At 67.7% G+C, this 53539-nt stretch carries 63 protein-coding genes (2 of these 63 only partly in view); 39 read left to right on the plus strand and 24 right to left on the minus strand.

Going from position 1 to position 53539, the window contains the following annotated elements; genetic code table 11:
• The 7 genes from pstA to SFC76_RS14820 all read left to right on the plus strand — a co-directional run.
• On the plus strand, nt 1-17 hold the final stretch of the coding sequence (pstA, locus tag SFC76_RS14790) for a phosphate ABC transporter permease PstA (RefSeq protein ID WP_322850179.1). Its footprint begins 1240 nt before the window's first position; only the last 17 of its 1257 coding nucleotides appear in the window; its start codon lies off the left edge, out of view; the stop codon is at nt 15-17.
• Nucleotides 14-772 (plus strand): phosphate ABC transporter ATP-binding protein PstB, encoded by a 759-nt coding sequence (gene pstB / locus SFC76_RS14795; RefSeq protein WP_322850180.1) that lies wholly within the window; start codon nt 14-16, stop codon nt 770-772. The genes pstA and pstB overlap by 4 nt, the downstream gene beginning before the upstream one ends.
• Nucleotides 773-788: 16 nt before the next feature.
• Nucleotides 789-1493: a phosphate signaling complex protein PhoU gene (phoU, locus tag SFC76_RS14800; RefSeq protein WP_322850181.1), complete on the plus strand. Its 705-nt coding sequence runs from the start codon at nt 789-791 to the stop codon at nt 1491-1493.
• The gene (gene phoB, locus SFC76_RS14805; protein ID WP_322850182.1) at nt 1493-2185 is read left to right on the plus strand and encodes a phosphate regulon transcriptional regulator PhoB; all 693 of its coding nucleotides are present in this window, start codon (nt 1493-1495) and stop codon (nt 2183-2185) included. Before phoU ends, phoB begins: the two co-directional genes overlap by 1 nt.
• A 175-nt stretch (nt 2186-2360) precedes the next feature.
• The gene (locus tag SFC76_RS14810; protein WP_322850183.1) at nt 2361-2786 is read left to right on the plus strand and encodes a hypothetical protein; all 426 of its coding nucleotides are present in this window, start codon (nt 2361-2363) and stop codon (nt 2784-2786) included.
• 88 nt (nt 2787-2874) lie between these two features.
• Nucleotides 2875-3777 carry an SDR family NAD(P)-dependent oxidoreductase gene (locus tag SFC76_RS14815; protein ID WP_322850184.1) on the plus strand — a complete coding sequence of 301 codons (903 nt, stop codon included), beginning with the start codon at nt 2875-2877 and terminating at the stop codon, nt 3775-3777.
• 194 nt (nt 3778-3971) lie between these two features.
• A complete protein-coding gene (locus SFC76_RS14820; protein ID WP_322850185.1) occupies nt 3972-4997 on the plus strand; it encodes a hypothetical protein in 1026 nt (341 codons plus the stop codon).
• 39 nt (nt 4998-5036) lie between these two features.
• On the opposite strand, the gene SFC76_RS14825 is transcribed toward SFC76_RS14820, so the two are convergent.
• Both SFC76_RS14825 and epsC read right to left on the minus strand, forming a co-directional pair.
• Nucleotides 5037-5375 (minus strand): DUF2794 domain-containing protein, encoded by a 339-nt coding sequence (locus tag SFC76_RS14825; RefSeq protein ID WP_322850186.1) that lies wholly within the window; start codon nt 5373-5375, stop codon nt 5037-5039.
• Nucleotides 5375-6067 (minus strand): serine O-acetyltransferase EpsC, encoded by a 693-nt coding sequence (epsC, locus tag SFC76_RS14830; RefSeq protein WP_322850187.1) that lies wholly within the window; start codon nt 6065-6067, stop codon nt 5375-5377. Before epsC ends, SFC76_RS14825 begins: the two co-directional genes overlap by 1 nt.
• 183 nt (nt 6068-6250) lie before the next feature.
• Between epsC and SFC76_RS14835 the strand changes: the two genes are divergently transcribed.
• The 5 genes from SFC76_RS14835 to SFC76_RS14855 all read left to right on the plus strand — a co-directional run bounded on the left by SFC76_RS14835 (nt 6251) and on the right by SFC76_RS14855 (nt 11147).
• Complete coding sequence (locus SFC76_RS14835; RefSeq protein WP_322850188.1) at nt 6251-7024, plus strand: sulfite exporter TauE/SafE family protein; 774 nt, start codon at nt 6251-6253, stop codon at nt 7022-7024.
• A 152-nt stretch (nt 7025-7176) separates the two neighbouring features.
• Nucleotides 7177-7740: an alkyl hydroperoxide reductase subunit C gene (ahpC, locus tag SFC76_RS14840; RefSeq protein ID WP_322850189.1), complete on the plus strand. Its 564-nt coding sequence runs from the start codon at nt 7177-7179 to the stop codon at nt 7738-7740.
• Between the two features lie 103 nt (nt 7741-7843).
• Nucleotides 7844-9430, plus strand: a complete 1587-nt coding sequence (ahpF, locus tag SFC76_RS14845; RefSeq protein WP_322850190.1) for an alkyl hydroperoxide reductase subunit F — start codon at nt 7844-7846, stop codon at nt 9428-9430.
• A gap of 183 nt (nt 9431-9613) precedes the next feature.
• Nucleotides 9614-10516, plus strand: a complete 903-nt coding sequence (locus tag SFC76_RS14850; RefSeq protein ID WP_322850191.1) for a hydrogen peroxide-inducible genes activator — start codon at nt 9614-9616, stop codon at nt 10514-10516.
• 16 nt (nt 10517-10532) lie between these two features.
• Entirely contained in the window at nt 10533-11147 is a 615-nt protein-coding gene (locus SFC76_RS14855; protein ID WP_322850192.1) for a fasciclin domain-containing protein, read from the plus strand.
• Nucleotides 11148-11448: 301 nt separating this feature from the next.
• Here SFC76_RS14855 and SFC76_RS14860 read toward each other — a convergent pair whose 3' ends face one another.
• Genes SFC76_RS14860 through pgsA form a run of 3 tightly spaced genes read right to left on the minus strand, consistent with a single transcriptional unit; the run spans nt 11449 to nt 12731 of the window.
• A complete protein-coding gene (locus SFC76_RS14860) occupies nt 11449-11907 on the minus strand; it encodes a molybdenum cofactor biosynthesis protein MoaE (protein ID WP_322850193.1) in 459 nt (152 codons plus the stop codon).
• The gene (moaD, locus tag SFC76_RS14865) at nt 11904-12161 is read right to left on the minus strand and encodes a molybdopterin converting factor subunit 1 (protein WP_322850194.1); all 258 of its coding nucleotides are present in this window, start codon (nt 12159-12161) and stop codon (nt 11904-11906) included. The genes SFC76_RS14860 and moaD overlap by 4 nt, the downstream gene beginning before the upstream one ends.
• Nucleotides 12162-12164: 3 nt before the next feature.
• Complete coding sequence (pgsA, locus tag SFC76_RS14870; protein WP_038663498.1) at nt 12165-12731, minus strand: CDP-diacylglycerol--glycerol-3-phosphate 3-phosphatidyltransferase; 567 nt, start codon at nt 12729-12731, stop codon at nt 12165-12167.
• 293 nt (nt 12732-13024) lie between these two features.
• On the opposite strand from pgsA, the gene SFC76_RS14875 reads away from it, so the two are divergent.
• Nucleotides 13025-14314 (plus strand): MFS transporter, encoded by a 1290-nt coding sequence (locus SFC76_RS14875; protein ID WP_322850195.1) that lies wholly within the window; start codon nt 13025-13027, stop codon nt 14312-14314.
• Nucleotides 14315-14321: 7 nt separating this feature from the next.
• Here SFC76_RS14875 and SFC76_RS14880 read toward each other — a convergent pair whose 3' ends face one another.
• A complete protein-coding gene (locus SFC76_RS14880; protein WP_322850196.1) occupies nt 14322-14489 on the minus strand; it encodes a hypothetical protein in 168 nt (55 codons plus the stop codon).
• A 99-nt stretch (nt 14490-14588) separates the two neighbouring features.
• On the opposite strand from SFC76_RS14880, the gene SFC76_RS14885 reads away from it, so the two are divergent.
• On the plus strand, nt 14589-15062 hold the full coding sequence (locus tag SFC76_RS14885) for a GreA/GreB family elongation factor (protein WP_322850197.1): 474 nt from the start codon (nt 14589-14591) through the stop codon (nt 15060-15062).
• A 208-nt stretch (nt 15063-15270) separates the two neighbouring features.
• Nucleotides 15271-15438: a hypothetical protein gene (locus tag SFC76_RS14890; protein ID WP_156143830.1), complete on the plus strand. Its 168-nt coding sequence runs from the start codon at nt 15271-15273 to the stop codon at nt 15436-15438.
• A 27-nt stretch (nt 15439-15465) separates the two neighbouring features.
• On the opposite strand, the gene SFC76_RS14895 is transcribed toward SFC76_RS14890, so the two are convergent.
• Both SFC76_RS14895 and SFC76_RS14900 read right to left on the minus strand, forming a co-directional pair.
• Entirely contained in the window at nt 15466-16812 is a 1347-nt protein-coding gene (locus tag SFC76_RS14895; protein WP_322850198.1) for a sensor histidine kinase, read from the minus strand.
• Nucleotides 16809-17540 (minus strand): response regulator, encoded by a 732-nt coding sequence (locus SFC76_RS14900; protein WP_416222429.1) that lies wholly within the window; start codon nt 17538-17540, stop codon nt 16809-16811. Before SFC76_RS14900 ends, SFC76_RS14895 begins: the two co-directional genes overlap by 4 nt.
• Before the next feature lie 125 nt (nt 17541-17665).
• Here SFC76_RS14900 and SFC76_RS14905 point away from each other — a divergent pair, with 125 nt between their 5' ends.
• The gene (locus tag SFC76_RS14905) at nt 17666-18409 is read left to right on the plus strand and encodes an EF-hand domain-containing protein (RefSeq protein WP_322850200.1); all 744 of its coding nucleotides are present in this window, start codon (nt 17666-17668) and stop codon (nt 18407-18409) included.
• A gap of 261 nt (nt 18410-18670) precedes the next feature.
• On the opposite strand, the gene SFC76_RS14910 is transcribed toward SFC76_RS14905, so the two are convergent.
• Nucleotides 18671-19999, minus strand: a complete 1329-nt coding sequence (locus SFC76_RS14910; RefSeq protein ID WP_322850201.1) for an MFS transporter — start codon at nt 19997-19999, stop codon at nt 18671-18673.
• A 168-nt stretch (nt 20000-20167) separates the two neighbouring features.
• On the opposite strand from SFC76_RS14910, the gene cyoA reads away from it, so the two are divergent.
• The 5 genes from cyoA to SFC76_RS14935 are packed head-to-tail and all read left to right on the plus strand — an operon-like array spanning nt 20168 to nt 25094.
• Entirely contained in the window at nt 20168-21349 is a 1182-nt protein-coding gene (cyoA, locus tag SFC76_RS14915) for a ubiquinol oxidase subunit II (protein ID WP_322850202.1), read from the plus strand.
• Nucleotides 21350-21359: 10 nt separating this feature from the next.
• Nucleotides 21360-23372 (plus strand): cytochrome o ubiquinol oxidase subunit I, encoded by a 2013-nt coding sequence (gene cyoB / locus SFC76_RS14920; RefSeq protein ID WP_322850203.1) that lies wholly within the window; start codon nt 21360-21362, stop codon nt 23370-23372.
• 5 nt (nt 23373-23377) lie between these two features.
• On the plus strand, nt 23378-24007 hold the full coding sequence (gene cyoC, locus SFC76_RS14925; protein WP_322850204.1) for a cytochrome o ubiquinol oxidase subunit III: 630 nt from the start codon (nt 23378-23380) through the stop codon (nt 24005-24007).
• A complete protein-coding gene (cyoD, locus tag SFC76_RS14930) occupies nt 24004-24411 on the plus strand; it encodes a cytochrome o ubiquinol oxidase subunit IV (RefSeq protein ID WP_322850205.1) in 408 nt (135 codons plus the stop codon). Before cyoC ends, cyoD begins: the two co-directional genes overlap by 4 nt.
• A 38-nt stretch (nt 24412-24449) precedes the next feature.
• Nucleotides 24450-25094, plus strand: coding sequence for an SURF1 family protein (locus SFC76_RS14935; RefSeq protein WP_322850279.1), 645 nt, complete (start codon nt 24450-24452; stop codon nt 25092-25094).
• Nucleotides 25095-25100: 6 nt separating this feature from the next.
• Here SFC76_RS14935 and SFC76_RS14940 read toward each other — a convergent pair whose 3' ends face one another.
• The 3 genes from SFC76_RS14940 to SFC76_RS14950 form a co-directional block, all read right to left on the minus strand.
• Nucleotides 25101-25277 carry a DUF4169 family protein gene (locus tag SFC76_RS14940; RefSeq protein WP_322850206.1) on the minus strand — a complete coding sequence of 59 codons (177 nt, stop codon included), beginning with the start codon at nt 25275-25277 and terminating at the stop codon, nt 25101-25103.
• A 165-nt stretch (nt 25278-25442) separates the two neighbouring features.
• Entirely contained in the window at nt 25443-25988 is a 546-nt protein-coding gene (locus SFC76_RS14945; protein ID WP_322850207.1) for a transcriptional regulator, read from the minus strand.
• A 36-nt stretch (nt 25989-26024) separates the two neighbouring features.
• Complete coding sequence (locus SFC76_RS14950; protein ID WP_322850208.1) at nt 26025-27113, minus strand: GNAT family N-acetyltransferase; 1089 nt, start codon at nt 27111-27113, stop codon at nt 26025-26027.
• 95 nt (nt 27114-27208) lie between these two features.
• On the opposite strand from SFC76_RS14950, the gene SFC76_RS14955 reads away from it, so the two are divergent.
• Both SFC76_RS14955 and SFC76_RS14960 read left to right on the plus strand, forming a co-directional pair.
• The gene (locus SFC76_RS14955) at nt 27209-27661 is read left to right on the plus strand and encodes a DUF2721 domain-containing protein (protein WP_322850209.1); all 453 of its coding nucleotides are present in this window, start codon (nt 27209-27211) and stop codon (nt 27659-27661) included.
• On the plus strand, nt 27658-28065 hold the full coding sequence (locus SFC76_RS14960) for a DUF4345 domain-containing protein (RefSeq protein WP_322850210.1): 408 nt from the start codon (nt 27658-27660) through the stop codon (nt 28063-28065). Before SFC76_RS14955 ends, SFC76_RS14960 begins: the two co-directional genes overlap by 4 nt.
• A gap of 18 nt (nt 28066-28083) precedes the next feature.
• Here the strand turns inward: SFC76_RS14960 and argB are convergent, their stop codons facing one another.
• Nucleotides 28084-28983: an acetylglutamate kinase gene (argB, locus tag SFC76_RS14965; protein WP_137899096.1), complete on the minus strand. Its 900-nt coding sequence runs from the start codon at nt 28981-28983 to the stop codon at nt 28084-28086.
• Nucleotides 28984-29124: 141 nt separating this feature from the next.
• Nucleotides 29125-30711 carry an amidase gene (locus SFC76_RS14970; protein WP_322850211.1) on the minus strand — a complete coding sequence of 529 codons (1587 nt, stop codon included), beginning with the start codon at nt 30709-30711 and terminating at the stop codon, nt 29125-29127.
• Nucleotides 30712-30831: 120 nt separating this feature from the next.
• Here SFC76_RS14970 and SFC76_RS14975 point away from each other — a divergent pair, with 120 nt between their 5' ends.
• Complete coding sequence (locus SFC76_RS14975) at nt 30832-32070, plus strand: MBL fold metallo-hydrolase (RefSeq protein ID WP_322850212.1); 1239 nt, start codon at nt 30832-30834, stop codon at nt 32068-32070.
• 169 nt (nt 32071-32239) lie between these two features.
• On the opposite strand, the gene SFC76_RS14980 is transcribed toward SFC76_RS14975, so the two are convergent.
• Entirely contained in the window at nt 32240-33061 is an 822-nt protein-coding gene (locus SFC76_RS14980; protein ID WP_322850213.1) for a ferredoxin--NADP reductase, read from the minus strand.
• Between the two features lie 136 nt (nt 33062-33197).
• Here SFC76_RS14980 and uvrB point away from each other — a divergent pair, with 136 nt between their 5' ends.
• The 3 genes from uvrB to SFC76_RS14995 all read left to right on the plus strand — a co-directional run bounded on the left by uvrB (nt 33198) and on the right by SFC76_RS14995 (nt 36038).
• Nucleotides 33198-35396: an excinuclease ABC subunit UvrB gene (gene uvrB / locus SFC76_RS14985; protein WP_322850214.1), complete on the plus strand. Its 2199-nt coding sequence runs from the start codon at nt 33198-33200 to the stop codon at nt 35394-35396.
• A 65-nt stretch (nt 35397-35461) separates the two neighbouring features.
• Nucleotides 35462-35749 carry a type II toxin-antitoxin system RelE/ParE family toxin gene (locus SFC76_RS14990; protein ID WP_322850215.1) on the plus strand — a complete coding sequence of 96 codons (288 nt, stop codon included), beginning with the start codon at nt 35462-35464 and terminating at the stop codon, nt 35747-35749.
• Nucleotides 35718-36038, plus strand: a complete 321-nt coding sequence (locus SFC76_RS14995; RefSeq protein ID WP_322850216.1) for a HigA family addiction module antitoxin — start codon at nt 35718-35720, stop codon at nt 36036-36038. Before SFC76_RS14990 ends, SFC76_RS14995 begins: the two co-directional genes overlap by 32 nt.
• Nucleotides 36039-36051: 13 nt before the next feature.
• Here SFC76_RS14995 and SFC76_RS15000 read toward each other — a convergent pair whose 3' ends face one another.
• Nucleotides 36052-36432, minus strand: coding sequence for a PRC-barrel domain-containing protein (locus SFC76_RS15000; protein WP_322850217.1), 381 nt, complete (start codon nt 36430-36432; stop codon nt 36052-36054).
• Between the two features lie 101 nt (nt 36433-36533).
• Here SFC76_RS15000 and SFC76_RS15005 point away from each other — a divergent pair, with 101 nt between their 5' ends.
• From SFC76_RS15005 to SFC76_RS15015, 3 genes are all read left to right on the plus strand, one after another.
• Entirely contained in the window at nt 36534-37058 is a 525-nt protein-coding gene (locus SFC76_RS15005; protein ID WP_322850218.1) for a hypothetical protein, read from the plus strand.
• A gap of 455 nt (nt 37059-37513) precedes the next feature.
• Entirely contained in the window at nt 37514-38107 is a 594-nt protein-coding gene (locus SFC76_RS15010) for a hypothetical protein (protein ID WP_322850219.1), read from the plus strand.
• Nucleotides 38108-38206: 99 nt separating this feature from the next.
• Nucleotides 38207-38761, plus strand: a complete 555-nt coding sequence (locus tag SFC76_RS15015; RefSeq protein WP_322850220.1) for a GNAT family N-acetyltransferase — start codon at nt 38207-38209, stop codon at nt 38759-38761.
• Here SFC76_RS15015 and SFC76_RS15020 read toward each other — a convergent pair.
• Both SFC76_RS15020 and SFC76_RS15025 read right to left on the minus strand, forming a co-directional pair.
• Nucleotides 38736-39170 (minus strand): DUF2501 domain-containing protein, encoded by a 435-nt coding sequence (locus SFC76_RS15020; protein ID WP_322850221.1) that lies wholly within the window; start codon nt 39168-39170, stop codon nt 38736-38738. The genes SFC76_RS15015 and SFC76_RS15020 overlap by 26 nt on opposite strands.
• A 121-nt stretch (nt 39171-39291) precedes the next feature.
• A complete protein-coding gene (locus SFC76_RS15025) occupies nt 39292-40827 on the minus strand; it encodes a fumarate hydratase (RefSeq protein ID WP_322850222.1) in 1536 nt (511 codons plus the stop codon).
• 310 nt (nt 40828-41137) lie between these two features.
• Here SFC76_RS15025 and SFC76_RS15030 point away from each other — a divergent pair, with 310 nt between their 5' ends.
• From SFC76_RS15030 to SFC76_RS15040, 3 genes are all read left to right on the plus strand, one after another.
• Nucleotides 41138-43789: an EAL domain-containing protein gene (locus SFC76_RS15030; protein ID WP_322850223.1), complete on the plus strand. Its 2652-nt coding sequence runs from the start codon at nt 41138-41140 to the stop codon at nt 43787-43789.
• A 398-nt stretch (nt 43790-44187) separates the two neighbouring features.
• Nucleotides 44188-46119 (plus strand): ribonucleoside-diphosphate reductase subunit alpha, encoded by a 1932-nt coding sequence (locus tag SFC76_RS15035; protein WP_322850224.1) that lies wholly within the window; start codon nt 44188-44190, stop codon nt 46117-46119.
• A gap of 186 nt (nt 46120-46305) precedes the next feature.
• Nucleotides 46306-46698: an endonuclease domain-containing protein gene (locus SFC76_RS15040; RefSeq protein ID WP_322850225.1), complete on the plus strand. Its 393-nt coding sequence runs from the start codon at nt 46306-46308 to the stop codon at nt 46696-46698.
• 74 nt (nt 46699-46772) lie between these two features.
• Here the strand turns inward: SFC76_RS15040 and SFC76_RS15045 are convergent, their stop codons facing one another.
• Nucleotides 46773-47024, minus strand: a complete 252-nt coding sequence (locus tag SFC76_RS15045) for a DUF2171 domain-containing protein (protein ID WP_322850226.1) — start codon at nt 47022-47024, stop codon at nt 46773-46775.
• An 86-nt stretch (nt 47025-47110) separates the two neighbouring features.
• On the opposite strand from SFC76_RS15045, the gene SFC76_RS15050 reads away from it, so the two are divergent.
• The 6 genes from SFC76_RS15050 (at nt 47111) to SFC76_RS15075 (ending at nt 49905) form a co-directional block, all read left to right on the plus strand.
• The gene (locus SFC76_RS15050; RefSeq protein WP_322850227.1) at nt 47111-47311 is read left to right on the plus strand and encodes a hypothetical protein; all 201 of its coding nucleotides are present in this window, start codon (nt 47111-47113) and stop codon (nt 47309-47311) included.
• A 49-nt stretch (nt 47312-47360) separates the two neighbouring features.
• Nucleotides 47361-48419, plus strand: coding sequence for a ribonucleotide-diphosphate reductase subunit beta (locus SFC76_RS15055; protein WP_322850228.1), 1059 nt, complete (start codon nt 47361-47363; stop codon nt 48417-48419).
• Nucleotides 48420-48436: 17 nt separating this feature from the next.
• A complete protein-coding gene (locus tag SFC76_RS15060) occupies nt 48437-49036 on the plus strand; it encodes a hypothetical protein (RefSeq protein WP_322850229.1) in 600 nt (199 codons plus the stop codon).
• A 119-nt stretch (nt 49037-49155) separates the two neighbouring features.
• Nucleotides 49156-49419 (plus strand): DUF4160 domain-containing protein, encoded by a 264-nt coding sequence (locus SFC76_RS15065; protein ID WP_322850230.1) that lies wholly within the window; start codon nt 49156-49158, stop codon nt 49417-49419.
• Nucleotides 49412-49675: a DUF2442 domain-containing protein gene (locus SFC76_RS15070; protein ID WP_322850231.1), complete on the plus strand. Its 264-nt coding sequence runs from the start codon at nt 49412-49414 to the stop codon at nt 49673-49675. The genes SFC76_RS15065 and SFC76_RS15070 overlap by 8 nt, the downstream gene beginning before the upstream one ends.
• Nucleotides 49676-49710: 35 nt before the next feature.
• On the plus strand, nt 49711-49905 hold the full coding sequence (locus SFC76_RS15075) for a hypothetical protein (protein WP_322850232.1): 195 nt from the start codon (nt 49711-49713) through the stop codon (nt 49903-49905).
• Between the two features lie 289 nt (nt 49906-50194).
• Here the strand turns inward: SFC76_RS15075 and SFC76_RS15080 are convergent, their stop codons facing one another.
• From SFC76_RS15080 to SFC76_RS15100, 5 genes are all read right to left on the minus strand, one after another.
• Nucleotides 50195-50530, minus strand: a complete 336-nt coding sequence (locus SFC76_RS15080; RefSeq protein ID WP_322850233.1) for an HNH endonuclease — start codon at nt 50528-50530, stop codon at nt 50195-50197.
• A 105-nt stretch (nt 50531-50635) separates the two neighbouring features.
• Nucleotides 50636-51289, minus strand: a complete 654-nt coding sequence (locus SFC76_RS15085; RefSeq protein ID WP_038663583.1) for an outer membrane protein — start codon at nt 51287-51289, stop codon at nt 50636-50638.
• A gap of 268 nt (nt 51290-51557) precedes the next feature.
• On the minus strand, nt 51558-51791 hold the full coding sequence (locus SFC76_RS15090) for a hypothetical protein (RefSeq protein WP_322850234.1): 234 nt from the start codon (nt 51789-51791) through the stop codon (nt 51558-51560).
• Nucleotides 51792-51882: 91 nt separating this feature from the next.
• Nucleotides 51883-52224 carry a DNA primase gene (locus tag SFC76_RS15095; protein WP_322850235.1) on the minus strand — a complete coding sequence of 114 codons (342 nt, stop codon included), beginning with the start codon at nt 52222-52224 and terminating at the stop codon, nt 51883-51885.
• 63 nt (nt 52225-52287) lie between these two features.
• Nucleotides 52288-53539, minus strand: the 3' portion of a protein-coding gene (locus SFC76_RS15100; protein WP_322850236.1) for a multidrug effflux MFS transporter. 29 nt of this gene lie beyond the right edge of the window; only the last 1252 of its 1281 coding nucleotides appear in the window; the start codon falls outside the window, past its right edge; the stop codon is at nt 52288-52290.

The raw sequence follows: 53539 nt of genomic DNA on the forward strand, positions 1-53539 counted from the left end.
TCGAGACCCGCTGGTGACCCCGAAGATTTCCGCCCGTGACATCAGCGTCTTCTACGGCGCCAAACAGGCGATCGACCACGTCTCGATCGACGTCGACCAGGACAATGTCCTCGCCTTCATCGGCCCGTCGGGCTGCGGCAAATCGACCTTCCTGCGCACGCTCAACCGGATGAACGACACCGTCGCGTCGGCGCGCGTCACCGGCGAGATCCTGCTCGACGGCGAGGACATCTACGCCAGCGGCATGGACGTCGTGCAGCTGCGCGCGCGCGTCGGCATGGTCTTCCAGAAGCCCAATCCCTTCCCCAAGTCGATCTACGAGAACGTCGCCTACGGCCCGCGCATCCACGGCCTCGCCACCGCGCGCGCCGATCTCGATGCGTTGGTCGAGCAATCGCTGCGCCGCGCCGGCCTGTGGGACGAGGTCAAGGATCGACTCTCGGACAGCGGCACCGCGCTGTCGGGCGGCCAGCAGCAGCGCCTGTGCATCGCCCGCGCGATCGCGGTCGATCCCGAGGTGATCCTGATGGACGAACCGTGCAGCGCGCTCGACCCGATCGCCACCGCCAAGATCGAGGAGCTGATCCACGAACTGAAGGGCCGCTATGCGATCGTGATCGTCACGCACAACATGCAGCAGGCGGCGCGCGTCTCGCAACAGACCGCCTTCTTCCACCTCGGCCAGTTGGTCGAGTTCGGCGCGACCAGCGACATCTTCACCAATCCGCGGGAAGAGCGCACCCGCGATTACATCACCGGCCGCTACGGCTGAGAGGACGGACATGCCAATGGATCATACCGTCAAGGCATTCGATGCCGATATCGGCCAGCTGCGGGGCATGATCTCGCAGATGGGCGGTCTGGCCGAGGATGCCATCGCGCAGGCGATGCAGGCGCTCGCCCGCCCCGATCCCGCGCTCGCCGCGCGCGTCCGCGCCGACGACAAGGCGATCGACGCGATCGAGGCGGAGGTCGAGCGGCTCGCGGTGCGGATCATCGCGCTGCGCGCGCCGATGGCGGTCGACCTGCGCGAGGTCGTCGCCGCGCTCAAGATCGCCGCGGTGGTCGAGCGGATCGGCGACTATGCCAAGAACATCGCCAAGCGCGTGCCGCTGATCGAGGCCGCCAACGAGGGCGGCGGGCATCGCATCGAGCCGATCTCGCTGTTGCCGTCCATGGCGCGGATGGCGAGCGACATGGTCCGCAACGCGCTCGACGCCTTCGCCGCGCGCGATGCGGAGGCGGCGGTGCGCGTCGTCCACAGCGATGCCGCGCTCGACGATTTCTACGACAGCATCTTCCGCACCCTCGTCACCTACATGGTCGAGAACCCGCGCACGATCAGCCAGGTCGCGCACCTGCTGTTCGTCGCCAAGAACCTGGAGAGGATCGGCGACCACGCGACCAACGTCGCCGAAATGGTCTATTTCGCCGCAACCGGCACCCAGATGGCCGACCGCGACCGCGGCGGCCCGGACAAGGACATACGCTGATGGCCCGCGCCTCCATGCTGCTGGTCGAGGACGATGCTGCCCTCGCCGAATTGCTCATCTATCACTTCAAGCGCGAGGATTTCGACGTCGCGCATACCCCCGACGGCGAGGAGGCGCTGCTGCTCGCCAAGGAGAAGGCGCCCGACATCGTCCTGCTCGACTGGATGGTCGAGGGGCTCTCGGGCATCGAGGTCTGCCGCCGCCTGCGCCGGATGACCGAAACGCAGAACGTGCCGATCATCATGCTGACCGCACGCGGCGAGGAGGAGGACCGCATCCGCGGGCTGGAGACGGGCGCCGACGATTACGTCACCAAGCCCTTCTCCCCGCGCGAACTCGTCGCGCGGGTCAGCGCGGTGCTGCGCCGCGTGCGGCCCGCGCTGGCCGGCGAGGCGCTGACCTATGACGACATCGAGATGGACACGGTCGGCCACAAGGTCCGCCGCTCGGGCGAGGTCGTGCCGCTGGGGCCGACCGAATTCCGGCTGCTCAAGCATTTCCTCGAGCATCCCGGCTGGGTGTTCAGCCGCGAGCGCCTGCTCGACGCGGTCTGGGGCCACGACAGCGACATCGAGAGCCGCACCGTCGACGTCCACATCCGCCGCCTGCGCAAGGCGATCAACATCGGCAACCGTCCCGACCTGATCCGCACCGTCCGCTCGGCGGGCTATTCGCTCGATTCGGGGGCCTGACGGGGGGAACGATGCCGGAGTGACGTGCGACTGATGCCGTTGCAGTCGATTCTCCATAGCCCCGCGTCGCCCGAAATAGAATCGGACGCGAAACGATGGATAAAAGTCCGCATTGGGACGTTGGGCGCAGGCGTTGACACGAGATGACGCATGAGATTCGATAGGAGATCCCGCGATGAAGCTCATTCTGCTGGCCGCCACGGCCCTGATCGCTGCCCCCGTCCTGGCGCAGACCACCCCGGCGCCGACCGACGCCCAGACGACCGCGCCGGCTGATCCCGCCGCCCCAGCCGATCCCGCCGCGGCTCCTGCCGATCCTGCGGCCGCGCCGGCGCCCGCCGATCCCGCTGCAGCCCCCGCGCCCACGCCGCAGGCGAGCACGCCCGCCCCCGCTTCGACCGGCGGCGCGACCCCGGCCGGCGGCTATGCGCCGAGCGGTTCGGCAGTCAGCGGCGGTACGCCCGGTGCCAGCCTGCCGCCGGTGTTCCGTCCCGCGCCGAGCCCCGACCAGGCCTTCCCGGCGCCCGCGCCGCTCGCCAAATATCCGGTCTGCAAGAAGGGCCAATACGATCAGTGCATCCAGCGCGGCGGCAAGAAGTAAGCCGGTGCGGCGGCTGGCATGACCGGTTGCCAGATGCCACTTAACGTTTAGGGAAAGGCGCTCCATCACCACGAGGAGCGCCTTTTCCATGTCCCCCATCCGCTTCGACGGCCGCGTGGCCATCGTCACCGGCGCCGGCGGCGGCCTCGGTCGCCATTATGCGCTCGACCTCGCCCGGCGCGGCGCGCGCGTCGTGGTCAACGACCTCGGCGGGGCGCGGGACGGCACCGGCCATAGCGACGCCGCGCTCGCCGTGGTCGAGGAGATCCGCGCCGCCGGCGGCGAGGCGATGTCCAACGGCGGCAACGTCGCCGAATACGAGCAGATGGCCGATATGGTGACGCAGGCGAAGGCGGCCTGGGGCGGTGTCCATATCCTGATCAACAATGCCGGCGTCCTGCGCGACAAAACCTTTGCCAAGATGGAGCCGGCGGATTTCGAATTCGTCGTCCGCGTCCACCTGCTCGGTTCCGCCTTCGCCACCAAGGCATGCTGGGAGACGTTCCGCGAACAGAATTACGGCCGCGTGCTGATGACCTCGTCGTCGAGCGGCCTGTTCGGCAATTTCGGCCAGGCGAATTACGGCGCGGCAAAGCTCGGCCTCGCCGGCCTGACCAAGACGCTGGCGATCGAGGGCGCGAAGCACGACATCCGCGTCAACACGCTCGCCCCCACCGCCGGCACGCGGATGACCGAGGACCTGTTCCCCGCCGCGGCCTTCCAGGCCTTCGCCCCCGAAAAGGTCGCGCCGGGCGCGCTCTATCTCGTCAGCGAGGACGCGCCGACCAATGTCATTCTCGGCGCCGGCGCGGGCGCGTTCCAGGCCTCGTACGTGACGCTGACCCCCGGCGCGTTGCTCACCGGCGACGATCTGTCCCCCGAAGGCGTCGCCGCGCACTGGGCGGCGATCACCGACCGCACCGGCGAGATCGTGCCGAAGACCGGCGCTGAACAGGCGATGACGATCGGCGCCTTGCTGCAGGGCAGATGAGGGCTCGTCCATCCGCCATTCGGGCGAACGCGGGACCTCCCCAACACTCCTGATGTACCCCGGCCTCCGCCGGGGTACATGTTCGTGCGTACCGGCCGGCTTTCGCAGAAGGCTCGCAGGATGAAGTGACGTGCGTGTATTGAATAGATAACACACGCCTGATACGTTCCACATCCGCAACGGGGGGAACGACCATGTACAGCGAAAGCGACATAGACGCGGCGGTGAGCGCGGGCGCGATCACGCCGGCGGCGGCCGCGGCGCTGCGCGCGCATGTTGCCGCGCGCCACGCGACGCCGGCGGTGGACGAGGAGCATTTCCGGCTGCTCACCGGCTTCAACGACATCTTCGTGTCGATCGCGCTCGTCCTGCTGCTCGTCGCGCTTGGCCAGATCGGCGGATCGATCGCCAAGCCGTTCGGCGGGCTGTTGCTCGCCGCGGCGTCCTGGGGCCTGGCGGAATATTTCACCGCGCGCCGCCGCATGGCGCTGCCGAGCATCCTGCTGTTGCTCACCTTCGTCGGCGGCATCGGCTGGGCGCTGGTCGGCGTGATGATGACCGTCGCGCCGCACCTCGGCGATCGCGCCACCGCGCTGGTCGCGGCGGGAGTCGCATCGTGCATGGCGGGCGGCGCGTGGCTGCACTGGCGGCGGTTCATGGTGCCGATCACGGTCGCGGCGGGGGCGGCGGCACTGACCGGCACCGGCATTGCCCTGGTGCTCGCGGCCTTTCCCGATATCGAGGCGGCGAAATGGCCGCTGCTCCTCGTCGGCGGCATCGCGGTCTTCGCCTTCGCGATGCGCTGGGACATGAGCGACACCGAACGCCGGACGCGCCGCGCCGACGTCGCCTTCTGGCTGCATCTCACCGCGGCGCCGATGATCGCGCATTCGATCTTCCAGATGCTCGGCGTGTTCCGCGGCGACATCGGCGCGGGCATGGCGATCGTGGTGCTGGCGCTCTACGTCGGCTTCGCCGGCATCGCGCTCGCGGTGGACCGCCGCGCGCTGCTGGTGTCGGGCCTCGCCTACGTGCTGGCGGCGCTCTACGCGCTGTTCCGCAGCGCCGGCGCGATCGAATTGGGCGCGGCGCTGACCGCCTTCGTCATCGGTTCGGCGCTGCTCAGCCTGTCGGCCTTCTGGCAGCCGATGCGGCGCGCTTTGGTCGACCGCCTGCCACAGTCGCTGCGCCTGCGATTGCCGCCGGTGCACGCCGCCTGACGGGGAAAGAACGGGGCGGCCGTCAAGCCGTCCGTGGCGTCACTCCACCAGCTTCATCAACCGGCGCTCGACCGGCGCCAGCACCGGGCCAAGCTCGTGGCCGCGCTTCAGCACCACGCCCTGTTCGCCGATCAGCGCCCACATCCCCTGTTTGCCGCGCAACGCCGGGCGTTTCTCGATGCGGAACTCGGGACGCTCGGCGGCACGGCGGAAGGCGGCGAAGACCGCGGCGTCCTTGCCGAGTTCCAGCGCATAGTCCTTCCAATGACCCGCAGCGACCATCCGGCCGTAGAGATCGAGGATGCGGTTGAGTTCGAACCGCTCGAAACCGATTTGCGACGGCTTGCCGGCGTGCGGAAACGGAGTGACGATACCCATCAGGCGCGATCACGCTCCGCTTCGGGCAATTGTTCCCCAAGCAGCGCATCGAGCCGCTTGCGCATCGATTCCAGCTCGCAGCGCATGATCTCCATCTTCTGCGTCGCGGGATCGAACATGTCGCTGCACGGCGTGCCATAAGGGACGAACCGCGCCGGCGTCGTCGCCGCGCCGCCCTCCACCATCGTCGCGCGCGCGGGGATGCCGACCATCACCGCGCCTTCGGGCACGTCGCGCGTCACCACCGCATTCGCGCCGACGCGTGCGCGGGTCGCGACCAGGATCGGGCCGAGCACCTGCGCGCCCGATCCGATGATCACGCCATCGGCCAGTGTCGGGTGACGCTTGCCGGCGACGCCATTGTCGGGACTGGTCCCGCCGAGCGTCACGCATTGGTAGATGGTGACGTCGTCGCCGATCTCCGCGGTTTCGCCGATCACGACGAAACCGTGGTCGATGAAAAAGTTGCGGCCGATGGTCGCACCGGGATGGATGTCGATCGCGGTCCAGGCGCGGGCGATGTGGTTGACCAGCCGGGCGAGGAAGAACAGGCGCCGGCGGTACAGGGCATGCGCGATGCGATGAAGCCCGACCGCCCAGACGCCGGGATAAAGCAGGATTTCGGCGCGCGAATGCGGAGCCGGATCGCGGGCCTTGATCGAATCCAGATAGGCGGCCAAGCGTCCGAACATGCGCCAACGTCTCCCGAGCAGATGCGCGAATGTAGCCTCTCGTTGTGCAAATTGCCATGCCCGGCCCGCGAAGCTTGGGTGCGACAAAGCCCAGCTTTGTTGTAGGATTTGGCGCCACCGTGCACGATGAGAGCGATAGCGGGTAATCTCGAACCCGACATTCTGCCGGAGAGACGATTGCCGATGCCCGACTTCCTCCTCGCCATCGACTGGACCCAGGTGCTGCCGTTCATCGCGATCGGCTTCGCGGCGCAGGTGGTCGACGGCGCCCTCGGCATGGCGTTCGGCGTGATCAATTCGACCTTGCTGGTGACGGTGATGGGCGTGCCGCCGGCGGTCGCCTCCGCCAGCGTCCATGCGGTCGAGACCTTCACCACCGCCGCCTCCGGGATCAGCCACATCGCGCATCGCAACGTCGACTGGAAGCTGTTCCGCCGGCTGGTGATCCCCGGCGTGATCGGTGCGGCGCTCGGCGCGACGTTGCTCAGCAACGTCGACGCCTCGATCGCCAAGCCGTTCGTGATGGCCTATCTCGCCTGTATCGGCCTCTATCTGCTGTTCCGCGCGGTGAAGGGCCGGATCGAGCCGCGCACGCCCAAGGTGATCGCGCCGCTCGGCCTCGTCGGCGGTTTCCTCGATGCGGCGGGCGGCGGCGGCTGGGGGCCGGTCGTCACCTCCAACCTGCTGATCCAGGGCGCGACGCCGCGGCATACGATCGGCACCGTCAACACCGCGGAATTCTTCCTCACCGCGACCGCCTCGATCACCTTCTTCATCGCGCTCGGCTGGTCGGCGTTCACGCTGCACACGCTCGGCATCCTCATCGGCGGGCTCGTCGCCGCGCCGCTCGGCGGCATCCTCGCCAAGCGCGTACCGACTCGCGGGCTGATGGCGATGGTCGGCGTTCTGCTGACCTTGACCAGCGCCTGGTCGATCTACGCCGCATTCGCGAAATAAATCCGACGCGACCGCAGCACGATTAAATACGCGCAAACGCGCGGCTTTTGACCTTTGATCGGCCCATTCGATCACAGGATGCGAACAGATTGATTTTGCACTGCGGCATGAGCGCCTATATCCGGTCCACGTCATTCAACCGGAGACCCGACATGGCCCTCATCGGCAGCAAACTGAAGCCGTTCACCACCCAGGCCTATAAGGAAGGCAAGTTCGTCAGCGTCAGCGACACCGACGTGCTGGGCAAGTGGGCAGTCTTCTTCTTCTACCCGGCCGACTTCACCTTCGTCTGCCCGACCGAGCTGGAAGACCTCGCCGACGTCTATCCCACGCTCCAGAAGATGGGCGTCGAAGTGTACAGCGTCTCGACCGACACGCACTTCAGCCACAAGGCGTGGCACGACAGCTCGCCGGCGATCGGCAAGATCAACTATTTCATGCTGGGCGACCAGAACCACAGCATCAGCAACAATTTCGAGATCCTGCGCGAAGGCCAGGGCCTCGCCGATCGCGGCACCTTCGTGGTCGATCCCGAGGGCGTGATCCAGCTGATCGAAGTGACCTCGGAAGGCGTCGGCCGCAACGCCGCCGAGCTGCTCCGCAAGATCAAGGCCGCGCAATATATCGCCGCGCATCCGGGCGAAGTATGCCCGGCGAAGTGGGAAGAGGGTGAGGAAACGCTCGCCCCCAGCCTCGACCTCGTCGGCAAGATCTAAGCGAATCCCTGCCCCTCCCCGTGGCAGGTGATCGCGGCCCGGGGTGGTTCCCTCCGCCCCGGGCCGCTTGTTTTCGAAGACGCCTATTTTTCGGAGTGCCCCCATGCTCGACGCCAATCTGACGCAGCAGTTGAAGGTCTATCTGGTCAACATCCGCCAGCCCATCGAACTGGTCGCCAGCCTGGGCGACGACGCCAAGTCGCGGCAGATGCGCGAGCTGATCGACGAGATCGCCGCGCTCTCCGACCAGATCACCACGACCACCGGCGACGATGCGCGCCGCCCCAGCTTCCTCATCCGCCGCACCGGCACCGACATCGGCGTGCGCTTCGCCGGCCTGCCGATGGGCCATGAATTCACCTCGCTGGTGCTGGCGCTGCTCCAGGTCGGCGGCCATCCGTCGAAGGCGGCGCAGGAGCTGCTCGACCAGGTTCGCAACCTCGACGGCGAGTATCGCTTCGAGACCTATTTCTCGCTGTCCTGCGCCAATTGCCCCGACGTCGTGCAGGCGCTCAACCTGATGGCGGTCCTCAACCCGGGCGTGACGCATACCGCGATCGACGGCGCGCTGTTCCAGGACGAGGTCGCCGACCGCAAGGTGATGGCGGTGCCCACCGTCTTCCTCAACGGCGAGGTGTTCGGCCAGGGCCGGATGGAACTGGAGCAGATCGTCGCCAAGCTCGACACCGGCGCCTCGGCACGCGCCGCGAAGTCGATCGCCGCCAAGGATGCGTTCGACGTGCTCGTCGTCGGCGGTGGTCCTGCCGGTGCCGCGGCGGCGATCTACACCGCGCGCAAGGGCATCCGCACCGGCATCCTCGCCGAGCGGTTCGGCGGTCAGGTCGCCGACACGATGGCGATCGAGAATCTCGTCTCGGTGCCGCACACCGAGGGGCCGAAGCTTGTCGCCGACCTCGAACGCCACGTCCGCGAGTACGACGTCGACATCATGAACCTGCAGCGCGCCGAAAAGCTGATCCCGGCACCCGAGGGCGGCCTGCACGAGCTGGTGCTGGAGAATGGCGCATCGCTCAAGGCGCGGACCGTCATCCTCTCGACAGGCGCGCGCTGGCGGCAGATGAACGTGCCGGGCGAGGACGCCTATAAGAACAAGGGCGTCGCCTATTGCCCGCATTGCGACGGCCCGTTGTTCAAGGGCAAGCGCGTCGCGGTGATCGGCGGCGGCAATTCGGGCGTAGAGGCGGCGATCGACCTCGCCGGGCTGGTCGCGCACGTCACGCTGATCGAATATGACACCGATCTGCGCGCCGATGCGGTGCTCCAGCGCAAGCTCGCCAGCCTGAACAACGTGCGCGTCATCACCTCGGCACTGACCACCGAAGTGCATGGCGACGGCGACAAGGTGACCGCGCTCTCCTATCGCGATCGCGCCCACGGCACGATGCACCGCGTCGAGCTGGAGGGGATCTTCGTCCAGATCGGGCTGGTGCCGAACACCGAATGGCTGGCGGGATCGATCGCATTGTCCCCGCGCGGCGAGATCGAGGTCGACGACCGCGGCCACACCTCGCAGCCCGGCATCTTCGCCGCCGGCGACGCGACCACGGTGCCGTTCAAGCAGATCGTGATCGCGATGGGCGACGGCTCGAAATCGGCACTGGCCGCGTTCGACCACCTCATCCGCCTGCCCGCGGAAGAGACGCACGATTGGGAAGAAGCGGCGGAGTAACCGCCTAAATCCTCCCCGGCACGGGGAGGTGGCACGGCGAAGCCGTGACGGAGGGGGGCTTCCACACGCGTCAAGGTTGCGGAAGCCCCCATCCACCATTCGCTTCGCGAACGGTCCCCCTTCCCGTGCCGGGGAGGACTTAGGGGTAGCGCCCTCCGCCGCGCCCCCCTATCTCCCGCCCCCATGGCAGCGACCTACCTCCCGACGCTGAAACAGCTGCAATATCTCGTTGCGCTGAAGGACGCGGGCCATTTCGGCCGTGCCGCCGACGCGTGCTTCGTCACCCAGTCGACGCTGTCCGCAGGGCTGCGCGAACTCGAAACGCTGATCGGCGTGACCTTGGTGGAGCGCACCCGCCGCGTCGTTCGCTTCACGCCTTTGGGCGACCGGATCGCCGATAAGGCGCGGCGCGTGCTGCGCGAGGCGGAGGAACTCGGCGACATCGCCCGTGCCGCCGGCCGGCCGCTGTCGGGCGAGATGCGGATGAGCGTCATTCCGACGATCGCGCCGTTCATGCTGCCGCACATCCTGCCGCGGCTGCGCCGCGACTATCCCGATCTCAAACTGTTCCTGCGCGAGGAGCCCTCGGGCGCCGCCTGCGAGGGGCTGCACAACGGCCGCACCGATTGCGTGCTGCTCGCCCTCCCCTTCGCCTGCGGCGACGTCGCCAGCCACGCTTTGTTCGACGATCGGTTGTTCGTCGCCTATCAGCCGCATGACATGCCGAGCGACCCGCCGATGATCCCGGCATCGCTGATCGACGAGACGCGGCTGCTGCTGCTCGAGGACGGCCATTGCCTCAAGGATCATGCGCTGTCCGCGTGCAACCGCCCCGAATTGCGCGCCGAGGCGACGATGCTCGGCACCTCGCTGCACACGATCGTGCAGATGGTCGATAACGGCCTCGGCATGACGATGCTGCCGGAGATGGCGCTGAAGGCCGGTATCCTCGACCATACCAATATCGTCGCGCGGCCGCTCGACGCCGACAATGCGGTGCGGCGGATCGCGCTGGTCTGGCGTCGCGCATCGCCGCGCGAAAAGGACTTCCAATTGCTTGCCGAGGCGCTCGCCGAAGCGCGGTGACCCCATAGGAGCCGATGTGATCCGATCCTTGCAGACCTCCGTACGGCGAGCCGCCGTCCTGCTCCTCGCCGCGGGCCTCGCCGGCTGCGTGCCGCCGGCGACCGCGCCGGTAAGCGCCCCGCCGCCGCCGCCCGCCGCCGCGGTCGTGCCGGTCGACCCCTCGCACATCGAATCCGATGCGATGATCGCCACCTCGATCGCCGCGACGCCGGGGCTGGGCACGCTGGCGGCCGAACTGCATACCGCGGAGCTGGATGCGCTGCTCGCCAGCAACGGCCCGTACACATTGTTCGCACCGACCGACACGGCGTTCACCCGGCTCGCGCCGGGGATCGCCCGCGACCTGCTCGCGCCGGAGAATCGCGCGGCGCTCGTTGCGCTGCTGCGCTATCATATCGTCCGGGGAACGATGACCACCGAACAGCTCACCGCCCGCATCCGCGCCGGCGGTGGCCGCACGATGCTGACCACGCTCGGCGGCCAGCCGATCACCGCGACGCTGACCGGCGACGTGATCACGCTGACCAGCGTGACGGGGAACCGCAGCTACGTGGAGGCGGCCGACGTCGCGCAGGCCAATGGCGTGATCCATGTCGTCAACGGCGTGCTGGTGCCGAATCTGCCGCAGTAATTGAATTCCTCCCCCGCCAGGGCAGGGCTATCGCATATGACGTTCCACGCAATGTTCCACGCAATGTGGGTACGTGACCTCTCGCGAGGTTGGAGTTTTCCAATTGAGCTGCGGGCCTCCGGCGCACGATCACAACTTAAAAATTTCATATGCGATAGCCCTGCCCGCCAGGGGGGGGGGTGGCGCGCCCGGAGAGCGTGACGGAGGGGAGGATACGGCGAGCTTCGCGTTTGTGGAAACGCCCCCTCCACCACCCGGCTGCGCCGGGCGGTCCCCCTCCCCCGCTAAAGCGAGGGAGGAACTAAGTGTCTTCCCAGCGCTTCGCCGCATCCATATCCGTGTCGCGCGCCTCGACCCAGCGTGTTTCGCCGGCGCGCGTCTCGCGCTTCCAGAACGGCGCATCGGTCTTCAGCCGGTCGATCAGATACGCGCATGCCTCCAGCGCCGCGGCGCGATGCGCCGAGGACGCCGCGACGAAGACGATCCGCGTGCCCGGCGTCATCGGCCCGACGCGATGCACGATCGTCGCGCCGCCGAGCGACCAGCGCTCCACCGCCCCGGCGGCGACACGGAACAGCGCCGCCTCGGTGGCGCCGGGATAATGTTCCAGTTCCAGCGTGCCGACGCCCCCCGCCTCGTCCTCGTCGGCGCGGACCAGCCCGGTGAAGGTCGCCACCGCGCCGGTCCCCGCCGCCGCCTCGGCGAGGGCCATTTCGGCGGCGATGTCGATCGCCTCGGGCGTGACGACGATACGGATCATCCGCCGGTCACCGGCGGGAACAGCGCCACCTCGCGCGCGCCGACGATCGTCGCGTCCATCGCCACGAACGCCTGATTGACCGCCGCGCGCAGCCGGCCGCGATCGGCCAGCGCCTCGGCGCCGATCGCGTCGCGCGCCGCCAGCCAGTCGACCAGCGCCGCCACCGTCGTCACCGCCGCGGGGACGTCGACCGTTTCCTGCGACCGGCCCATGCGCTCGCGTACCCAGGCGAAATAGAGCATCTCGAATCGCATCGGTCAGTCCATATGCTTCAGGCCGACGCGCAGGTAATCCCAGCCCGTCACCAGCGTCAGCGCCGCCGCCGCCCACAGACAGCCGAGCCCGGTCACCTTGATCCACGCCTGCGCGGGCAGCGCACCCGCGAGGATCAGCGCACCGAACGCGACGAGCTGCAGCGTCGTCTTCCACTTGGCGAGCTTCGACACCGGCAGCGACACCTGCAGGCCGGCGAGGAATTCGCGCAGCCCCGACACCGCAATCTCGCGCAGCAGAATGATCAGCGCGGCGATCAGATGGACGCCGGTGATCAGCGCGCTGTCGTCGTGCCGCGTGCCGACGAGCATCAGGATCACCGCGGCGACCATGATCTTGTCGGCGATCGGATCGAGGAACACGCCGAGCTTCGACACCGCGCCCTGCGCGCGGGCGAGATAGCCGTCGAAATAATCGGTGATCCCCATCAGGCAATAGAGCGCGAAGGCGATCCCGAACCCCGCCTCCCACCGCGGCCACCACAAGAAGGCGACGAGCAGCGGCACCGCGACGATCCGCGACAGCGTCAGGAGGTTGGGCAAGGTCAGCATCGTCGCCTTCCTACCCCGGCGCGGGAGCGGGCGGAACCCCTCCCCTCCCTGACCCCACTCCGTCACCCCGGCCTTGCGCCGGGGTCCCGCTTCTCTGGATGGCGCAAAAAAGCGGGATGCCGGATCGAGGCCGGCATGACGGAAGCCACAGGCGCCGTTGCGACACGCCGATCGGTCGTATGCGACTGCCCCGGCAAGGGAGGGGCGATGCGCGGCCACCTTCCCCGTTGGCGCGCTCTGCGCAAACCGCTATGCCGCGGGGAATACCGCCACGATCGAAGGCCGTTAATCGCATGTTGAATGCCATGGGGTTGCTGAAGCAGCGCCGCTTCCTGCCCCTTTTCACCACCCAGTTCCTCGGCGCCTTCAACGACAATCTGTTCAAGACGTCGATGGTGCTGTTCGCGACCTATGCGATCTTCAACGATCCGCACATGGAGACGAATTTCAACGCGCTGGCGACCGGCATCGCGATCCTGCCGTTCTTCCTGTTCTCGGCGCTCGCCGGGCAATTGGCCGACAGCCACGACAAGGCGCGGATCATCCGTATCGTCAAGACCGCCGAGATCGGCATCATGCTGCTCGGCGCGGCCGGCCTGATGGTCGCGCGGGCCGGCCTGCCGACGCTCGGCGTCGGGCTGATGCTGGGCGCGGTGCTGTTCCTCGGCGTCCATTCGACCTTCTTCGGGCCGATCAAATACGCCATCCTGCCGCAGCATCTGAAAGCGCACGACGTGCTCGGCGGCACCGGGCTGGTCGAGGCGGGCACCTATCTGGCGATCCTGCTCGGTACGATAGTCGCCGGCTATGTGCCGATCGAGGGTGCGGCGATCCTCGTGCTCGTCGTCGCGGTCATCGGCTGGTTCGCCGCGCGCCAGATCCCGCCGGCGCCGCGCGAGGGGCCGCGGCTCAAGCTCAACTACAATCCGTTCACCGCATCGTGGCGGCTGATCCGCACGACGATGCACATCCCGCGGCTGTTCATGGCGATCTGCGCGATCAGCTTCTTCTGGACGATCGGCGCGGTGCTGATCATCATCTTCCCGCCGCTGGTCAAGAACGTGCTCACCGCCGACAAGATGGTGGCGAGCGGCGCGATCGCGGTCTTTTCGGTCGGCGTCGCGATCGGATCGGTGGTGATCAATACAATGCTCAAAGGGCGGATCAGCGCGCGCTACTCGCCGCTGTCGGTGATCGCGATGGGCGGCTTCGTCGTCGTCTTCTCGCTGCTCTGCCGTACCTGGGTGCCGGCGGCGGCAGGCCAATATTACGACTGGACCGACTTCGTCGCGCAGCCGCGCGCGATCCCGATCATGCTGTGCCTGCTGGCGATCGCCACCACCGGCGGCATGTTCGTCGTGCCGCTCTACGCCTTCCTCACCACCACGGTGGAAAAGGACCAGACCGCGCGCACCGTCGCGGCGAACAACGTCGTCAATTCCGGCGCGATGACGCTGGGGTCGATCGCCGCGATCGGGATCAACATCGCCGGCGTCCAGCCGGTCGACATGCTGTTCCTCGTCGCCGCGATGTGCCTGATCTCGGCCTGGATCGCACAGCGGCTGCACCGCGCCTGCGATTGAGCCGGCGCTAGAACAGGAATGTGTAGAAGCAGGTGAAGAAGGCGGCGAAGCTGAGCAGGAACAGCTTCCAATCCTCGTCGTCGCTTTTCCTGATGTCGGGCAGCACCGGCGGCGGCAGCGTCCGCCGGAACGGGTGTCGGGCCGATTCATTGGTGAGGACGAGGCGTCTGGTCATGGCGAGGGTGTTAACGCCTCGTTTACGATATCGACCAGCGCCAAAGGTGGTTAAACCCGACCTGTCCACGGATGGGACGTTAACGATGAGGACCGTGTGATGAGTGTCGCGTTCCGCCGCGAGAGCGACGAGGAGCATCTGGAGCCCAAGTTCGAGCTGCCCATCCCCAGCGCGCCCAACCTCGTCACCGCCACCGGCAAGCGGCTGATCGAGGAGCGGATCGCCACGCTGGAGGCGGCGATCGCGGCGGCGGATGCGGCGGCGCTGGATGCGCTGCGCCGCGACCTGCGCTATTGGCAGACGCGCCGCACCACCGCCGTGCCCACCGCCGCGCCCGCCGACGGCAGCGCCGGCTTCGGCACGCGGGTGACGATCCGCCTCGCCGGCAAGACCCGGACGATCGCGATCGTCGGCGACGACGAGGCCGACCCGCACGCCGACCGGCTCGCCTACGGCGCGCCGCTGGCGCATGCGCTGATCGGCGCCGAGCCCGACGACGTCCTCGCCTTCAATGGTCGCGACGCGGCGATCGAGGTGCTCGCGGTCGAACCGATCGATCCGCCGGAGGATTAGGCGAGCTACGGGACCGGGGGGATCCCGTAGCTCGACCGTCGGGCACCGGGGAGCGCCCGGATGTCGATGGGTCGAAAGTGGGAGAGAACGCCACCGACGCGCGCATCGCTAGCCACGCCATATTGCCGCGATATTTCCGCTTTGGACCGTTCGAGACATCCGCAGGCAATGCGCCGGCGTGATGACCGCGCGAGAAGGAGCCCAGCCCATGCCGGCATCGCCGATGATCGCCACCTGCCTTGCGACCCGCCACCGCCCCGGCCGCAAACAGAGCGAGATCGGTGGCGTCCGCCGCGCGCGCTGCGTCTGCTGCGGCATGCAATTGATGCGCACCGCGATCAGCCGCCGCTGGATCATCGCCGACCAATTGGGGTGACGGAGGCACGGGGGCCGCCCGCCCCCGTCACACCGGCAACGTCACCCGCGCGATCGCGCCGCCGTCGGGATGGTTGGCGATCGTCGCGTCGCCGCCATGCGCCCGCGCGACGCCGCGCACGCTGCTCAACCCCAGACCGATCCCGCCGGTATCACGGTTGCGCGAGCGTTCGCCACGGAAGAAGGGTTCGAACAATCGATGCAGGTCCTCGGGCGCGATGCCGGGGCCGTGATCGCGCACCGCGATCAGCGCATGGCCGTCGATCCGGCTCAGCATCACCTCGGCATCGCCGCCATATTTCAACGCGTTGCCGACGAGGTTGGCGATCAGCGACTTCAGCCCCGCCGCATCGCCCTCGATCACCAGCGGCTCGCCCTCGTGCAGCGTCACCGGCTCGCCGCGGTCCTCCAGCTCGTCGGTGACGCTCTCGACCAGCGAGCGCAGGTCGAGCCGGCGCCGCTCGCCGATCTGGTTGCCGTCGCGGAAGAAGGCGAGCGCCGCCTGGATCATCGCCTGCATGTCGCGGATGTCCGCCTCGCTGGCGCTGCGCAGCGGCTCGGGCGCGCGCTCCAGCCGCAGGCCGAGCCGCATCAGCGGCGTGCGCAGATCGTGCGCGATCGCCGCGATCATCATCGTGCGATCCTCGACATAGCGGTTGAGCCGCGCCTGCATGCGGTTGAACGCCGCCGCCGCGTCGGCGATCTCCGCCGGCCCGCCGAGCGGCAACGGCGCCGCGCGCGGATCGCGGCCGAGCCGCTCCGCCGCCGCGCCGAACGCGGCGATCGGCTTGGTCAGCCGCCGCGCCAGCAGCCAGGCGAAGGGCGCGATCGCGACCAGGGCCGCGAGCAGCCACAGGAACGCCCGCCACCGCCAGCTCTCGAAACCGGTGCGCGCCGCGCGCGCGATCCGCCAGCTCCCGTCGGGCTGATGCACCGAGACGGTGAAGCGCCCGAACAGGATCTGGTTGCGCGCATCGGGCGAGCGCGCCCGTTCGGGATAGCCCTCGCGCCGCGGCATCGGCCCGAAGACGATCGGCGGCGGCCCGCCGAAATGGACATGGACGAGGTCGAGCGGCAGTTCGAGCTGCGCCGCCATCAGCCGGCGGATGCGGACGCTGCGCGCATCGTATGGCGCGGGGTTGCTCGCCTCGCGCGTCACCAGCACCTCGCCGGTCGCGTCGCGGCCGGTGCGCAGCGCGGTGGCGACCTGCGGCACCGAGAAGATGCGCGGCGTCGGCGGGGTGATGAACACGACCAGCGCGACGTTGAGCGCCTGCACCGTCGCGACGCTCAGCAGCATCACGAGGAAGACGCGCCAGAACAGCGACTTGGCGACCCAGCTTATCCCCAGCCGGGACGCCGGCCGCCAGCTCATGCCCGCGCCACCGCGGGCACGAACAGATAGCCTTCGTTGCGGATGGTGCGGATGATGTCGTCGCCGCCGCTGCGCAGCTTGCGCCGCAGCCGGCTGATCTGCACGTCGATCGCGCGATCGAACGCCTCGCTGTTGGGGCCGCGCGCCGCCTCGAGCAGCCATTCGCGCGACAGCACCCGCCGCGGCCGCTCGGCGAAGACGCGCAGCAGGGCGAATTCGCCGTCGGTCAGCCCGACCAGCACGCCCTGCGCATCGAACAATTCGTGCGCCATCAGGTCCATCGTCCAGCCGTCGAAGCTCAGCCGCGAGCGGTCGGCGGGCTCCGCCTGCTGGCGGCTGCGCAGCGCCGCGCGGACCGTGGCGATCACCTCGCGCGCGCTGCACGGCTTGGTCAGATAATGGCTCGCGCCAATCTCCAGCCCGACGATGCGGTCGCGCTCCTCGCCCAAGGCGCTCAGCATGATGACCGCCGGGCCACCGTCGCGGGTGATGCGGCGGCAGGCCGAGATACCGTCCTCGCCCGGCATCATCACGTCGAGCAGCACCGCGTCGATCCGGTCGCGCTCCAGCACCGCGTCCATTTCGCGGGTATTGGCCGCCGCCTGCACGCGATAGCCACGCGCGCCGAGGCTCTGGGTCAGCAGGGTGCGGATCTCGCGATCGTCGTCGACCACCAGGATCGCCGCCGGTTCGTCCCCCGATGCCCCTGCATTATGCTGTTGGCTCATCATCGCCCTCTCATGGCGTCGAATTGTTTCCGCCGGATAACCGCATGATACCGGGTTGCGGCGGTCGTGGACATCCAACCGCAACATTGAGCTGGTTCACAACGTCGATCACTCGGGGAACAGCCATGAACCGCACCATCGTCATCGCCCTGCTCGCCTGCTCCGCACCGGCCGCCGCCCAGCAGCCGCCCGCGCACGGCAACCACCGCACCTTCATCAGCCCGATGGGCCAGCCCTTCCACGGCGACGACGCCGCGCCCGACCCCGAACGCGCGTGGTTCGACGCGGCGGACGCCAACAAGGACGGCGCGATCACCCGAGTCGAATTCCAGGCCGACGCCAGCCGCTTCTTCGCGACGCTCGACCGCAAGCACGACGGCGAGATCGACCCCGACGACATCGATTATTACGAGAGCACGATCGCGCCGGAGGTGCGATCGGGCAGCGGCGGGCCGGGAGTGATCGCCAGCGGTTCCGATTCGGACGGCGGCGGCAAGGCGCCCGCCTATGACGCCGGCAAGCTCGGCGCGGCGCGCTTCAGCTATTTCCAGCTCCCCGAGCCGGTCACCGCCGCCGACCGCAACTTCAACCGCGGCGTCGATGCGCGCGAATTCGCCGACGCCGCCGACAAGCGCTTCGCCTCGCTCGACAAGAACCACGACGGCAAATTGAGCTGGGACGAACTGCCCCACGTCACCGGCCGCGCGGCCGCGATGAGCCGCGGCGGTGGCGGCGGGCGTAGCGGCGGTGGCGGTGGTGGCCATCGTGGCGGCGGCCGCCGCGGTGGCGGCATGGGCGGCGCCGGCAGCGGCTTCGGCGGCGCCGGTACGGGCCCCGGCGGCGACATGACCGGCTTGGGCAGAGACTAAATCCTCCCTCGCGAAGCGGGAGTGCAGGGTCGATCATGCCCCCGGCATGATCTTGGATTGCCGGGGGCAATCCAACCCTGCGCTGGGGACCGCCCGGCGCAGCCGGGTGGTGGAGGGGGCGTCTCCGCATACGGTAAGCGCACCGTATCCTCCCCCTCCGTCAGGCCTTCGGCCTGCCACCTCCCCCCGGCGGGGAGGAATTAAGGTAGCGCCCCGCAAAGCCGCCGGAGAACGGCGTCGACGGTCACCCCCGCCGACGGATCAATCCAGCCGCCGCGCCAGCTCCTTGTTGAGCCCCAGCGCCACCAGCGTGGCGAACGCGCCCGACAGCAGATACCCGCCCGCCGCCAGCAGCCCGAACTGGCTCGCCAGCACCAGCGCGGCGAGCGGCGCGAAGCCCGCACCGAACAGCCATGCCAGATCCGAGGTCAGCGCCGCGCCGGTGTAGCGCGCGCGCTTGGGAAAATTGTTGGTCACCGCGCCCGACGACTGGCCGAACGACAGGCCGAGCAGCACGAAGCCGCCGATCATGAACGCCAGCTCGCCCGCATCGCCGCCGGCGAGCAGCTGCGGCGCGAAGCCGCTGAACACCGCGATCGCCGCCGCGGTATAGCCGAGCACCGAACGTCGCCCGATCCGGTCGGCGAGCAGGCCCGAGATCACCACCGCGCCCAATCCGAAGAAGGCGCCGATGATCTCGATCCCCAGGAAGCGCGCGATATCCTCGTTGGTGTAGAGCGCGATCCACGACAGCGGGAACACCGTCACCATATGGAACAGCGCGAAGCTGGCGAGGGGTGCGAAGGCGCCGATGATGATGTTGCGCCACTGCGCCTTGACCGTCGCCGACACGCGCGACGGGGTCAGCTCGCGGGTCTCGAACAGCCGGCTGTATTCCGGCGTGACAACGATGCGCAGCCGGGCGAACAGCGCCACGACGTTGAGCGCGAAGGCGACGAAGAACGGATAGCGCCAGCCCCACGACAGGAAGTCGACGCCCTCCATATTGGCGAGCAGGAAGGCGAACAATGCGCTCGCCACGATCAGGCCGAGCGGCGCGCCGAGCTGCGGCACCATCGCATACCAGCCGCGCTTCTCCGGCGGCGCATTCAAGGCCAGCAGCGAGGCGAGCCCGTCCCAGGCGCCGCCGAGCGCGAGGCCCTGGCCGATGCGGAAGGCGGCGAGCAGGATCGCCGACCATATCCCCACCTCGGCATAGCCGGGCAGGAAGGCGAGCGACACGGTCGAGGTGCCGAGCAGGAACAACGCGATGGTCAGCTTGGTGCCGCGGCCGTGCTCGCGATCGACCCACATGAAGATCTGCGTGCCGATCGGCCGCGCGATGAACGCCAGCGGGAACAGCGCGAACGAATAGAGCGTCCCGGTCAGCCGGTCGACGTAGGGGAAGACCAGCGCCGGGAAGACGATGACCGAGGCGATCGCATAGCAGAAGAAGTCGAAGAATTCCGACGTGCGCCCGATGATGACGCCGATCGCGATCTCACCCGGGCGGACCTCATGGTCTCCCCGTGTGTTGACGGCACGTGCATCGCGTTCGAGCGATCCGGAATGGGCGGAAGCCACTGACATGTATCGCAGTCCTGTCGTCTCGCAGCCCGAGGGCCGTCGGTCATCAACGCGCCGCACCCGGTTTCGGACGCAGCGCCAGCATGACCCCTTACCGCAGCCGGTCGCGCACGGGGATAGGACAAAATGTCCTATTTTGCGGTGCAGCACACAGGCGTACCGGACCTGACGATGCGAACCCTCCCGTTCTCCCCTCTCCCGCCCCGTTCAGCGCGTGCCCTGCGCACCGCCGCCGCGCTTCTGGCGCCTGCCCTGCTGGGCGGGTGCAATTGGGTGGTGATGAACCCGTCCGGCGACGTCGCGCGGCAACAGGCCAATCTGATCCTGTGGTCGACCGGCCTGATGCTGCTCATCATCGTGCCGGTGATCGCGCTCACCATCCTGTTCGCGTGGAAATATCGCCACACCAACGAGGAGGCGGATTACGAGCCGCATTGGGACCATTCGACCGGGCTGGAGCTGATCATCTGGTCGGCGCCGCTGATGATCGTAATCGCGCTCGGCGCGCTGACCTGGATCAGCACCCACGCGCTCGATCCCTATCGCCCGCTGGCACGGCTGGAGCCGGGCAAGGTGCTGGCCAAGAACGACAAGCCGCTGGAGATCCAGGTGGTGTCGCTCGACTGGAAATGGCTGTTCATCTACCCCGAACAGGGTGTGGCGACGGTCAACGAGCTGGTCCTGCCGATGAACCGCCAGGTTCGCTTCCGGATCACCTCGTCGTCGGTGATGAACACCTTCTACGTCCCCGCGATGGCCGGCATGATCTATTCGATGCCGGGCATGGAGACGCGGCTGCACGCCGTGCTCAACAAGCCGGGCCGGTTCGAGGGCCTGTCCGCCAATTACAGCGGCGCCGGCTTCTCCGACATGCATTTCACCGTCGACAGCGTCGACGATGCCGGCTTCGCCAAATGGGCCTCCGAGGCACGCAGCGCGCCGGCGAAGCTCGACATGCCGACCTATGTCCAGCTCGAAAAGCCGAGCGAGAAGGTGCCGGCGATCCGCTACGCCGCGTTCCAGCCGCAATTGTTCGACCGCATCCTCGGCATGTGCACCAAGCCGGGCGAGACCTGCATGCAGGCGACGATGATGAAGGACGGCGCCAGGGACCCGCATCGCGACAGCGGCCATGGCGCCCCGGTCAACGACAGCGGCCATATGCGCGGCAGCGAATCGAAGGGCGCCCTGGAGAAGGCTCCCGAGGAGAAGGGCAGCAGCCCGCACCGTAACGCCCCCCGTCCCGCCCCGCCCGGCAGCAACAAACCCGGCGCCGAAGACAATCGCTCGATGACCTCCGCCGCCCCGCTGCCCGCCATGCTGACCGGCCTCACCGCCGCCGCCCGTTCCTAGGACCGACCTGATGTCCGATGCTTTGCTCAAGACGATTTTCGGGCGCCTGACGCTCGAGAGTTTCCCCATTCACGAACCGATCCTGATCGGCACCTTCGCCGTCGTGGCGATGGGTGGTGCCGCGCTGATCGCCGCGCTGACCTATTTCAAGGTCTGGGGCTATCTGTGGAAGGAATGGTTCACCTCGGTGGACCATAAGAAGATCGGGATCATGTATATGATCCTCGGCATCGTCATGCTGCTGCGTGGCTTTTCCGATGCGCTCATGATGCGCGCGCAACAGGCGATGGCGTTCGGCCCGAACGAGGGCTTCCTGCCCGCGCACCATTACGACCAGGTGTTCACCGCGCACGGCGTCATCATGATCTTCTTCGTGGCGATGCCCTTCGTCACCGGTCTGATGAACTATGTCGTCCCGCTCCAGATCGGCGCGCGCGACGTCTCCTTCCCGTTCCTTAACAATTTCAGCTTCTGGATGACCGCCGCGGGTGCCGCGATCGTCATGGCCAGCCTGTTCGTCGGCGAGTTCGCCCGCACCGGCTGGCTGGCGATGGCGCCTTTGTCGGGGCTCGATTATTCGCCCGATGTCGGCGTCGATTATTACATCTGGTCGTTGCAGATCGCCGGCGTCGGGACATTGCTGTCGGGCGTCAACCTGCTCGCGACGATCATCAAGATGCGCGCGCCGGGCATGAGCCTGATGAAGATGCCGATCTTCACCTGGTCGGCGCTCGCCACCAACGTGCTGATCGTCGCCGCTTTCCCGGTCCTGACCGCGGTGCTCGCGATGCTCAGCCTCGACCGTAACATCGGCACGCATTTCTTCACCAACACCATGGGCGGCAACCCCATGATGTACGTCAACATGATCTGGATCTGGGGCCACCCGGAGGTCTACATCCTGATCCTGCCGGCGTTCGGCGTGTTCAGCGAGGTCACCTCGACCTTCTGCGGCAAGCGGCTCTTCGGCTATACGTCGATGGTCTACGCGCTGCTGGTCATCACCATCCTCGCCTATCTCGTCTGGCTGCACCATTTCTTCACCATGGGGTCGGGGGCGAGCGTCAATTCGTTCTTCGGCATCACCACGATGATCATCTCGATCCCGACCGGGGCCAAGATCTTCAACTGGCTGTTCACCATGTACAAGGGCCGCATCCGCTTCGAACTGCCGATGATGTGGACGATCGCGTTCATGATCACCTTCGTCATCGGCGGCATGACCGGCGTGCTGCTCGCCGTACCGCCCGCCGACTTCGTGCTGCACAATTCGCTGTTCCTGATCGCGCACTTCCACAACGTGATCATCGGCGGCGTGCTGTTCGGCATGTTCGCGGGGATCAATTACTGGTTCCCGAAGGCGTTCGGCTTCAAGCTCGACAAGAAGTGGGGCACGATCAGCTTCTGGTTCTGGGTCATCGGCTTCTACGTCGCGTTCATGCCGCTCTACGTGCTCGGCCTGATGGGCGTGACGCGTCGCCTGCGCCACTTCGAGGACCCGTCGCTGCAGATCTGGTTCATCATCGCCGCGATCGGCGCCGCGATGATCGCGGTCGGCATCGCCGCCTTCCTGATCCAGTTCTACGTCAGCTTCCGCAACCGCGAGGCGCTGCGCGACTTCACCGGTGATCCGTGGAACGCCCGCAGCCTCGAATGGGCGACCTCGTCGCCGCCGCCGGCGTACAATTTCGCCTTCACGCCCGTCGTCCGCGATCTGGACGCCTGGTACGACATGAAGTCGAACGGCGCCGAACGGCCGATCACCGGCTTCCGCGACATCCACATGCCGCGCAACACCGGCGCCGGCATCATCCTGGCCGGTTTCTCGATGGTCATCGGACTGGCGATGATCTGGTACATCTGGTGGCTCGCCGCGCTGGCGTTCGTCGGATTGCTGGCGGTCGCGATCGGCCACACCTTCAACTATGACCGCGATTTCTACATCACCGCCGCCGAAGTCACCGCCGCCGAGGACGAACATACCCGGCAGCTGACCACGCACGCAGCGGTCGCGGGGGCCTGAGGACCATGAGCGAAGCAACCATCCCACCGGGCACACAGGCCCCGGTCTTCTACGAGACCGACGAACATCATCACGACGCCGGCGGCAGCACGATGCTGGGCTTCTGGCTGTACCTGATGAGCGACTGCCTGATCTTCGCCATGCTGTTCGCGGCCTATGGCGTCTACGGCGGCAGCTATGCCGGCGGACCGCAGCCGCACGAGATTTTCGAGCTGCCGCTGGTGGCGCTGAACACCTCGATGCTGCTGCTGTCGTCGATCACCTACGGCTTCGCCATGCTGGCGATGAACGACGGCAAGGTGCGTGCGACGCAGGGCTGGCTGGCGATCACCGGCCTGTTCGGCCTCGCCTTCCTCTGCATCGAGCTCTACGAATTCTCGACGCTGATCCACGAAGGCGCCGGGCCGCAGCGCAGCGCCTTCCTGTCGTCCTTCTTCACCCTGGTCGGCACGCACGGTCTGCACGTCACCTTCGGCCTGATCTGGCTGGTGACGCTGATGGTGCAGGTCGGCCGCAAGGGGCTGATCGCCGCCAACCAGCGCCGCCTGCAATGCCTGTCGCTGTTCTGGCACTTTCTCGACGTGATCTGGATCGGCGTCTTCACCTTCGTCTATTTGCTGGGAGTGCTGCGATGAGCGCGGACACGCATCACGGTCACGACGCGCACGGTCACGATGCGCACGACAATGCGCATGGCCACGGCCATTCGTCCGAAGGCGCGCACGGCAGCCGCAGGGATTACGTGATCGGCTTCGTCCTGTCGGTGATCCTCACCGCGATTCCCTTCGGGCTGGTGATGAGCGGCGTCATCGTCGACGCGCGGATCACCGCGGGCGTCGTCATGGTGTTCGCGCTGGTGCAGATCGTCGTCCACATGATCTACTTCCTGCACATGAACTCCAAGTCGGAGAATGGCTGGACGCTGATGGCGCTGATCTTCACGATCATCGTCCTGACGATCTGTCTCGCCGGCTCGCTCTGGGTCATGTATCACATGAACACGAACATGATGCCGAGCATGGACGCGAGCGCGATGTGAGCCATCCCGCGTCCCGCCGTGGATGGGCGACCGGCGCGATGCTGGTCGTCATCGCGCTGCTGATCGGCCTCGGCATCTGGCAGCTCGAACGGCGGACGTGGAAGCTCGCGCTGATCGCGCATACCGAAGCGCAACTCGCCAGTCCGCCCGTCCCCGCACCGGGGCCGGCGGCCTGGCCGGGCGTCGGCAACGACGACGCCTATCGCCCGGTCCTCGCGACCGGCCGTTACCGCACCGGCGCCGACACCTATGTGCAGTCGGTCACCGATCTCGGCGGCGGGTTCTGGGTACTCACCCCCTTCGTCACGGATCGCGGCTTCACCGTGCTGATCAACCGCGGCTTCGTCCCCGGCGAGCAGCGCAGCCGCGTCGCCCCCTCCGCCGCGCCGCAGACCGTCCGCGGCCTGCTTCGTCTCGGCGAACCCGGCGGCGGCTTCCTGCGCAGCAACGATCCCGCGGCCGACCGCTGGTATTCGCGCGACGTCGCCGGAATCGCCGCGGCCAAGCATCTCGGCCCGGTCGCCCCCTATTTCATCGATGCCAGCGAACCCAAGACCGGCTGGCCGCGCGGTGGCCTCACCGTCGTCCGCTTCCACAACAGCCATCTGGTCTATGCGCTGACCTGGTTCGGGATGGCGGCACTGGTCGCGCTGATGGCATGGCGGGTCCGCCGCCCGCGCTGACCCGCGTCAGTCGTCCAGCTTCGCGCCGTCGACGATCCGCTCGGCCCGGTCGCGCTCGGCGGCATCGGCCGCGCGCTCGGCCTTGCTCCGCCCGAACTTGGCACGATTGGCCTCGGCGGTCCGCGCCGCGACGGCACGATCGCGCGCCTTGCGCGCCAGACGCAGATTGATGATCTCGGGCATAGGGAACCTCATATCAGTCCTCCCCCGCCAAGGGGAGGTGGCACGGCGAAGCCGTGACGGAGGGGGAGGACAGGGTGGGAGCCTCGTTGCACAGCTCCGACCCTTACCTCCCCCTCCACCATCCGGCTGACGCCGAACGGTCCCCCTCCCCCTGGCGGGGGAGGATTAAGCCGCCGCCCGCGCTTCAGCCGCGCGCCTCACCACACACCAGCGCTCCCATTCGTCGCGTGCATCCGCCAGCGCGCGATGCGCGGGCACGTCGCGGTCGCGCACCTCGGCCAGCGTCACCACCTCCGCCACCGCGCGCCCGAGCAGCTCCGTCGGCACGACGTCGCGCAGGATCGCGGTCGCCGTGTCGCGCTGCGCCTCCTCGGTGTCGCGCAGTCGCAGTGCGTGGCGCGGCAGCTTCGCCGCGCGCAGCAGCGCGCTCAGCCATTTGCCGTCCCACGACGGCGCACTCGCGAACAGCTCATGCCCGCTGAGCGTCTCGATCATCCGCCGCGCGACGGCGTCGTGCGGCATCCCCTCCGCCTCCAGCCGCGCGCGCGGGATATGGTGGATCGCCTCGGCGGCCGCGTCCCAATCGGTCCATTGCGTCGCCGGGCGGATCAGATGGCTTTCCTCGCGCCCGTCCTCGAACACCCAGGCGACCTCGATCGGATAGCTCAGCTTGGCGAGCGACGAGGCTTCGAAATCGAGGAATACGAGCATGATCCGCCAACGCCTAAGCGGGCGGAAGGGGTGCGTCTAGCCGCCCTGCCCCGATCGCCGCCACGCGCCGCGCGCCCATCGCCCGACCAGCGCCGGCAGTCCGGGCCGCAGCAGCAGCCAGTCGCGGATCGCCGGCCCCTTGTCGGCGCCGATCACCTGTTTGTAGCCGCTGTCCCCCGCGCCCCAGTCGACGCGGGCGATGCCCCGCCCCAGCGCCTCGACGAGATTGCGATAATAGAGCAGTTTGCCCGGCGAATGTTTGGCGAACGCGGGATCGTAGCTGTTGGCGATCGCATATTTGAGGTCGCCCGCATCGATGTCGAACGAGAAGGCGGCGGGCTTGCCGTCGATCGTCAGCAACGCCGCACGCAGCATGCCGGCGATCACCGGGTCCGCCGCCGCCGCACGCCAGAACGCACCGTGGCCGGTGGTGGTGAACTTAGCGTCGGAGCCGTCGGTGCGCGCCGTGATCCAGCTTACCGTCTCGATCTGCGTGAGCATGTCGAACGCCGCGGGCCAGTCCGCGCCGCTGAGGAAGCGCCATTCCGTCGCGCCGTGGCTGGCGAGATGCTTCTCGTGGAAGCGGTTCTTGCGCAGTGTCGATCCGCGCGGCCAGCCTTCCGCCTGCAGCGCCGCCATGTCGAGCAGCCAGCTGTCGGCGACGAACCGGTCGAGCACCGCCCAGCCGCCCGCCCGCGCCGCCGCGATCAGCGGTGCCGCCGCCGCATCGTCGTCATAGACCGGGCCGATCCGCAATCCGTTGACCGCCCCGGCCAGCGTCGCCAGCGCCGCGCGCAGCGTCGCCTCGCCCGCCCCGGTAGCGAGCGGAAAGCTGCGGAACGGCCAATAACTCCCCGGCACCGCCGCCAGCCGCGCCCAGCGCGGCCCGACGCCGACGAACGGCAGCGCGCAGGTCGGCACGCCGTCCTCCTCGACCAGCAGCGTCCGCGCCCGCCCGCCGTAAGCGCCGAGCGCCGCGGCGAACCAGCCGTAGCGCAGGAAACCGTGGCTCGCCGCGGCACGCGCGGCGACGTCGTCGATCCCCGCGGACAGCCCGTCGCCGACGGTGGCGCGCGCCACCGGGGGCAGCCGCTGGAATTCGGCAAGGAGCATCGCTTCGGTCACCCCGGCGCATCTAATCGCCACGCCTTACCAATCGGTGCAGATTGCGGCGAGCCGTGCACCCTTTCGCCTCGCGCGACGCGCCCTATGATGGGGCCATGCCAGTGTTCTTCCAGGTTTCGACGATCGCCCAGACGATCCAGCTGTCGCTCGCGCCGGTGTTCATGCTGGCGGCGATCGGCCAGATCCTCAACGTCCTCGCCGGACGGCTCGCCCGCGTCATCGACCGCGCCCGCATCCTCGAAGAGCGCGTGCTCGGCACCGAGAGCGGCGCGGACCGCGCGCGCGACGTCTGGGAACTCAAATTGCTCGACGAACGCATGTCGATCATCAACGCGGCCTTGTTCCTGTCGGTGTCCAGCGCGGTGATGGCCTGCGTCGTCATCGCGTTGCTGTTCATCGCCAATATCGCCAAATTCCATATCGGCACCTGGATCGCCCTGGTCTTCATCGTCGCGGTGGCGCTGCTGATCTGCTGCCTCACCGCCTTCATGTGGGAGGTGCGCGTGTCGCTGCGCGCGATCCACGTCCGCAAGGAGATCCTGTCGTGAGCCACGCCGTCGAGCGCCGCCTGTTGCAGGCGGTGGTGGCGCTCGCCTGCCTGGTGCCGCTGTCGGTCGGCGGGCAGAGCGTGCTGCACGGTCCCGGCTTCCTCGGCCATCCGCCGGTGATCCCCAACGATCTCGACAGCCATTTCCGCTATATTTCGGGCATCTTCCTCGGCGTCGGCATCGCCTTCGCGAGCTGCGTGCCGCAGATCGAGGCGACCGGCCCGCGCTTCCGCCTGCTCGGCGCGCTCGTCGTGGCGGGCGGCCTGTCGCGCGTCGTCTCGCTGATCGCGGTCGGGCCGCCGTCGCCGGGCCATCTGTTCGGCTTCGCGATGGAATTGGGCGCGGTGCCGCTGCTGATGCTCTGGCAGGCGGCGTTCGCGCGGCGCTGGCGCGCGGCGCACTGATCCAGCCGCCTGCCGGGGTCAGGCGTGGACGAGCGTCCCCGCGCCCTCCGAGGTGAAGATTTCCAGCAGCATCGCATGCGGCACGCGGCCGTCGAGGATCACCGCGGCATCGACCCCGGCCTCGACCGCGGCGACGCAGGTCTCCACCTTGGGGATCATCCCGCCGGAAATCGTGCCGTCCGCCTTGAGCGCAGCGATCCGCGCCGGATCGAGATCGGTCAGCAGCGTCTTCTGCTTGTCGAGCACGCCGGCGACGTCGGTCAGCAGGAAGAAACGCGCCGCGCCGAGCGCGCCGGCGATCGCCCCCGCCATCGTATCGGCGTTGATATTGTAGGTCTGGCCGTCGGCGCCCATCGCGATCGGTGCGATCACCGGGATGATGCCGCTCGCCGACAGCGTGTCGATGATCGTCCGGTCGACCGCGACCGGTTCGCCGACGAAGCCCAGGTCGACGTGCCGCTCGATCCCCTGCAACGTATCCGGCGTCTCGCGGCCGACTTTCTTGGCGGTGACCAGATTGGCGTCCTTGCCCGAGATGCCGACCGCGCGGCCGCCGGCCTGGCCGATCCAGGCGACGATTTCCTTGTTGATCGATCCGGCGAGCACCATCTCCGCGATCCGCGCCGTCTCGGCATCGGTGACGCGCAGCCCGTCGACGAAGCGCGATTCGACGCCCAGCCGCTTGAGCATCGCGCCGATCTGCGGCCCGCCGCCATGGACGACGACCGGGTTGATGCCGACCGCCTTGAGCAGCACGACATCCTCGGCAAAGTCGCGCGCCAGCTCGGGATCGCCCATCGCATGGCCGCCGTATTTCACCACGAACGTCTTGCCCGCATAGCGCTGCAGATAGGGCAGCGCGTCGGTCAGCGTTTCGGCCTTGGCGAGCAGCGCGGCAGTGGCGATCGAGTCGGTCATGCGCGCGCCTTTACCCGCGGATCGCGCGGCTTCAAAGCCTCTGTGGCAAGTGCTTCGATGTAGATCATATTCACCTGATGCGCTCTCCCATCGGGAGAGGGAGAGACGCCGAAGGCGATGATGGGTGAGGACGGCAGCGCGCTACCGCCGCCCCTCCAGCCCTTCCCCCACATCCGCCTGCGCGAGATAGCGCGGCGTCACCCGCGCCTGCGCGCGCTGTTCATAGGCATAGCCCGCGCCCAGCACCGTCGCCTCGCCGCCCTTGGTGGCGATGAACGACAGCCCGACCGGCAGCCCCTTGGCGAGCCCCATCGGCACGGTGAGATTGGGATAGCCCGCGATCGCCGGCAGCTCCGACGACGACGGCCCGCCATATTGGTCGCCGTGCACCGGGTCGCTCAGCCACGCCTGCGCATAGGTCGGCTCGACCAGCAGCCGCGCGCCGGCGCGGCGCAGCATGCCGTCGATCGCCTCGCTCGCCTGGCGCAGCGAGGTCGCCCGCGCCGTCTTGTAGGCGGGATCGCCGAGCCCCTTGGTCTGCGCCGCCGCCTCGAACGTCTCCTGCTGGAAGAACGGCATCTCCTCGGCGGCATGCGCGCGGTTGAAGGCGATGAGCTGGTCGAGCGTCCGCGCGGTCACCGCCGGCGGGGTGGTCGCCAGATAGGCGTCGAGATCGGCCTTCAGCTCGGTCTTGAGCACGGTGAACTCGGCGTCGCCGATCCCGTCGAGCTTGGGCGGATCGACCGGCACCAGCACCGCCCCCGCCGCCCTCAGCACCGCGAGCGCGGCATCGAACGTCGCCGTCACCTCGACCGACAGGCCCTCCGGCCGCACCACGGCGACGCGCACGCCCGACAGCGCGCTCACCGACAGCCCCGCGGCATAGTCGCGGCGCACCGCCCCCGCGGTCGCGGGATCGGCGGGATCGGCGGCGACCATCGCCGACAGCAGGATCGCCGCGTCGCGCACGCTGCGCGCCATCGGCCCCGGCGTGTCCTGCGAATGGCTGATCGGCACGACATGCGTGCGGCTGACCAGCCCGATCGACGGCTTCAGCCCGACCAGCCCGTTGATCGACGACGGACAGACCACCGACCCGTCGGTCTCCGTCCCCACCGCCGCCGCGGCGAAGCTCGCCGCCACCGCCGCGCCCGATCCCGACGACGATCCGCATGCGGTGCGGTCGAGCGCATAGGGATTGCGCACCAGCCCACCGACCGCGCTCCACCCGCTCATCGCATGGCTTGACCGGATATTGGCCCATTCGCTCAGGTTGGTCTTGCCGAGGATCACCGCGCCCGCCGCGCGCAGCGCCGCCACCACCGGTGCGTCGCGCCGCGTGACATTGTCCTTGAGCGCGAGGCTGCCCGCGGTCGTCGCCATCGGATCGGCGGTTTCGATATTGTCCTTGATCAGCACCGGCACGCCGTGCAGCGGGCCGCGGATGCGCCCCGCCCTACGCTCGGCGTCGAGCACCTTGGCCTGCGCCAGCGCGTCGGGATTGACCGCGATCACGCTGCGCAGCGTCGGCCCCTTGCGATCCATCGCGGCGATCCGGTCGAGATAGGCGCGCGTCACCTCGACGCTCGACGCCTTGCCCGCGGTCATCAGCGCCTGGACCTGTTCGAGCGACGCCTCCTCGACCCGCGGCGTCCTGGCCGCGGCGGGCAGCGTCGTTGCGGACAGTCCGGTTGCGGCGAGCAGAACCGCTGAAAAGAGCCGATACATGGAACCCCCTGTGCTTTTCGAGCGATGCTAGGGCCGTAGCGGCGGCGCGCAAGCACTCCGCAACGCCGACTATCCACCGTTTCACCCCACGCCTCCGCCATATTGATCGGGATCAGGACGATGACAGCGCGCATAGCAAGATCGGCCGCCGCGATCCTGGTGCTGCTGATCGTCGTCGTCGGCCTCGCGGTGACGATCGTGCCGCGCTTCCTCGACCGCCTGTATTACGAAGGCCCGGCGAGCGATCATTACGACGGCGCGCGCTTCTACAATCCGGACGGCGACCAGGACACGCAGCGCCTGCCCGGCGGCGGCAGCCGCGCCGGTTTCCTGTGGCGCCAGTTGACCGGTCGCGACGGACGCCCGCCATGGCCGGCGCAGGTGCCCGTCGCCCCGTCGCGACCCGCCGCCCGCGTGATGGGCGAGCGGATGGTGGTGACGTGGATCGGCCATGCCACCGTCTTGATCCAGACGCAGGGCCTCAACATCCTCACCGACCCGATCTACGCCGACCATGCCGGTCCGCTCGGCTTCGGGCCGCGGCGCGTCGCCGCCCCCGGCGTGCGGTTCGAGGATCTGCCCAGGATCGACCTCGTCCTCGTCAGCCACGATCATTACGACCATCTCGATCAGGCGGCGCTGCGCCGGCTGTGGCAGCGCGACCGGCCGGGGATCGTCACCAGCCTCGGCAACGACAGCGTCATCGGGCAGGTCGGCGCCAAGGCGCTGGCGCTCGACTGGGGCGGCAGCGCGACGCTGACCGCGGCGGGGCTGCGCGACACCAGCCGCGACATCCGCTGCGATCCCGACAGCTGGTGCCCCGGCGACCGCGCGCAGGTGTTCGTCACCCGCAACCATCATTGGGGCAGCCGCTGGTTCACCGATCGCAACCGCGCGCTCTGGTCGAGCTTCGTCGTCCGCCTGCCGAGCGGCGGCAACATCTTCTTCGCCGGCGACACCGGCTTCGGCGACGGCCTGTGGCCCGCCGAGGCCGCGGCCTACGGCCCGGTCCGTTTCGCGATGATCCCGATCGGCGCCTTCCGCTTCCAGCCCGGCGAGATGCGCTCGGGCAGCCACGTCGGCCCCGCCGAGACGGCGCTGATCCACCAGCGGCTCGGCGCGGCGCGCTCGCTGCCGATCCATTGGGGCACGTTCCGATTGTCGTACGAAGGCTATGACACGCCGCCGAAACTGCTCGCCGCGGCGATGCGCTGCACCGGCGGCAGCGGCTTCGCGGCGGAGCGGCTCGGCGTGCCGTTCGAGGTGGCGCCCTATGCGAAGCCGGTGACGGGCAAGCCGATGACTCCGCCCGAGATGATGCGCTGCCTCGATACGCCGGAGGTGAAGGCGTTGCCGTAAAAGCCCCTTGAGAGGAAATCGCCCCCTCATTCGTCATCCCGGCGAAAGCCGGGACCCATGGACGCGGGACATTCGAGGGGTCCGCACCCTCTCGGATCGCACCGAAACCATGGGTCCCGGCTTTCGCCGGGATGACGAGGATTGGGGCGTCCCGCCGACGCCCCACCCCTCAATCCACGAACGCGCGCTCGATCACATACGTCCCGGCCTTGGCGTTCGAGCCTTCCTCGAACCCCAGCCCGTCGAGCATCGCCGCGGTCTCGCGGATCATCGCCATCGATCCGCACAGCATGATCCGGTCGGTCTCGGGGTCGAGCCGCTTCGCCCCCTGCACCGGATCGCCGAACAGCGCCGCGCTCTCGATCAGGTCGCCGATCCGGCCGGTGGTGCGGAACGGCTCGCGCGTCACCGTCGGGATATAATGGAATTGCGTCGCCGCTTCGTCCGACACCAGCGGGTCCTCGGCCAGCCGCGCGTGCAGCTCGTCGTGATAGGCGAGGTCGCTGACCTGCCGCACCGAATGGACCAGGATCACCTGATCGAACATGCTGTATACGTCGGGATCGCGCGCCAGGCTGAGGAACGGCGCCAGCCCGGTGCCGGTCGAGAAGAAGAACAGGCGCTTGCCGCCGACCAGCGCGTCGGTGACCAGGGTACCGGTCGGCTTCTTGCCCATATATACCTCGTCGCCCGGCTCGATCAGCTGGAGCTTGGACGTCAGCGGCCCGTCTTCGACCTTGATCGAGAGGAATTCGATCTCCTCGGCATAATGCGGGCTGGCGATCGAATATGCGCGCATGATCGGCTTCGCATTCTCACCGTCGCCGGGCAGGCCGATCATCACGAACTCGCCCGAGCGGAAGCGGAAGCTCGCCGGCCGCTCGACCGCGAAGCTGAACAGCCGGTCGTTCCAGTGGCGCACCCACAATACCTTGACGTTCACGAACGCCTTGGTTTCGGGCAGGGTCTTGGGGGAACGGAGATCGGTCATGCGCGACGGGCTTCGGGTTGTTTGCGAAGGGATCGCATTATGAACCCTGCGCCGCCGGGTCAACCAAAGCAAAGCTTGTGACGCCCCTGCGCGGTCATTGCCGAGCTTGCGCCACTACCCCATATCCGTTCCCGATATGGCCATCCAGATCCGCACCAGCCTCGCCGAACCCGAAACCGGCGAGACTTTCGTCCCGCATCGTCCCGCCCGGCCCGACAAGGTCGAGGGCGGCAAGCGGTTCACGCTGGTCAGCGAATACAGCCCGAGCGGCGACCAGCCGACCGCGATCGCCGAACTGACCTCGACGGCCCGCGCCGGCGAGAAGGATCAGGTGCTGCTCGGCGTCACCGGCTCGGGCAAGACCTTCACCATGGCCAAGGTGATCGAAGAATTGCAGCGCCCGGCGCTGATCCTCGCCCCCAACAAGATCCTCGCGGCGCAGCTCTACGGCGAGTTCAAGAGCTTCTTCCCCGACAATGCCGTCGAATATTTCGTCAGTTACTACGATTACTACCAGCCCGAGGCCTATGTCGCGCGCTCGGACACTTATATCGAGAAGGAATCGTCGACCAACGAGTCGATCGACCGGATGCGCCATTCGGCGACGCGGTCGCTGCTCGAACGCGACGATTGCATCATCGTCGCCTCGGTGTCGTGCCTGTACGGTATCGGTTCGGTCGAAACCTATTCGGCGATGATCTTCGACCTCAAGAAGGGCGCCTCCGTCGACCAGCGCGAGATCGTCCGCAAGCTCGTCGCGCTCCAGTACAAGCGCAACGACGCCGGCTTCGCGCGCGGCAATTTCCGCGTGAAGGGCGACACGCTGGAAATCTTCCCGTCGCATTACGAAGACAGCGCGTGGCGGATCAGCTTCTTCGGCAACGACATCGAAGACATCATCGAATTCGACCCGCTGACCGGCAAGAAGGTCGCCAGCCTCAACAGCGTGCGCGTCTACGCCAACAGCCATTACGTCACGCCCGGCCCGACGCTCAAACAGGCGGGCGACGCTATCAAGCACGAACTCGCCGAACGGCTCAAGGAACTGGTCGCCGAGGGCAAATTGCTCGAGGCGCAACGGCTGGAGCAGCGCACCAATTTCGACCTCGAGATGATCGCCGCCACCGGCTCGTGCGCGGGCATCGAGAATTACAGCCGCTTCCTCACCGGCCGCCTGCCCGGCGAGCCGCCGCCCACCCTGTTCGAATATCTCCCCGAGAATGCGCTGCTGTTCGTCGACGAGAGCCACCAGACGGTGCCGCAGATCGGCGCGATGGCGCGCGGCGATCACCGTCGCAAGATCACGCTCGCCGAATATGGCTTCCGCCTGCCGTCGTGCATCGACAACCGGCCGTTGCGCTTCAACGAATGGGACGCGATGCGCCCGCAAACGGTCAGCGTCTCGGCGACGCCGGGCAATTGGGAGATGGAGCAGACCGGCGGCGTCTTTGCCGAACAGGTCATCCGCCCCACCGGCCTCATCGATCCGCCCGTCGAGATCAAGCCGGTCGAGGAACAGGTCCAGGACCTGATCCACGAATGCCACAAGACCACCGCCGCCGGCTATCGCACGCTGGTGACGACGCTGACCAAGCGCATGTCCGAGGATCTGACCGAATATATGCACGAGGCGGGGATCAAGGTCCGCTACATGCATAGCGACGTCGAGACGCTGGAGCGTATCGAGCTGATCCGCGATCTGCGCCTCGGCGTCTACGACGTGCTGATCGGCATCAACCTTCTGCGCGAGGGATTGGACATTCCCGAATGCGGGCTGGTCGCGATCCTCGACGCCGACAAGGAAGGCTTCTTGCGCTCGGAAACGTCGCTGATCCAGACGATCGGCCGCGCCGCGCGCAACGTCGACGGCCGCGTCATCCTCTACGCCGACCGCATCACCGGCTCGATGGAGCGGGCGATGAACGAGACCGCGCGCCGCCGCGAGAAGCAGGAGGAATATAACCGCGAACACGGCATCACGCCGACGACTATCCGCCGCAACATCGGCGACATCATCGCGCACGTGAGCCAGGGCGATCAGGTCACCGTGCCCATCGACGAGGACCGGCCGCACATGGTCGGCCACAATCTGCGCGCCTATATCGAGGATCTCGAAAAGCGGATGCGCAAGGCGGCGAGCGACCTCGAATTCGAGGAGGCCGGCCGCCTGCGCGACGAGATCCGCCAGCTGGAGAACGAGGAGCTCGGCCTGCCCGCCGCCGAACACAAGGCGCCGGTGATGGGCCGCTCGAACGAAGGCAAGCCGGGGACGCGCAAGACCCGCTACGGCAAGGCGCAGGCGATGCGGATGGGCGGCAAGCGCGGCGGCCGGTGATCGGCGTCGATCAGCCGTAATAGAGGTGTGGGAAGTGGCTACGGATCGGGTGAAAGGATGGCCCCATGATCCGCAGCTTCGCCGACGTCGAAACGCATGGCATATTTCGCGGCAACCGCGTCCGGCGGCTGCCGCCCACCATCCATGACCCGGCCCGGCGAAAACTCCGGCAGCTGGAGGCGGCGGATCGCTTGGACGATATGCGGCAACCGCCCGGCAATCGACTCGAACAGTTGAAAGGCCATGCGCCTCCCCGATATAGTGTCCGCATCAACGATCAGTGGCGGCTCACCTTCCGCTGGTCAGACGGAGGCGCGGACGATGTCCGGATCGAGGATTACCATCGCGGATGAGGACCGGCTGGACAACGTCCATCCGGGCGACATCCTGCGCGAGGACTTTTTGATCGGATCGGCGATCCCGCTCGATGAGGTATCCGCAAGAACCGGAATCGATCGAGCGTTATTGGAAGCGATTGTTGGCGGCCAGCGCGCCGTCGATGCGTCGATCGATGCGCGACTGACACGATATTTCGGGATGTCGCACGGGTTCTTCCTGCGTCTGCAGAACAGCTACGACCTGGAGGAAGTCGAGCGCAGCGAAGGCGATGCGCTCGATCTGATCGTTCCCCGCGCCGCTTGACCGCCCGCGCGGCTTAGCCGGTCGTCAAATTCGCCGCGCTCACCCCGTAATAGCTCGCGACGCGGTCGGCATAGGCCTGGTCGAACACCGGCGCGTTGTTGGACCAGCTCGGCCCGCCCTCGAGCAGGCGGCGGTCGATCGTCACCACGTAGAGATCGCGCACCGGATCGAACTGCAGCAGCTCGAACGGCAGCGGATAGAAGCTCTTGCCCATGCCGAGGAAGCCGCCGAGGCTGAGCACCGCATGCGTCGACCGGCCCGTCCCCTTGTGCACCATCAGCGCATAGACCGAACCGACCTGATCGCCGTCGCGGCTCTCCACCTTCAGCGTGTGGGCGACGTTCGCCTGGACGAGCAATTGGGTAGCGGTGGTGGACTGGCCGTCGGTCGACATCGGATGCTCCTGGTTGTTGACGGGTGAACCGCCCGTTGCCCGCGCCGGTTCCACGCGCGCGCCGCTTGAGGCATCGCCGCCCTTCCCGCATAAGCCGCCGGATGCGCATCCTTTCCGCCACCGCCCTGCTGCTCGCCGCCAGCGCCTGCGTGCCCCAGCCGGTGGCGCCGCCCGCCCCCGCACCCAAGCCGGTGGTCGCGCTGCCCGCGCCGCCGGTCACCGCCGTGCCGCGCGGCGCCGACTGGCGCGACTGGCCGCTGACCCCGGGCGACTGGAGCTGGCAGCGCGACGCGCGCGGCAGCATCGCGCGCTTCGCCCCCGCCGGCGGCCCCGCGCGCCTCGCGCTGCGCTGCGACCGCGACCGGCGTCAGATCATCCTGTCGGTCGACGGCAGCACCGCGACCACGCTCACCGTGCGCACCACCAGCATCGCGCGCGCGCTTCCGGTGCAGCCGAACGGCGGCAATCCGCCGTCGTTCGCCGCGACGCTGGCGGCCAACGACGGTCTGCTCGATGCGATGGGGTTCAGCCGCGGCCGGTTCGTGATCGAGCGGCCGGGCGCGCCGACGCTGGTCGTGCCGGCCTGGGCGGAGATCGAGCGGGTGACCGAGGACTGCCGCGGCTGACGCGGCGGCGAGGGTGCGAATCGTCGCGTAAAATCCCCTGCATTACAAGACTTGTTTCCGCCGCGGAGCATGTGCACATTGCGGGTGTGGCCGGGTCCGGTCACATGGCTATCAACAAGCGAAAGGAGGTGATCCGATGTCTCATGGTTCAGCAGTGAGTTCGGTTCGGTTCGTTCGGGGGACCGGCTTCTAACGTCCGTTTGAATCGTGTCGGGGGGTATCCTCCCCCAATCAACGGCATGACGAGGATGAAAGAGGTCCCATGGTTTCCCGGGCTGGAGCTCTCCGGCCGCTGACCATGTTTGGAGGGTGTCGGGCTGCCGGGAGGCGCACGGCACCCTCTTCTCACATCTGGGGCAGGGCGACCGCCCCGACGCGCCGCGATCGCACTTCCGCTTTGACTCGCTGGCATCCGACGATAGGTTCTTTCCGGACATATGATCGGGAGGGACGTCATGGCGCCTGGGGTTCGTATCGGAGTCATCGCGCTCGCCGTCGCGCTGATCGCGCTGATCGGCTGGCGCATCGGCGGCCGCGATCGCGCTACCCCCTCCCAGCAGGACACGGCGCCCGTCCGCGTGATGCCCGCTCGTCCTACGCCGCCGTCCGCGCCGATCGCCCCATCAGCCCAGCCCACACCGCAGCCGACCGACGCCGCGTCGTCGTCACCGCCGCAGGACGATGAAATCGCCGCCAACCTGCCGCCGCTAGACAGCGACCCGAGGCAAATGCACGCGCGGTTCCGGGCCGAAGCCCGCGACGCGGCCTGGGCCGGACGCCGGGAGACCGAATTGCACCGCGCATTCGCCGATATCCCGAACATCGGCGGCAGCGATCCGCTCAACGTCCGCTGCGCCGCGACGATCTGCGAGGCGTCCGGCACCTATCCGCCCGACCTGCCGCTCGACGCGGCACGCGGGGTGATGAACGGACTGCAGAGCCGAACTTTATCGGACCGCGCCGATGCTGCGGGCCTCATCCAAACGTCTTCCTCGTTCAGCTCGGTGCACGGCCGGCCCAGCTTCCTGATCTTCTTCCGCCGGCGATGACGCCCTCGCCAAGGCGTCCCCGCCGGCGCTGCACATCCTGCATCAGGCCGTTCGCGCGCCGAACGAACGCTTGATCGCCCGCCATCCTATAACGGGATCATGGCTGCAACGATCATCCGCCCCTATGCCGCGCCGGATAGGGATAGGATCCCGGCGCTGATCCTGCCGATCCAGCAGGTCGAGTTCGGCATCCCCGTCACCGCGCAGGATCAGCCCGACCTGCTGACGATCGACGATTATTATCAGACCGGCGCCGGCGGCTTCTGGGTGGCGGAGCGCGACGACGAGATCGTCGGCACGATCGGCCTCAAGGACATCGCGAGGCGGAACGGCGCGTTGCGCAAGATGTTCGTCGCCGCGCATGCCCGCGGCCGCGAGCATCGCGTCGCGGTGGGGCTGCTCGAGGCGCTGGTGCAGCATGCCCGGCTGGCCGGGATGCAGAACATCTATCTCGGCACCGCACGGGAATTCCTCGCCGCGCACCGTTTCTACAAGAAGAGCGGCTTTCGCGAGATCTCGCGGATGGGCCTGCCGGTGAATTTCCCGGTGATGATGGTGGACCGCAAATTCTTCCACCTCGCGGTCCCCCAGACGGCGACGACCGCCGGAGCCGGCGGCCGCGGCCGGGTCAGAGGAACGCCTTCGCCCGGTTGAGCACCAGGTTGCACACCTGGTTCTTCACCTGCCCGCGCAGCCCGTCGAGCGACAGCGCCTGCCCGCCCGGCGCCTGCACCTGCCCCGCCTGTCCAGCGGCATAACCCGGCTGGCTCTGCACGTCCTTCTGCCCGGTCAGCCGCCCGAGCACGCCCGCCGCGCCCGACGTCCCGCCACCGGTGCCGAGCAGCCGGTTCTTGACGCAATAGCCGAGCAGCCCGGCGGCATTGCCCGCGCCGATCGAGCCGATCCGCGGCAGCGCCCCGGCCGCGCCGCCGCCGCCGAGCAATCCGCCCATCTGACCGAGCAGCCCACCGCCACGCTCCGCCGTCGCGGGGGCGGGATCGGCGGTCTGCGCGCTCGCCAGCGTCGGCGCGAGGATCAGCGCGGCGGCAAGGATCGTCTTCATGGCAGGGCTCCCATCGTCATGATGGCGAACCAACCACCCGCCGCGCGCACCGTTCCGCCGGTACCCGCGGGGATGGCTCGCCCCGTCCCGCTCACGCCCCCTCCACTTACGCCACCTCCACTTATGCCGGCGTCAGCAGCCCCTCGCGCGCGATCTTCTCGCGCCACACCAACGGCGCGAGCTGGTGGACGTTCTGCCCTTCGCTGTCGACCGCGACGGTGACCGGGAAGTCGCTGACCTCGAATTCGTAGATCGCCTCCATGCCGAGGTCCTCGAAGCCGACCACCTTAGACCCCTTGATCGCGCGCGCGACGAGATACGCCGCGCCGCCGACCGCCATCAGATACGCGCTCTTCGCATCGCGGATCGCCTCGGTCGCCGCCGGGCCGCGCTCGGCCTTGCCGACCATCGCGAGCAGCCCCTGGTCGAGCATCATGCGGGTGAATTTGTCCATCCGCGTCGCCGTCGTCGGCCCCGCGGGTCCCACGACCTCCGCGCCGACCGGATCGACCGGCCCGACGTAATAGATCACGCGCCCGCGGAAATCGACCGGCAGCGGCTCGCCCCCCCCTTGTTCCTTGGCAGCCAGCATGTCGGCGATGCGCTTGTGCGCGGCATCGCGCCCGGTCAGCATCTTGCCGTTCAGGAGCAGCCGGTCGCCATGCTTCCACTGCGCCACCACCTCGGGCGTCAGCGTGTCGAGGTCGACGCGGATCGCGGCGCTGTCCGGCTGCCAGTCGACCTGCGGCCAGTCGGCGAGGTTCGGCGCCTCCAGATAGGACGGCCCCGTCCCGTCGAGCGTGAAATGCGCGTGGCGCGTCGCGGCGCAATTGGGGATCATCGCGACCGGCTTGGACGCGGCATGCGTCGGCCAGTCGAGGATCTTGACGTCGAGGATCGTCGACAGCCCGCCCAGCCCCTGCGCGCCGATGCCGAGCGCATTGACCTTGTCGAACAATTCGATGCGCAGCGCTTCGAGATCGTTCTTCGGCCCGCGCGCCTTGAGCTGCCCCATGTCGATCGCGCCCATCAGCGATTCCTTGGCGAGCACCATCGCCTTTTCCGCGGTGCCGCCGATGCCGATGCCGAGCATCCCCGGCGGGCACCAGCCCGCACCCATCTGCGGCACCGTCTCGACCACCCAGTCGACGATGCTGTCGCTCGGGTTCATCATCTTGAACTTGGACTTGTTTTCCGACCCGCCGCCCTTCGCGGCGACGTCGACCGACACGCGCGACCCCGGCACCATCTCGACGTGGAGCACCGAGGGCGTGTTGTCGCGCGTGTTGCGCCGGGTGAACGCCGGATCGGCGAGGATCGAGGCGCGCAGCTTGTTCTCGGGGTGGAGGTACGCACGCCGTACGCCCTCGTCGATCACCTCCTGCAACGATTGGTCGCCGTCGAGCCGGCAATCCTGGCCCCATTTGACGAAGACGGTGACGATGCCGGTATCCTGGCAGATCGGCCGATGCCCCTCGGCGCACATCCGGCTGTTGGTGAGGATCTGCGCGATCGCATCCTTCGCCGCCGGGCTGCGCTCGGCCCGATAGGCGTCGCCGAGCGCGCGGATGTAATCCATCGGATGATAGTAACTGATGAACTGCAGCGCATCGGCGACGCTGTCGATCAGGTCGGTGGCGCGGATGGTCGTGATCACGGGGCGGGCTCCTTTGCGCCCGCCTTAAAGACCGGAGGGATGGCCGCCAAGGCACGTTTCGGACGGCGGACGGCACCGGCCAAGAGTCCTGCAAGACGCCTCGTGTACCCCGGCCTCCGCCGGGGTACAGGCTTGGGAGCACCGTGCCGGCTTTACAGCCGTCTCGCAAAGGCGGTGTGACGGCGTCGACGTGGCCATGCAAATGCGCGGTCATGCCTCTGACCCAAGGCGACGAAAGCCGGTACCGAGAGCACGGAAAACCCCAGCCATCGCAAAGCTTTCTCAACCATCACACGTTATTTCCCGCGCCATGTCGCTACCCTCCCCCACGCCCGATCAGCCCCCCGCCGTCCCGGTGCTGCGCCTGCTCGGCCTGGGCAGCGAGCAGAGCGATCACGAAGCGCAGATGCACGCCGGCCATCTCGCGCACGTCCGCACGATCTGGCCGTTCGCGCTCGCCGCGCAGGGAATCGCCAGCGCGGTGCTGCTGGGGGCCGCACTCGGCGATGTCGCGAGCAACGGCGCGCCGGTCGGCATCGTCGTCGCGATCGCGGCGCTGCTGCTGCCCTCGCTCGCCGTCTATGCGGTGCTCGCCGCGTCGCGACCGCGTGGCTGGCCGCCGCACGTCCGCACCCGCTGCCTCGTCGCGAGCGCCACCGTCACCGCCGCCGCCTTGCTCTGGTTGCTCTGGGCGTCGACGCGGCTGCCGATCAGCCCGGTCCAGCTCGGCTGCTTCGTCGGCCTCGCCGGCGCGATCGGCATGACCAGCATCGCCCTCCACCCGGTCCGCGCCGCGACGCTCGGCTTCGGTGCCGGGCTGGTGTTGATGCTGGCGCTGCTGTCCGACAGCGTGCTGCCGGCGCTGGTCGCGCTCGCCTTCCTCGTCTGCCTCGCGGTCGCCACCGCGCGGCTCGCCCGGCTCGACGGCCTCGCGGTGCAGCGCCGCGTCTCCGCCGCGCGCGAGGGCAGCCTCGCGGTCAAGATGATCGCCGAATTCGAAGGCCATGGCACCGGCTGGTTCTGGGAAGCCGACCGCCAGGGCCGTATTACCTATCTGTCCGCCAAGGTCGCCGCGGCGCTCGCCCCGCATTATCGCGAACCCATCGGCTGCCTGCTCACCGACGTGTTCCGGATGGACAGCGCCTCGCCGGGCACCGAGCGCACGCTCGCCTTCCACATCTCGTCGCGCACCTCGTTCGCGGATTACACCGTCTGCGCCACCGGCAGCGCCGACGGCGCCGAGCCCGATCGCTGGTGGTCGATCTCGGGCCGGCCGGTGATCGACGATCTCGGCCGCTTCCAGGGCTTCATCGGCTCGGGCAGCGACCTTACCGAAAAGCGCAAGTCGGATGCCGAGATCACCCGCCTCGCGCTGTTCGACGGCCTCACCGGCCTCGCCAACCGCCAGCGCATGCGCCAGAGCCTCGACAAGACGCTGCAACCGCAGGGCGGCGTGCTGCGCCCCGCCTCGCTGTTCCTGATGGACCTCGACCGGTTCAAGGCGGTCAACGACACGCTCGGCCACCAGGCCGGCGACGCGTTGCTCAAGCAGGTCGCGCAGCGGCTCGAACGCGGCGTCGGTGCGGTCGGGCTGGTCGGCCGGCTGGGCGGCGACGAATTCAAGGTGCTGCTGCCCGCGATCGACCATCGCGACACGCTGACGACGCTCGCCAGGGAGCTGATCGCCTCGCTGTCGCAGCCCTATTTCATCGCCGGCGCGACGGTGACGATCGGCTGTTCGATCGGCATCGCCATCGCCCCCCAGCACGGCGACAATGCCGAGGAGCTGGTCCGCAACGCCGATCTCGCGCTCTATGCCGCCAAGGCCGACGGCCGCGGCGTCCACCGCTTCTTCTCCGAGGAGATGCTGTCGGGCGCGAAGAGCCGCAAGGCGCTGGAGGACGACATGCGCACCGCGCTGGCGGAGGGCGGCTTCCACCTTCATTACCAGCCCGTGGTCTCGACCGCGACCGAGGCGATCACCGGCTACGAGGCGCTGCTGCGCTGGCAGCATCCGGTGCGCGGCCGCATCTCGCCCGCCGATTTCATTCCGGTGGCGGAGGAATGCGGGCTGATCGAGGCGCTGGGCGAATGGGTGCTGCGCACCGCCTGCGACGCCGCGGCGCGCTGGCCGCGCGCGGTGCGGGTCGCGGTCAACGTCTCGCCGATCCAGTTCGCCAATCCCGCCTTCCCGGCGATCGTCACCTCGGCGCTGGCGCGCAGCGGCCTGCCCGCCTCGCGGCTCGAGCTGGAGATCACCGAGGGCGTGTTCCTCGACGAATCCGGCGCCACCGATGCGATGTTCCGGTCGCTGAAGGCACTCGGCGTCCGCCTCGCGCTCGACGATTTCGGCACCGGCTATTCCAGCCTCGGCTATCTGCGCACCGCGCCGTTCGACAAGATCAAGATCGACCAGAGCTTCGTCCGCGGCGCCGCGCAGCCGGGCAACCGCAACGCGGCGATCATCCGCGCCATCGTCACGCTCGCCGACACGCTCGACATGGAGACGACCGCGGAGGGCGTCGAGATCCAGGACGAGATCGAACTCGTCCGCGCGCTGGGTTGCAGCCATATCCAGGGCTTCGTCTACGGCGCCGGCATCGCCGATGCGGATGTGGTGACGCAGCTCGGCGGCGCGGTGCAGGCCGCGCCGGTCGGCCACAAGGTCAGCCGCGCGCCGCGCACCAAGATGCTGCGCTCGGCGCGGCTCGCGGTCGGCCGCACGCAGGGCGACGTGCGCATCCGCAACATCTCGGCGAGCGGCGCGATGATCGACGGCGTCGCGATCGACGACGAGGCGGTCGGGCTCGACGTGCTGATCGAACTGGTCGAGAACCAGATGTTCGCCGCGCGCGTCGCCTGGGCGCAGGATGGCAAGGCGGGGCTGCATTTCGCCGAAAGCTTCAACCTCGATCGTCTCCAGCAACCCCAGCCCGGCCGCATCGCCCGCCGCGCGACATAGGTCCGTCACACCCACGACTCCCGCGATTCATGTCCGGAATCGGCCGACTAAAAATTTTCGTTCCCGCATCGTTCCCTTGCGCTTTCCGTAACCCGCGGAAGTCCGCGCGTCGTGCGGCATCGCCCGCCGCCGGGGCGCAGCGGCGGGGTGGAACCGGCCTCGCTCCGCCGCATTACCCTCTTGCCTGCCGCGCCGGTTTGCCACAACTTGTGGGGGTTGAGTTCGGGGGCGGACCCAATTGCTGGTAGAGAACACCGTCGAACCCCATATCGGGCATCGACACCGGGCAAGCCGCGGCATCGCGATGTGCTCATTTTGTTCTCTTCCTCGGGCCGCCTTGGTGGTACAAGAAAATGCGCCGCCGATTCGAACACTTAGAGAACGAAGGATCGGTTTCGATGGATTTCAGGGACACGCAGGGTGAAGCAATGACCAGCGACACGATCGAAGCGACGATGGGCGAAACCGGCACCACCACCGCCTCCCCCGCGACTGAGGCGGTCGGCACCGGCAGCAAGGCGGTCCGCGCGCGCCCCTATCCGGTCGAGGTCGACCATAGCCGCGACGCGCTCCTCACCGACTTCGGCAAGGAGACGCTCAACGACCGCTATCTGCTGCCGGGCGAAAGCTATCAGGACCTCTTCGTCCGCGTCGCCTCGGCCTATGCCGACGATGCCGCGCACGCGCAGCGCCTGTACGATTATATCTCGCGTCTGTGGTTCATGCCGGCGACGCCGGTGCTGTCCAACGGCGGCACCGGGCGCGGCCTGCCGATCAGTTGCTATCTCAACTCGGTCCCCGACAGCCTCAACGGCATCGTCGACACCTGGAACGAGAACGTCTGGCTCGCCAGCCGCGGCGGCGGCATCGGCACCTATTGGGGCAACGTGCGCGGCATCGGCGAGCCGGTCGGCCTCAACGGCAAGACCAGCGGCATCATCCCCTTCGTCCGCGTGATGGACAGCCTGACGCTCGCGATCTCGCAGGGTTCGCTGCGCCGCGGTTCGGCCGCCTGCTATCTCGACATCAGCCACCCGGAGATCGAGGAGTTCCTCGAGATCCGCAAGCCGAGCGGCGACTTCAACCGCAAGGCGCTCAACCTCCACCACGGCGTGCTCATCACCGACGCGTTCATGGAGGCGGTGCGCAACGGCGAGGAATGGCACCTGCGCAGCCCCAAGGATCAGACGATCCGCCAGACGGTCGACGCGCGCTCGCTGTTCCAGAAGCTGGTCGAGACCCGCCTGCAGACCGGCGAGCCCTATATCGTCTTCGCCGACCACGTGAATTCCAACATGCCCAAGCATCACCGCGAGCTGGGCCTCAAGGTGTCGACCTCGAACCTGTGCAGCGAGATCACGCTGCCGACCGGCGTCGACCATCTCGGCAACGACCGTACCGCGGTCTGCTGCCTGTCGAGCCTCAACCTCGAGACGTGGGACCAGTGGAAGGACGAGAAGGGCTTCATCGAGGACGTGATGCGCTTCCTCGACAACGTCCTGCAGGATTATATCGAGCGCCACGAGCCGGGCATGGAGCGCGCCGCCTATAGCGCGGGCCGCGAACGTTCGGTCGGGCTCGGCGTGATGGGCTTCCACTCCTTCCTCCAGGCGCGCGGCCTGCCGTTCGAGGGGGCGATGGCGAAGTCGTGGAACCTGAGGATGTTCAAGCACATCAAGGGTCAGGCCGACGAAGCCTCGATGCAGCTCGCGATCGAGCGCGGCCCCTGCCCCGACGCCGCCGACACCGGCGCGATGGAGCGGTTCAGCTGCAAGATGGCGATCGCGCCGACCGCGTCGATCAGCATCATCTGCGGCGGCACCAGCGCGTGCATCGAGCCGATCCCGGCCAACATCTACACGCACAAGACGCTGTCGGGCAGCTTCTCGGTCAAGAATCCCTATCTCGAAAAGCTGCTCATCGAGAAATCGAAGAACAGCGAGGCGGTGTGGAGTTCGATCCTCGAACACGGCGGGTCGGTCCAGCACCTCGACTTCCTGTCGACCGAGGAGAAGGATTGCTACAAGACCAGCTTCGAGATCGACCAGCGCTGGCTGCTCGAACTCGCCGGCGACCGCACGCCCTATATCGACCAGGCGCAGTCGCTGAACCTGTTCATCCCCGCCGACGTCGAGAAGTGGGACCTGCTGATGCTCCACTTCCGCGCCTGGGAATTGGGCATCAAGTCGCTCTATTACCTGCGCTCCAAGTCGGTGCAGCGCGCGGGCTTCGCAGGGTCGGGCGGCGTCGAGGCGGACAATACGATCGCCGCGCCCAAGTTCGAGATCGGCGAGACGACGGACTATGACGAATGTCTGGCGTGTCAGTGAGGTAGTGGGGCGGCGCTCGTCGGCTGGCGCGACCACAGGCGGGTATATCGCATGACGCTTCCCCCTCACCCTTCCGCGCCTGCGGCGCTCCCTCCCTCTCCCACAAGGGGAGAGGGAACGGAGTCTCGGGCTCCCTCTCCCCTTGTGGGAGAGGGAAGGGGCCCGCGGCCGCAGGCCGTGGGAAGGGTGAGGGGGAATGCGCAAGGTCTGACCAAACGCCAGCAACTCCCCGCCCTCACCGTCACCCGATCACGCAAGCTCCGCAAGGAGATGGGCGAACCGGAGTTGCGGTTATGGCAAGCCCTGCGCGAAGCCTTTTCGGACCTGCGCTTCCGCCGCCAGGTCCCCTTCGGCCCCTATCACGCTGATTTCACCGCTCATGCTGTGCGTCTGATTATCGAAGTCGACGGCGACGACCACGCCACCAAGATCAAGCGCGACGCCACCCGCACCCGCTTCCTCCAGACCGAAGGCTACCACGTGATCCGCTTCACCAATGCCGATGTGATGGAAGCCCGCGACGGCGTCGTGCAGACCATCGCGGCGATTCTCGCCGACAAGCAAAAGGGCCGCCCATGATGGACGGCCCCCTCACCCTCCCACGGCCTGCGGCCGCGGAGTTCCTCTCCCACCGGGGGAGAGGCGTCAGCGGATCACTCCGCCTCTTCGAACATGTCCACCGCATTGGCGGCGGTCGCGCTCAGCCGCACCGTATCGCCCTCGATCTCGGCGACGAGGCCGGCCGGCAGGTAATGATGCTTGCCGCCCTGCCCGTCCTGGGTGCTCGGCGAATCGTTCTTGGTGAGCTTGATGCGCTCGCCCTGGACGTGGTCGACGGTGCCGACATGGACGCCGTCGGCGCCGATGACCTTCATATGCTCTTTGATGTTGCTGTGATCGTGCATGACAATGCTCCTGCAAGGGGTTCGGCGGTCCAACGAGCCGATCCCGAATTGGATGCATCGCGCGCAAACGCCGGATACCCGCGCTGATGCCGCTGCAGAGCCTCATCATGTTCGCGGTCGCCGCGGTGTTCGGCCTCGGCGGCGCGTGGATGCTGTTCGAGCTGCGCCGCCCGCAGGGGCCGGCGCGCGTCTACGTCTACCGCATGGCCGGCATCATGGCCGTCAGCCTCGCCATCGTCCTCGCCTTTTCGGCGCATGCGATGTGGCAATGGAGCGGCCAGCCCTAACCTCTTTCGCAACACACCCTATTTCTACAGATCCCACGGAGTAGCCCCCATGTCCCTCCTTCACGCATCGAAGCAGTACAAGCCGTTCGAATACCCCTGGGCGTTCGAGTTCTGGAAGCGCCAGCAGCAGCTGCACTGGCTCCCCGAGGAGGTCCCGCTCGGCGAGGATTGCCGCGACTGGGCGCAGAAGCTGACCGATCACGAGCGCAATTTGCTCACCCAGATCTTCCGCTTCTTCACCCAGGCCGACGTCGAGGTGCAGGATTGCTACCACGAGAAATACGGCCGCGTGTTCAAGCCGACCGAGATCAAGATGATGCTGACCTCGTTCAGCAACATGGAGACGGTGCACATCGCCGCCTACAGCCATCTGCTCGACACGATCGGCATGCCCGAGAGCGAATATGGCGCCTTCCTCGAATATGCCGAGATGAAGGAGAAGCATGACTACATGCAGAACTTCGGCGTCGACAGCGACGAGGACATCGCGCGCACGCTCGCCATGTTCGGCGGCTTCACCGAGGGCGTGCAGCTCTTCGCCAGCTTCGCGATGCTGATGAACTTCCCGCGCTTCAACAAGATGAAGGGCATGGGCCAGATCGTCACCTGGTCGATCCGCGACGAGAGCCTGCATTGCGAGGGCATCATCAAGATGTTCCACACCTTCTGCCACGAGCGCCAGTGCCTGACCAAGGCGGTGAAGGACGATATCGCCGACGTCTGCCAGACGACGATCCGGCTCGAGGACAATTTCATCGACCTCGCGTTCGAGATGGGCCCGGTCAACGGCATGACGCCCAAGGAGATCAAGAAGTACATCCGCTACATCGCCGACTGGCGGATGGGGCAGCTCGGCCTCAAGCCGATCTACATGATCGACGAACACCCGCTGCCGTGGCTGGCGCCGATGCTGAACGGCGTCGAGCACGCCAATTTCTTCGAACAGCGCGCGACCGAATATTCGAAGGCCGCGACCAAGGGCCAGTGGAACGACGTCTGGGATTCGTTCGACAAGCGCCAGAAGGCGAAGATCGGGCGGCCGGCGAACGAGGATGCGGGCGAGGCCAGCGGGGATATGTTCTCGCAGGCTGGCGTGGCGGCGGAGTAACGAGGACATTCACCTTTATGGTTGAGCGGCAAATAATCACTCCTCACCCGTTGGACGACCGCGACGAGAATGAGTGCTACAAGACGATGATGGCGGAGCGCACCGTACTCATCGCCGCTCAACGAGATGCTCAAGACAACTTAATTAAAACTATAATTCAGCTTTCCTCGGCGTTAATTGCGTTGATGGCTGGATTCATTACACAATCAAAAATTGACCTATCCGCAGCATCAAAGATAATACTTTCTATATCGCTTTTATCGCTCAGCGTGGCAATTGTATGCGGATTATCAGAAAATTTCTTCTCATCCGTGGCTTATAACGAGCAGCAAAAAATGCTCGAAGATTATTATGGAAAGTACATAGATGCGTACACTGAGGCAAAATCAAATAAGGCTGTGAGGCGAGCCCAACTTGGGGCGTTTTTGTCTTTTGTCGTGGCACTACTATGCCTTGCCACCTTTGGCCTGCTACAAGCAAAAGGAAAAAGTGATGTCAAAAACACCGCCGCCACCGCCGCCACCGCCGCCGCCGCCACCGCCGCCGCCGCCGCCACCGCCGCCACCTCCGCCGCCGCCTCCACCCGGCAGGTTCAACGACGGAGGGCAGGCGAATAAGTCAGCAGCGCCGTCTATGCCCCCGCCTCCTCCAAAACGACGCTGACGACAAACGCTGCCAAACCACCCGATGGGTTGGCAGCGTTACAGCTAAAGGTTAGGTCCGCAATTGAATGCCCGTGATCTCGCTCTTCTTCGGCATCGTGATCCGGATGTATTTTGACGATCACCCGCCGCCCCATTTTCATGCGAGCTACCAAGGCTTCGAAGCGTTCGTCAGGATTGCGGACGGCGAGATCACCGAGGGCAGCCTGCCCCGCAAGGCTGCCCGTATCGTCCGCCAATGGGCACTCGACCATCAGGCTGAGCTTATGGCAAACTGGCAACGCGGCGTAGACCTTCAGCCGCTGGAGATGATCGCAGGAGCGGACCTTGATGATTAAGCTCATCGATATTGCCGTCACCGGCGCGGCAACCCTCTGGCTCGCTTTTTCAGACGATAGCGCAGCCAATTGGTCTGCCGAGGAATTGATCGCGCGCGATACGATAATGACGCGCCCGCTCGCTGATCCCAAGTTTTTCGCACGTGCTTTCATCGAAGCTGGCGCATTAGCTTGGCCGAACGGCTTCGAGCTATCCGCGACGAACCTGCACCGGCGTCTTGCGGCATCCGGGGCGCTCATCAGACCAGCGGCTTAACCCTCCAGCAATTCCAACCCCTTACCCTCCCCTGAATGCTCCCCTCCCCACGCATCTTCCGCAGCCGTTGGACGGCGCTGCTCTGGGCCGGGGGGATCATCTGGGCGGCGGTCGATTATGCCGGCTCGGCGCCGAGCGGCGCGGGCAACGACAGCAACGTCGTCGATGCGTCGGGCGAGACCGCCAACGCCGCCGATCTCGCCGCGGTCGCCAACCTCATCGCCGAGTGAGTCGCGGCAATCAGGCTACGCCGCCGCCGCATCGCCCCCGCCACGCGCCGTCCGGCGACGCCAACCCCCTGACACCGCACCGCTTCGTCAGCACCCTCACACCGCGCTGTCCTACACCCCCGCGCCTGCGATAGCCTCGCCGCCATGCCGGTACACGACCGGCGGACCGTTGCTGCCATTGGTGCAGAAACGGAAACGATGGGAGGCGATCGTTTCGATTAAGGTGTCCAACTTGTCCATGTTCGGCGTCCAACCGCCTGAACGGCCACGCAATGCCCGTCCGACACGCTCAGCGGCTGCGGCGGGTCGGCGCTTGGAAGTCGGCGGGCTTGTCGGCGATCCAGCGGGCGAAGCGCGCGATCCCCGGATGCGCGGCGAGCACCGCCGGATCGGCATAGGTCCGCGCCAGATCGGCATTCGGAATCAGCGCATGGACGGTGCGGTGGCAGATCGGATGGACCGCGGCGGTGACGCGCCCGCCTTCGGATTTGGGGACGAGATGATGCCATTCCACCCTGGCGCCGAGCGCCCGGCCGCAGATCGGGCAGGGCGGCGACGGCGCCTCGCGCGCGGCGCGCGCCTCGGCCTCCGCCAGTCCCGCCTTGCGCTTCACCCGTCCGACCATGTCGCCGATATAGGCAGGCGCCCGCTGGCAACCACCGCCGCTACAACGAAAAAGGGCGGGCCTGCATCAGCAGACCCGCCCCGTTCGAACCGTTCCGTCGAACGATTAGAAGTGTGCGACCACACCCGCCATCGGGCGGAAGCTGTGCGCGTCGTCGAAGGTCGAAACCTCCATACGCAAGCGAAGGCCCGAATTGCCGGTCAGGCCGCCGAGGCCGATGTCCTTCGGGCCGACTTCGGCGCCGATGCCGTACACGGTCGCGTGATAGTCGCGGTTCAGGTCGCCGGCGACGCCCGGAGCGAACTTGTCGAAGTTGTTCCAGCGGTAGCCGACCTTGCCGTAGAACAGGCCGCTGTCGCCGGCGCGGAAGCCGAAGCGGCCGTATGCGCCATACTGCCAGTCGATGTCACCCGACACGCCCTTGGCGACCGCACCCTCGGCGCCGACGAACACCGGGCCGAGCGGCACGTTGAAGCCGACGATGCCTTCGACCAGCGCGCCGTCGAGGTTGTAGCCCTTGGGCTGCGCGGGGATGCCGGCAACGGCTTGGCGGTCGAACTGCTCCCAGCCGCCCATCACGGCGACATAGGGCTCGATGCCGAATGCGCGCGTGCCGTCCGGAGCCTTGGGCGCGGTGTCGACCTGCGCGTCGGTGGCGACGGTGGTGTCGGTCGTGCCGGTGGTCGACATGTCCTGCGCGAAGGCGGGGACGGCGAAGGACGCTGCCGCAACGGCGGCCGCGAGGGCGAGCTTACGCATATGAATGTACCTTGTGTTGCCTCAACTCGGGCGACGACACCGCAGCGTCGTGCAACCCAGGTCCGTCCAAACTGCGATTTTGGACCTTTGTTGCACCGCGAAGTCACTTTTGGCGGGAACGTCCGCCGCTGTGGCTTTCGCGTCACACTTCCTGTCACCCGGATGAACGAACCCACGGCGTTCTGCGGCGGCGGGTCCGCGGCGGCCCGGCGAGCGAGCGCGCGCGTTCATTCCGCCAGTGCGAAGGCCCGGAGCGCGGTCGGTCCCGTCAGGGCAGGCGCGGCGCCGTCTTGGCCAGCGCCGCACTCGGCCGCGGCGATGGCCGCGCTAACGTCCGCACGGTACGATGGCCGCTACCGGCGGCATAATTGGCGATGTCGGATTGCGCCCGCGACGCCGCCGCTTCGACGTCGACCGCATTGCCGGGCTGATGGCCCGCCGGGCGCGAACAGGCGGTCAGGCTCATCGCCCCCGACAGGGGCAGCAGCAGCAGGATACGCATAACTCGTCCGATTACTCAGGGGGATCGCCAACGCCGCCCCGCCGGCATCGTTCCCCCGGCGCAGGCACTGGGGAACGATGCCGGCTCGGGGTCAGGGGCGCAGCGCCACGTCGTCGGCATCGTCCAGATCCTCGTCCGGCGTGGTGCCGGCGTCGAAATCGTCCTGGGCGTCGTCCTCGTCGATGTCGGCCTCGTCCATGTCGACGGTCGGGTCGCTCTCGCCGACCTCTTCCGAATCCATGTCGAGCTCGTCGATCGGCTCGTCCTCCTCGTCGTCGTCGCCGAGATCGGGGTTGAGGTCGGTCAGTACCAGCCCGTCGCTGGGGCCGTTGCGCGTCGCCTCCAGGATCTCGGCGCGCTGGCTCTCGTCATAGCCCTCTTCGTCATAGCCGTCGTCGCCCGAACCATGACCCGTGACCTGATGTCCACCCATCGAAACCTCCTCGTGTTACCCGGTGCGAACGGCGGGGGGGCGGCGGCGGTTCCGCCATGTCGGTCAGGCGGCGCGGAACAGCCGGCCGCGCTCGGTGACCGCGACGACGCTCAGCGCGACCACGCCGCAGATCAGGAAGCCCGCGGCGAGCGGCGCGGTGCTGCCGTCGAACGCCTGGCCGATGACGACGCCGATCACCGCGCCGAAGGTGACGCTGGTGAAGCCCTGGACGCTGGAGGCGGTGCCGGCGATGCCGCCCATATTCTCCATCGCCATCGACGAGAAATTGGAGGTGGCGAGCCCGAAACAGCCCATCGTCAGCGCCTGGAGGACGACGAAGCCGACCAGCGTCTCGTAACCGGCGAGCGCGACGGCGAGGTGGATCGCGCTCAGCACGACCAGCCCGATCACCGCGCTGTGGCTGATCAGCCGCGTGCCGAGCCGCATCACCAGCCGCGCGTTGGTCAGATTGGCGCCCGCCATCAGCGCCGCGGTCACCGCGAACATCACCGCGAGCAGCTGCGGGTGCCGGAACGTATCGAACATGATCTGCTGGACGGAATTGAGATAGCCGTAGAGCGCCCCCATCAGCGAGGTCGAGGCGAGCGTATAGCCCAGCGACCAGCGATCGCTCAGCGTCTGCTTCCACCCGCCGGCGACGCGCCGCACCGACAGCGGCTGCTGCGCATCGGGGTGGAGCGTTTCGGGCATGCGCACGAAGAACCACGTCCAGATCACCAGGCTCAGCCCGGCGACGACCCAGAAGATGCCGCGCCAATTGGCGAACAGCAGCACCGTCTGGCCGAACGCGGGGGCGAGCACGGGGACGATCATGAACACCATGAACGCGATCGACATCACCCGCGCCATGGGCCGGCCGTGATAGCAGTCGCGCACCATCGCGACGGTGGCGACGCGGGTCGCGGCGACCATCGCCCCGCCGAACACCCGCGCGGCGAGCAGCAGCACGAAGCTCGCCGACACCGCGCAGGCGATGTTGGCGATCACATAGCCGCCGATCGCCCACAACAGCACCGTCCGCCGCCCGAACCGGTCGGCGAGCGGCCCGTGCGCGAGCTGCGCGATGCCGAAGCCGAGCACGAAGGCGGTGACGATGAACTGCCGCTGGTTCTCGGTGGCGATGCCCAGCGACCGCCCGATCGCCGGCAGCGCGGGTAGCATCGAATCGATGCCGAGCGCGGCGAGCGACATCAGCGCCGCGACCAGGGCGACGAACTCGACGAAGCCGATCGGCGCGCCCGCCGGCTCGCCGGCGACATAAGGGGCAGGAGCAGGGGCAGCGCCGTCGAGCGCC

The sequence above is a fragment of the Sphingomonas sp. CD22 genome, assembly GCF_034556155.1.
Lineage (GTDB): Bacteria > Pseudomonadota > Alphaproteobacteria > Sphingomonadales > Sphingomonadaceae > Sphingomonas.

Coding starts and splice junctions, on each gene's coding strand:
- phoB (WP_322850182.1), top strand. CDS start 1,493: ATGGCCCGCGCCTCCATGCTGCTGGTCGAGGACGATGCTGCCCTCGCC.
- SFC76_RS14815 (WP_322850184.1), top strand. CDS start 2,875: ATGTCCCCCATCCGCTTCGACGGCCGCGTGGCCATCGTCACCGGCGCC.
- SFC76_RS15060 (WP_322850229.1), top strand. CDS start 48,437: ATGGTTGAGCGGCAAATAATCACTCCTCACCCGTTGGACGACCGCGAC.
- SFC76_RS15015 (WP_322850220.1), top strand. CDS start 38,207: ATGGCTGCAACGATCATCCGCCCCTATGCCGCGCCGGATAGGGATAGG.
- cyoB (WP_322850203.1), top strand. CDS start 21,360: ATGTCCGATGCTTTGCTCAAGACGATTTTCGGGCGCCTGACGCTCGAG.
- SFC76_RS14945 (WP_322850207.1), bottom strand. CDS start 25,988: ATGCTCGTATTCCTCGATTTCGAAGCCTCGTCGCTCGCCAAGCTGAGC.
- SFC76_RS15080 (WP_322850233.1), bottom strand. CDS start 50,530: ATGGTCGGACGGGTGAAGCGCAAGGCGGGACTGGCGGAGGCCGAGGCG.
- SFC76_RS15000 (WP_322850217.1), bottom strand. CDS start 36,432: ATGTCGACCGACGGCCAGTCCACCACCGCTACCCAATTGCTCGTCCAG.
- argB (WP_137899096.1), bottom strand. CDS start 28,983: ATGACCGACTCGATCGCCACTGCCGCGCTGCTCGCCAAGGCCGAAACG.
- SFC76_RS14820 (WP_322850185.1), top strand. CDS start 3,972: ATGTACAGCGAAAGCGACATAGACGCGGCGGTGAGCGCGGGCGCGATC.
- SFC76_RS14825 (WP_322850186.1), bottom strand. CDS start 5,375: ATGGGTATCGTCACTCCGTTTCCGCACGCCGGCAAGCCGTCGCAAATC.
- SFC76_RS14850 (WP_322850191.1), top strand. CDS start 9,614: ATGGCAGCGACCTACCTCCCGACGCTGAAACAGCTGCAATATCTCGTT.
- SFC76_RS15045 (WP_322850226.1), bottom strand. CDS start 47,024: ATGCACGATCACAGCAACATCAAAGAGCATATGAAGGTCATCGGCGCC.
- SFC76_RS14860 (WP_322850193.1), bottom strand. CDS start 11,907: ATGATCCGTATCGTCGTCACGCCCGAGGCGATCGACATCGCCGCCGAA.
- SFC76_RS14810 (WP_322850183.1), top strand. CDS start 2,361: ATGAAGCTCATTCTGCTGGCCGCCACGGCCCTGATCGCTGCCCCCGTC.
- SFC76_RS14885 (WP_322850197.1), top strand. CDS start 14,589: ATGAGTGTCGCGTTCCGCCGCGAGAGCGACGAGGAGCATCTGGAGCCC.
- cyoA (WP_322850202.1), top strand. CDS start 20,168: ATGCGAACCCTCCCGTTCTCCCCTCTCCCGCCCCGTTCAGCGCGTGCC.
- SFC76_RS14940 (WP_322850206.1), bottom strand. CDS start 25,277: ATGCCCGAGATCATCAATCTGCGTCTGGCGCGCAAGGCGCGCGATCGT.
- uvrB (WP_322850214.1), top strand. CDS start 33,198: ATGGCCATCCAGATCCGCACCAGCCTCGCCGAACCCGAAACCGGCGAG.
- SFC76_RS15075 (WP_322850232.1), top strand. CDS start 49,711: ATGCTCCCCTCCCCACGCATCTTCCGCAGCCGTTGGACGGCGCTGCTC.
- ahpC (WP_322850189.1), top strand. CDS start 7,177: ATGGCCCTCATCGGCAGCAAACTGAAGCCGTTCACCACCCAGGCCTAT.
- SFC76_RS14955 (WP_322850209.1), top strand. CDS start 27,209: ATGCCAGTGTTCTTCCAGGTTTCGACGATCGCCCAGACGATCCAGCTG.
- phoU (WP_322850181.1), top strand. CDS start 789: ATGGATCATACCGTCAAGGCATTCGATGCCGATATCGGCCAGCTGCGG.
- SFC76_RS15090 (WP_322850234.1), bottom strand. CDS start 51,791: ATGCGTATCCTGCTGCTGCTGCCCCTGTCGGGGGCGATGAGCCTGACC.
- SFC76_RS14890 (WP_156143830.1), top strand. CDS start 15,271: ATGCCGGCATCGCCGATGATCGCCACCTGCCTTGCGACCCGCCACCGC.
- ahpF (WP_322850190.1), top strand. CDS start 7,844: ATGCTCGACGCCAATCTGACGCAGCAGTTGAAGGTCTATCTGGTCAAC.
- SFC76_RS14880 (WP_322850196.1), bottom strand. CDS start 14,489: ATGACCAGACGCCTCGTCCTCACCAATGAATCGGCCCGACACCCGTTC.
- SFC76_RS14895 (WP_322850198.1), bottom strand. CDS start 16,812: ATGAGCTGGCGGCCGGCGTCCCGGCTGGGGATAAGCTGGGTCGCCAAG.
- SFC76_RS14975 (WP_322850212.1), top strand. CDS start 30,832: ATGACAGCGCGCATAGCAAGATCGGCCGCCGCGATCCTGGTGCTGCTG.
- SFC76_RS15030 (WP_322850223.1), top strand. CDS start 41,138: ATGTCGCTACCCTCCCCCACGCCCGATCAGCCCCCCGCCGTCCCGGTG.
- SFC76_RS14990 (WP_322850215.1), top strand. CDS start 35,462: ATGATCCGCAGCTTCGCCGACGTCGAAACGCATGGCATATTTCGCGGC.
- SFC76_RS14905 (WP_322850200.1), top strand. CDS start 17,666: ATGAACCGCACCATCGTCATCGCCCTGCTCGCCTGCTCCGCACCGGCC.
- SFC76_RS14980 (WP_322850213.1), bottom strand. CDS start 33,061: ATGACCGATCTCCGTTCCCCCAAGACCCTGCCCGAAACCAAGGCGTTC.
- SFC76_RS14970 (WP_322850211.1), bottom strand. CDS start 30,711: ATGTATCGGCTCTTTTCAGCGGTTCTGCTCGCCGCAACCGGACTGTCC.
- SFC76_RS15055 (WP_322850228.1), top strand. CDS start 47,361: ATGTCCCTCCTTCACGCATCGAAGCAGTACAAGCCGTTCGAATACCCC.
- SFC76_RS14900 (WP_416222429.1), bottom strand. CDS start 17,540: ATGAGCCAACAGCATAATGCAGGGGCATCGGGGGACGAACCGGCGGCG.
- SFC76_RS15085 (WP_038663583.1), bottom strand. CDS start 51,289: ATGCGTAAGCTCGCCCTCGCGGCCGCCGTTGCGGCAGCGTCCTTCGCC.
- SFC76_RS15050 (WP_322850227.1), top strand. CDS start 47,111: ATGCCGCTGCAGAGCCTCATCATGTTCGCGGTCGCCGCGGTGTTCGGC.
- cyoC (WP_322850204.1), top strand. CDS start 23,378: ATGAGCGAAGCAACCATCCCACCGGGCACACAGGCCCCGGTCTTCTAC.
- SFC76_RS15005 (WP_322850218.1), top strand. CDS start 36,534: ATGCGCATCCTTTCCGCCACCGCCCTGCTGCTCGCCGCCAGCGCCTGC.
- SFC76_RS14835 (WP_322850188.1), top strand. CDS start 6,251: ATGCCCGACTTCCTCCTCGCCATCGACTGGACCCAGGTGCTGCCGTTC.
- pgsA (WP_038663498.1), bottom strand. CDS start 12,731: ATGCTGACCTTGCCCAACCTCCTGACGCTGTCGCGGATCGTCGCGGTG.
- moaD (WP_322850194.1), bottom strand. CDS start 12,161: ATGCGATTCGAGATGCTCTATTTCGCCTGGGTACGCGAGCGCATGGGC.
- SFC76_RS15010 (WP_322850219.1), top strand. CDS start 37,514: ATGGCGCCTGGGGTTCGTATCGGAGTCATCGCGCTCGCCGTCGCGCTG.
- SFC76_RS15070 (WP_322850231.1), top strand. CDS start 49,412: ATGATTAAGCTCATCGATATTGCCGTCACCGGCGCGGCAACCCTCTGG.
- SFC76_RS14875 (WP_322850195.1), top strand. CDS start 13,025: ATGTTGAATGCCATGGGGTTGCTGAAGCAGCGCCGCTTCCTGCCCCTT.
- SFC76_RS15095 (WP_322850235.1), bottom strand. CDS start 52,224: ATGGGTGGACATCAGGTCACGGGTCATGGTTCGGGCGACGACGGCTAT.
- SFC76_RS14935 (WP_322850279.1), top strand. CDS start 24,450: ATGCTGGTCGTCATCGCGCTGCTGATCGGCCTCGGCATCTGGCAGCTC.
- SFC76_RS14910 (WP_322850201.1), bottom strand. CDS start 19,999: ATGTCAGTGGCTTCCGCCCATTCCGGATCGCTCGAACGCGATGCACGT.
- SFC76_RS15035 (WP_322850224.1), top strand. CDS start 44,188: ATGGATTTCAGGGACACGCAGGGTGAAGCAATGACCAGCGACACGATC.
- SFC76_RS14995 (WP_322850216.1), top strand. CDS start 35,718: ATGTCCGGATCGAGGATTACCATCGCGGATGAGGACCGGCTGGACAAC.
- SFC76_RS15020 (WP_322850221.1), bottom strand. CDS start 39,170: ATGAAGACGATCCTTGCCGCCGCGCTGATCCTCGCGCCGACGCTGGCG.
- cyoD (WP_322850205.1), top strand. CDS start 24,004: ATGAGCGCGGACACGCATCACGGTCACGACGCGCACGGTCACGATGCG.
- epsC (WP_322850187.1), bottom strand. CDS start 6,067: ATGTTCGGACGCTTGGCCGCCTATCTGGATTCGATCAAGGCCCGCGAT.